This is a genomic window from Streptomyces regalis (assembly GCF_001509475.1).
GTDB lineage: Bacteria > Actinomycetota > Actinomycetes > Streptomycetales > Streptomycetaceae > Streptomyces > Streptomyces regalis.
Genome location: NZ_LLZG01000388.1, coordinates 114,096 through 160,971, shown reverse-complemented (window position 1 = coordinate 160,971; position 46,876 = coordinate 114,096). Strand labels below are relative to the sequence as shown.

Below are 46,876 nucleotides of genomic sequence, written 5' to 3'. Positions count from 1 at the left end.
AGCGGCAGTTCCGCGCTTCGGGCTACAACGGCACGAGCGTCGACGACATCAGCGCCGCGACCGGCCTGGGCCGCGGCAGCCTCTATGCCGCGTTCGACGGCAAGCACGGCGTGCTGCTGGAGGCGATGGCCGGGTACTTCGCCCGGCTGGGGCAGGGTCCGCGGAAGGCGCTCGCCGGACCGGACGAGGGCGCCCTGGAACGACTGCACGCATACTTGCTCCGCGCCGTCCACGGGGTGCCACTCGCCCCCGACGTACCCGCCGCCCCCGACCGGGCGGCAGCCGCCTGCTTCGCCGCCAAAATGGCCCTGGAGATCGGCACCTCCGACCCCGAGGTCAAACGCCTGGCCAACGACTGCTTCTCCGTAGTCCGGACGGCCGTGGCCGAGTGCGTGCGAGCGGCACAGCGCAACGGCGACATCGACCCCGACGCCGACCCCGACGACCTCGCCTACCTCCTGCTGACCATCATCCGCGGGAGCGACGTCGTCGGCGCGTACGGCCACAGCCCCGACCGCCTCACCGAACGCGTTCGCCTTGCTGCCCCGCCCACGCCACCACTGACCAGGGCACAGCCGACCGCGCCGCACCGGCATCCGACGCGGCCGGCCCACCTCGACGCCGCGCAGGCACGGCCCGCAGGTTCACCCGCCGCCGTGACCTCGTGTGTTGGCGCGTTCTGTGGTGTTCCGGGGGTATGCGGGGTGGGCACTGTGCTGGGTGCTTCGGACGTGAGGCGGGGCCGTGGATGCTGCTGCCCAAAATGAGGGCCAGGACCCGCTTGCCGACCGTCTGATCAGGGCCGGTGCCGCGTTCGAGGACAGCGCGGAGATCGCCGAGGCCCGTGCCACGGCCCGCGGCTTCCTCACCACGGTGAAGGCCGTGCACGGGCTGCCGGTGTCGGAGCGGGCGATGGGCATGATGCAGCTGGTCGTGAGCGAGCTGGTCACCAACGCGCGGAAATAAGCGCCCGGCCCGTGCCTGCTGGACCTGGAGATCGTCCAGTACCGGAGGTTCATCGCCGAGCGTGGCCTGTGGTCCGCCGCCGAAACCGCGGTCCCGGTCTGAACGCGTCCGAAACGGCAGCCCGCCGTCGGTGTTCCAGACAACGAGAGTCGGCGCCCGACGCCCACGGCAACCCGACACGGAGAGCAGAACGGTCCTATCGCCCTCGAACCATGTCCCCCTCGGCGTCCCCGACCATCCGCCGAAGCTGAAGAAACAGCATGCCAGAGGCGCTCTTACAGACCATGCCGCTCACCCCCTCCGATACGGACGACGCCCACTGGCACACATCCGCTAGGCTGTCCCTGGTCGGTCGTTGGTACGGCGCCCTGTCTGCTCCAACCGCAGTGCAGAGAGCTCCACACCATGTCTGCCCAGCGGGCTTGTTCTCCTTGTCGAAGATCCACGCCCTGGATTTTCGACAAGGTTTTCCACAAGCCCCTGCCTTCGTAGCTCAGGGGATAGAGCACCGCTCTCCTAAAGCCTGGGACACCTTTTCAATGCATCACCCACACATGTGGCGTGACCTGCGAAAACACCGAGATTGGCCCTCTGGAAACGGTCTTCCAGGGGGCCATTTTCGCCCGGTGGGGACAGAGTGGGGACGCGGGGAATCCCAGTGGAACGCAGGCCTCGAGTGGGACAGCGTCGCCTCGGCGGCGTGGTGCCTCGACTCTCGTTGCTCCGTGGTGTGTCATGGCTGGCGGGTTGGAGCACCCGGCCGCGCGTCTGGCTGAGCCCCCGTTTTCGCCAGGCGCCTTGGACACCGGTCAGAAGCCTTCGCTGCTTCCTCGACGTTGAGTCCGATCACGCATGCAGCGCCGTCTCGCAGGGGGCCGATGCGGCGTGGGAACAGCGCGATGACTCTCCACGGGATGAACTCCACGGCCTCGCGGCAGCGTTGCACCGGCGAGTCCTATCAGTCCCTCCAGGCCCTCCTGGTTGCGGGTGAAGATGCCTGCCGGATTCCTGCGGCTCTTCCTGCGCAGGCCGAGCTGGAGGCCGCGATCGCTCTGCGGGTCGCGAAAATGGGCGGTCTCTCCAAGCATCCGTGGGGCATTGAGAAGCTGGTCCCGCGCGCGGATCAACTCAACGTCGATCTTCTCAATGAGCCGTACGTGGTTTCGTATTGGGCGGAGATGTTGCTGCCGCGGCTCGTGGACGATGTCTGCGACGTGCGTGACGCGATCAGTGGCGTGGGGGGCCTGCGGTATCGCTCGAGTTCGAGTGCGGTGCGCCTGTTTCGGCCTGGCATGGTGGGCTCAGTGCTCCTGAAGGGTTTCGATCCCCGGTGGTGGGAGCGCATTGCTCGGCGCATCTACGAGCGTGAGCCACGCACGGCCGTGTTCGTGGAGTCTGACTGGAGCCGGCGGGAGCGCGCTGCGGGCAGGGCTTCGCGTGAGTCATCGGTGATGGACCCTGCGATTGCTTCCGCGCTGCTGCGGCGCGTTCGCGCGACCTGCGGGCTTGGGGAAGCCAATGGAACCGACGTGTGGTGCAGTGCGATCGGCCACGAGACGTTCTGGACGTTGGAGGCGACCGATGGGCCTGCGTGTTCCGAGCTGGCACCACTGCTCACGGACGGTCCGACCGGTCTGGGGTGGCGGGTCAATACCTTCAACTGTCTTTGCGAGCAGGGGCGTGATGGCTGCTCGGTGAACATGACGGCCTGGGACGAGTCAGTGAGTGTGCGCTATTTGAACCTGCGGTGGGGGCGCTTGACGATCACTGACCAGACGCGGGCGTCGATTGCGGAGATGAACCGGATGGCGTTTCGCTGAGGCGCCAGTTCCGAAGAGAGAACAGCCGGTGGCCCACCGGGTTCGGTGGGCCACCGGCTCTACGCGGTTGGTCAGGCAGCAGTTTCGGCAGGGCTGGAGGTGCCGCCTTCGTTGCGGACGAGGACGAGTTGGGGTGGTCCTTGCGGGGCGGCTTCCGGAGCGGGCACTGGCTCGCGGTCGCCGTCCGGCTCTGTGGGCGCTGGTGCGGCGCCTCGGCGCGGTACGAGGTCCACTGGTGCGTCGGCGGCGGCCTGCTCGAACTGCGGCATGAGTGACGTGTAGGTGTCGGCGGTCAGCGAGTACGAGGCGTGGCCGAGGAGAGCTTGGATGGCCTTCATGGACAAGCCGGCGGCGAGGCTGAGGGATGCGGCGCAGTGCCGGAGGTCGTGGAGGCGGATGGGTGGGAGGCCGAGCCGTTTGATGAGGCGTTCGAAGGCTTGGGAGACGTTGTCGGGGTGCCAGGGTCGTCCGTCGGGCTGGGTGAAGACGTAGCCGCTGTTTACGTATGGCCCGTACTTGTCGGAGTCCTCACGGTGCTTGGCTTCCCACTGTTCGCGTTGGGCCTTTTGGACGTCGCGCCAGGCGGTGAGGAGGGCGAAGGTGGCGGAGTCGAGGGTGAGGGTGCGTTTGCCGCTGCGGCTCTTGGGGGTGTCTTCCCAGACTTCGTAGGCGGAGTTGGTGACGAGGGTTTCGACGATGTTGGCGGTGCCCTTGGTCATGTCGAGTTCGGTCCAGGGCAGGCCTGTTGCTTCGCCGCGGCGTGGTGCGCGGAAGACCATGAGGTGCCACATGGTGTACATGGGGTGTTCGACTGCGGAGTCGAGGAACTGGCCGGTCTGCTCGGGGGTCCAGACCATGACGGGGCCGGGCTTTTTGCCGGTCTCGCGCCAGCGGGCGACGCGTTCGTCTGTCCACACGAGCGGGTCGGGGCGCTCGTACTTGGGGATCTTGACGAGCTTGGCCCAGTTCTCGGTGATCAGCTTCTCGGCGACTGCGTCCTGGAGGGCTGCGGAGAGGGTGTCGAGGAACTTCTTCTGCCTGCCGGGGCCGGTGTCCTGGCGTGGCTTGGTGCGGGCTTCCTTGAGCGCAGCTTTCGCTGCGTTCCAGTTCTGGCGCAGCTCGGGCGGGCGGGGCGTGGGGGCCGTCTTCCATGCCTTGTAGGCGGCGTCGCAGGCTTCTTTGGCGTGCTGGGCGGCGAGGCGGTTGGCCTTCTTGACCTCGTTGAGCTCCCAGATTTCTTGGAAGACTTCCTGGATGTGGCGGTCGCGGAGTTCGCGCATCTGGAGGTGGCCGAGGCCGGGTATGAAGATGCGGTTCAGGTAGTCCTCGTAGTCGTCGCGGGTGCTGCGCTTGAGGTCGACGCGCTTCTTGAGCCAGCGGTGTAGGTATGCCTCGACGGTTTCTCGTGAATCGACGTCGATGCCGTTGTGGGCTTCGTCCCACAGCTTCTGGGCCGCTTTTTCTGCGGCCTTCTGCGTGAGGAAGCCGCCCTTGCGGGGGCGGCGGCGTTCGCCGCGGGGGCCGTCGGGAAGTTTGACGTAGTAGTACCAGGAGCCGTGGTCGCGTTTCTTCAGCAGCGGGCAGTCTGAGCCGATTTGGCGGAGCTTGGCTTTGCCGTTGCTGTGGAGGAGCGGCTGACCGTTGCTGTCGAGTGCCGGCTCCTTGCAGGCGCATCGCTTGTAGGTGCTGCCGTTGAACACGCGGGGCCCCCTGGTTTGGGCTGGATCATCCTTACGTGTCCTGATCTTGCTGTAGCGAAGGAGACGCTTCCTTGGCCGTCGTATGCTTCCGGTCAGGTGGCGCGGGGAAGAGGGATGTGACCACCTATGACCTCATCTGTGACTGCCTCTGGCGTGCCTGCCCGTACACGGGGTGGGATGTCGGTTGAGGAGCTGCGTTCGTTGCCGGCGGCGGTGAGCGTGGCGACGGCTGCGCGCGCTCTGGGGATCGGGGCAGACAAGGCGTACGCGTTGATCAAGGCGGAGAAGTTCCCGGCGAAGACGATCCCCGTGGGCGAGACGCAGAAGGTTGTGACGTTGAGCTTGTGGGAGGCGTTGGGCGTGCCTTCGTAGGGTGATGGGTTGCGCCCTATGGGCTCGGCCGGCTGTCCTGCCAGGTTGGCTGGTCGGGCCCTTTTGCGCTGGTCATGGGCGCACGGGCCGCGTCTTTGGTTGACGTTGTTTACGCCTCAACGGTTGCAGTGACGTGCACCACACTCCCGCCACGGGTTGGCCTTCTGACGTGCACAAATAACCTGCCACCTGTGCACTTACTGCCCTCTCAAGCCATGACAGCCATGCGTTCCAGATATCGTGACCTATTACGGAGGTATGCGATTGCTAAGCGGCAGGCGATCAGGCTCCCACTTGGGGATGGAGACTCATGGCACGGCTGTCTGGCTACCAGAGCCGCCGGGGTGGACTGCACCTCGAGGAGGCCAGCGCCCTGCGTAAGGCCACGTCTCGGCTGTTCGCCGGGCAGAGCAGGGCTGAGACATGCCGCTGGATGAACAAGCAGGGCTATCGCACCACGTTCGGGAATGAGTGGGTTCCCGAGGTCCTGGTCCGGGTCCTCAGCCACCCGCGTATGGCTGGTCTGGATGATGAGGGCAACCCGATCGAGGACTTCGGTGAGACGGTCCTCACTCCGGATGAATACCGGCGTCTACTGAAGCTGTTCGCCGAGCAGAAGAGCCAACAGCCCGAAGCGCGGGAGGCTTTCGAGTACCTGCTGACCGATGGTGTGGCGGAGTGCGGCGGCTGCAAGTACGACATGGTGGGGACGCGGGTGACCGGCGATGCCGATCCGTCCTACCGCTGTCCGCCGCCACGGGTCAGACAGCCTTCGTGTGGACGAGTCCGGATGAATGCCGACCGGCTCGAAGACGCGGTGACCGAGGAGGTGCTTGCTGAGCTTCTGCGCCCGGGCGCTCAGGAGCACTTGGGGCGGCTGCTGGCTGACATCCGGGCCGAAGCGGAGCGCCTCAAGGAGCACATCGCCGGGGCCGAGAAGCGGTTCGAGGAACTGCGCAACATGCGCGACGTGCTGGTGGAAGCCGCGTACGCCGCTGCGGAGAAGGCCACGAAGGACGACCTGCGCCAGTCGCGCAATCGGCTGCGGTTCCTGGAGCAGATGACGGATTTGCCGATCGACGGCGTCACGAATCTGGTGGAGTGGTGGAATTCGGCTCCACGAGCCTCGCAGCGTGCACTGGTCTGTGTGGAGATCGTCAAGGTGCGTGTGCTGGCAGTGGGCCGGGGCAGGCACCGCGATCCGAGTGAGCGGATTCAGATCGACTGGCGCAAGCCGTCCGCCTGATCTTCAGCGCCTGCCCCCAGGTCGCAGCACTCTCCCGGCCCCCACGGCCCTATGTTCTGGCTGTCTGGGCATCGCAGCAGCTTCGAATCGGCAGGCTGCCGCGCTTCCGAGACGTGGCCTGACGGCCCGAGCGGCGCGCGTTCCGAGACGGAGTGTCGGCGTACGAGCTCACCCACATGGCTGCGTACAAGCTCAAGTACAGAGATCCACATGCTCCAACGGGGATCGCAAATGGCGGGTGCCGGGGCCGCCCGACCTTGGCCTTGTCGGCCGCTCCAAGTACTCCAGAATTGACGTTCGCTGCGTGGCTGGTTTCGTCGATGCCCCCTTCCTCACCTGCGGGTCAGGCACTACTGCTTGACGAGACGCGAGGCGGGGCCCAGAGCGGGAAGGGACACGTGCGATGACTCATACGGGGAGCACCGGTGAGAGAGGTCTGGGGATCAGCAGCCCCGAGGAGCTGGCCGCCTCCAGTCAGGAGGAAATGACGTCGTTCGACGAGATCTACGACCAGCCAGACCCCAGAGACTTCTTCCGCGTCCTGGGCCGCTGGAACTATCAGACGCCGCAGCACGCCCAGGGGGTATTCCGGCGCATGGCCGCCGCCCGCGCGCGAACCGCCCACACCGCCGGCCCGGTGACCGTGCTGGACATCTGCTGCTCGTACGGCATCAACGCGGCTCTCCTCAACCACAACCTGACGTTGGAAGACCTATATGCCCACTACGCATCCCCGCAGGCAGCAGCACTCACCACGGCTGAGCTAATCGAGTGGGACCGGGCCTACTACGCAGCTCATCGACGTCCCGAAGCGGCCCGAGTGATCGGACTCGACATAGCTGCGAACGCCATCGACTACGCGCTCGCCGTCGGTCTGCTGGACGAAGGCTTCGCCGAGAACCTGGAAGTGGCTCCTCCCACCGCTGCCCTCCGGCGCGCCGCGCAGCCCACGCGGCTGATCACCATCACGGGCGGGGCCAGCTTCCTGTCCCCCCGCACTTTCCAGCCGCTCCTTGCCGCCGCCCACCGACAGGTGTGGGTCGTGGCGTTCGTTCTGCGTACCGGCTCCTACCAGCCCATCGCTGAAGGACTGACGCCCCACGGTCTGATCACCGAGAAGGCGGCTGCCCCTACGTACCCGCAACGCCGTTTCACGAGTGCGCACGAGCAGCGGCACGCCGTCCATGCGGTGATCGCCGCCGGCGAAGATCCCCGCGGGAAGGAGACCGACGGCTACTTCCACACCGCGGTACACCTGTCACGGCCCACGAAAGACACCACAGCCTTTCCGCTCGACACCCTGCTGCTCGACGTATGAGCACGGTGCACGTAAGCGCAGACGATCGGCGCCCGGCCTATGTACGTGAGGTCGCACTTCGCTCTACAGATGAGGTCGTACCCCGAGACGGAGCACTGCTCCTGGCCTGAGGGGCGCAGGGAGGGTGAGGGGCGGATCTTCTGGCTGCTCAGGTCGCCAGGGGGTGAGCCTCGGCTGCGGGTACGACGCACATGAACCGCTGGCTGTAGTCGCTGAGCGGTGCATAGGCGCGGAAGACGACTTCGAATTCCTCGTCCCCGTGACCGGGCAGGTAGACCCAGCGCCGGTCACCGTCAGGGTGAGTGACGGTCGTCAGGTCTTCCTCGAGGATCCTGCGCGCTGCCTTGTCCCGCTCCTTGATCTGGGCGATGACCTCGGCCAGACGCTCGTTCTCCGGGTGTGCGCGGGCTCGCAGCCTGAGCTGGGAGGCCATGGGCTTGGCCCAGTCCTCTTCCCAGTTGATGAGCTGCATGCGGGCCTCGGGGAAGGCCAGAGCCCAGATCATGACGTTGACGCCGTGCTTCATCCACGGCCAGTCGCGTTCGCTCGCCTCGTTGTAGAGGAGCACGTCCCACGCGAAGTCCGAGATATAGGCCGGCCAAGGCTGGACACGGATGAGAGCTGCGGTCGAGGGGTCGAGGTTCGAAGCGTCCGGTCGATACTGCAGCGGAGGTTCCTGGCTCGTGGCGTACACGAAGAGGGTGTGGCGCTGGGCTGGAGTGAGGTCGAGTATGCGCACGATGCGGTGCAGCCACTCCACGGAGGGGTTCTTGGCGCGGCCGTGCTCAAGCTCCCGGACCCATGTCGTGGAGACTCCCGTGAGTTGGGCGAGCTCTACCTGCTTGATCCCGGGCTTGGTTCTGGGGCCGAACCGGGCGGTGAAGCCCGGCACCTGGTTGGGGTCGCGCTGGGCGCGCCAGGCCTTGAGGAATCGGCCGATCGGGGGCAGAGCTGTTGACATCCGCTTTAATACTCAATCTTCGACAGGTAAAGGTATAGGAAAGACTTAGAGGACCCTAACGTCTTCGTGATAGATCGCGAACTTCAACCCCCTGTCACTCACCTCACACGAAAGATGCCCATATCGGGACACACCCGGGCGTGGTGAAACGTGGAGCGCAAGTGGGGGTGGCACAAGTCGGGGTTGCGGCCGGTTTCGAGCCATAGCGGCGTGGCCGAGATAACTGACCAGCCAGTGCAAAGTAAAGGGGTCTTAACGGATCCCTAACGGGATGTTCGAGACAAACCGCCCTGACGGCTCGGCGTGACCTGCCGAGCCAGCGGGTGGCCCTGCTCCGACGAGTCCCGAGAGGTGACACCCCTATGACCCGCAGCGTCTTCATCACCGGTGGCAACCGAGGCATCGGTTTCGAGATAGCCAAGGCCATGGCGGAGGGCGGAGACAGGGTCGCGATCACCTATCGCTCCGGGGAGCCTCCGGCCGGGTTCCTCGCCGTCAGGTGCGACATCACCGACCCCGAGCAGGTCGAGCTGGCATACAAGCAGATCGAAGCCGAGCACGGCCCGGTCGAGGTGCTGGTGGCAAACGCGGGCATCACTCGCGACGCACTGCTGCTCCGTATGTCGGAGGAGGACTTCGCCGACGTCATCAACACCAACCTCACTGCCGCCTACCGGGTCGCCAAGCGCGCCAGCCGCGGCATGTTGCGCGCTCGCTCCGGCCGCCTGATCTTCATCTCCTCTGCCGTCGCCATGCTCGGCGAAGCGGGGCAGTCCAACTACGCGGCCGCCAAGGCGGGATTGATCGGCTTCTCCCGATCGCTGGCGCGCGAGTTCGGCTCCCGTGGCATCACCTCCAACGTCGTCTCCCCGGGGCTTACGGCTACCGACATGACTGCGGTCCTCAGCAAGGAGCGGACGGAGGCCTTGCTGGCACAGATCCCGCTCGGCACCGCGGCACGACCCGAGGACATCGCGGCCGCCGTACGTTTCCTCGCCAGCGACGAAGCGTCGTACATCACCGGCGCGGTTTTGCCCGTCGACGGCGGCGTGGGCATGGGGCACTGAGCCCGCGGCCCCAAGCGCCCGGAAGGTACAGCCGTCCGATACGGCTGGCGGGGGCCGGGCCCTGGGGCAGGCGGCTGCGCCGCACCGGGGCAGCCGCCTTTGCGCAGGGCTGGACACGGGGCCGGCCCTGACGACGAGGGGGGCGAAGTGATCAATGCGCAGCGCATTGTGGCGCTCGCGAAACAGCCCAGTCCGCGAGGAACGGGCACCGACCAGATAGACGGCGCGGGGATCATCCGCGCGCTTAGCAGCCTGCACTGCGAGCCGGACCAGGCGGCCCAGCCGGTCCCGTGGAGCAGCGGACTGTGTGCGATACAGCCGCTGGAGACCGCAGGTGACGGGGCGTTGATCGCGGCCGAGGATGCGGTGCGGGTCTGCACCGTGTGTCCGATCCGCAACAGCTGCCACGCCGCCTTCCTGCCGGGCGCGCCCATTGAAGTTCAGCGGTGGCGTGAGCGAGTGGATGGGGGCGGGCGCCCGCTCGCGCAGTAGCGGTAGACCGACCTGTGGGGCGTCGAGGATCCTCGGCCCCCACAGGTGTTTCCGCAGTTCAGAGCCCCATTCCGAGCGTGGTCGAGGTCACTTCCCGGAGGTTGCCCGGGAGTGGACACCCCTCTAATGGAGAGTAGAATTTAGATACAAGGTGAGGGCAGGGAAACTCACCAACTACCTCTTGGAGCCACAGTGCAGCGCGTCGTGAAGATGTCCCAGGTCCACCGCAACCCGCGCCAGCCGCGCGAGTACTTCGACCAGGACGCGCTGAACGAGCTGGCCCAGTCCATCGACAAGTACGGCCTCATGCAGGCCATCGAGGTCCGCGCCGACAACGAGCAGGGCGGCTACGAAATCGTCGCCGGCGAACGCCGCTGGCGCGCCCACCAGATCCTCGGCCGCACCAAGATCCGCGTCACGATCACGTCAGAGAAGAGCGAACTCCAGCGGTTCAAGCGGTCGATGTCCGAGAACGTCACCCGCGAGGACATGACTCCCTTCGAGGAAGCACACGGCTACCAGCGCATCCTCGATGAGGAAGAGGGCGCGACCATCGAGTCCGTGGCCGCCGACTTCGGCAAGACGACCACCTACGTCAAACTGCGCCTGGCGCTTCTGGATCTGCGCATCGAGGTCCAGGAACTGGTTCAGGACGGAAAGATCGGCACGCAGGCGGCCGTTCAGATAGCCGCGCTCAGCCTCGCCAACCAGGGTGCGGTCCTCTCGAAGTTCGTGCGCGGAGAGTTCGCTGGCGACAACGAGATCGTGCACTTCGCCTTCGCGATGAAGCAGCAGCAGGACCAGGCCGTGCTGATGATCGTCGAGGAGATGACGGAGGAGCAGCGCACCGAGCGCGCCGCCGCGCAGAAGAAGACCCGCACCACGCTCGACAAGATCGAGCAGGTCCGTGGACTGCTCGACGAGATCGCCCGTACTGAGCCGATCAAGCTCGCCGAGATGCTCGACGGGCAGGTCGGGGCGCGGCTGGAGCAGCTCGACCGGGTCGCCGAGTCGCTGACCAAGGCGCGCTTCCAGCTCAAGCAGGCCAAGGCGCACGCCGAGGCGAAGGTGCTGGTGACGGTCAACCCCGAGGCCGAGGCGGACAGCGACGCCGAGCAGACGGACGGCGCAGAGCGCGAGCCGGTCGCAGCCTGACCGCAGGCCCGGGGTGCGCGGGCGAGGCCCGCCCGCGCACCCGCCGAACTGGGCCGCGCTCACCGCGCTGCGGCCCCTCACTAACTTCGCCACCTCATAGGGGGAGACAGCTCCGTCATGCGCTACACCGCGCCACTTACCCGCGCCCAGGCCGAGCAGCTCGGCAAGGATGTCGGCATGATCGTCGCCTTCGCGGCCAAGGCCCTCAACCACATGCACGGCGTGAACATCGACCGCATCGTGCAGTCCTTCACGTCCTCGTCCGCACTGGAGGTCACCGCCGCCCGGTACTTGAGGGCCCTCGAGGAAGGTCACACACCGGGAGAGGCGGCAGGCCGGGCCGGGACCGCTCTCATCCTCGACTGGGCGGACGCGGTCCTCGAAGCCAGCGGATCCCGGCAGTCGGACACGCCGTCGGCCCCGGCCGGGGAGTCGACCAAGTGAGCACGGGGGCGGGCCAGGACTGGACCGGCATGAGCCGCGCCGACTTCGACGAAGCAGCCCCCAACCAACTGCCGGTGCCAGCAGGCCCCGTACGGATCCCGGCCAAGCCCGATGCGTACGGCACCACGGCCCTGTTCGGCGAGCCGACTCCCGGCCCGCAGTCGCGCCGGGAACGACCGATCAGGCCAGGCGCCACCGACGGCCAGGACAAACTCTTCTGACCGCGACGCACACCTTCCGAGGAGCTGCCATGAGCGAGAACACCAAGACCCCGCACAGCGATGTTCGTGCCGCCCCTCACCGGCAGCACATGTGGTCACACGTCCGCCAGCGATCGAGAAGGAACATCGTGGTCACCACTCCGGCCGTCATCGATGCCTACGAGACGCTCGGCACCGTCGCCCCCGAGTGCGGCGAGTGCGAAGGGACGGGCATGGTGACCTACTTCCACGGACCGTACGAACGGGAGCGGGAATGCGACCGCTGCCACGGCCTCGGCCGCCACCTCCCTTGCCCGCACTGCACCGACGGCACCCAGCCCGATACGGGCGGGACCTGCGCAACCTGCGACGGGTACGCCTCACCCTGGTGACCCGAGATAGGTCACAACCAATAGGAGATGAATCGTGAACCTTGGAGACTCCCTCGCCCAGCACGCCCTCACTACAGGCAGGCGCGTCACACCGAGTGCCGCACCGCCCGGCATCACCCGCTTGGCCATCACCCTGCCAGACGGCAGCATCCAGCACTTCGAACGCGCCACAGCCGGCGACTCAAACGGCTGGCGCGCCACCGACTTCGAAAGCGCGGGCGGAGGCTGCGCCTTCAACGAGCCCATCACACCCCAATGGGGCCGCGGCCTCGACACCTTCGTCCCTGTAACTTCCTGCTGATCAGCAAGGAGACATCTGCATGAGCATTGAAAAGCGCACCGCCGTCACCCCTGCCAAGCCCGTCCCCGCGGGCAAGCTCCGCCTGTTCGGACTGGTCGTCAACCATGCCACCGACCCGATCACCGGCGCAGAGCTCAACATGGTCCGGTGGGACGGCACAGTGAAGGCCCTCCCCTATGAGGACGACGAGCTGACTGTTGTCGACTGAGCGCCTCCACGCCCTCAAATAGGTCACGATAGAAAACCATGCTAGGTTCTTGATCGTTGTCGAGCCCAGGCACGGCCCGACCACCCACCCGACTTCTGGACGGGCAGCGACCCCCCGCGCCCCGCCCGCCCAGAACGGCTCGCCGGATGCGAGCCACCCCTCCGGCCGGGACCCGCACCCCACTGCGGGTCCCGGCCCACCCATGGAGACCCAGATGCCTGCTGGAAACACCGGATGCGACGACGACCTGTACGAAGCCCTCATCGCCGAGCGATACGGACGGCCGATGAGCGAACTCCTCCAGGAGCAGACCCGGCGCCCCCTGCCGGAACTCCTCAAGGAACGGCACCGGCGCCCGGCACCCACACCCCCGCAGCGCATACGAATGCCGGTGACACCGGACCCCGAAGCCGCCGCGCACTACGCAGCCCTCACAGAGGCAATCGCCCCCAGACCGCGAAGGAAGACCGCGTGACCGAAGAGCAGTTCCGTCGGCACGTCCGCCAACTCGCAGCACTCCGCGGCTGGACCCTCGCCTACCACACGCACAACTCCCGCAGGTCCGACGCCGGATGGCCCGACGAGGTCTACGGCCACCCCAAGGCCAAACGGACCTTGTTCATCGAGTTCAAGTCCGACACCGGACGCATACGGCCTGAGCAGCGCGAGTGGCTGCGCCACCTCGCCGACTGCGGGTACGAAGCAGCCCTGTGGCGGCCCAAGGACCTGGCGCTGATCGTCAAGATCCTCTCTCCCGACGGTCCCCGCGCCGAACTCCCCGACAACCTCTGACAGGAGACACCCCGCCTCGTGCTCGACCGCACCAACCGCCACTCCGACGTACCGCCCGCGCCCGGCTCCGTGTGGTGCAACTCGTGCGACAGCTGGTTCAACGTCATCACCAACACCTGCCGCTGCAACAACCGCTGACCTCACCGAAGAAGAGCACCGTGAACCACTCTGATCGCACGGCCGCAGCCGCACGCACAGCGCCGGCCCGCGACCAGAGCGCACGCCCGAACACAGGGGTGACGAGAGAGCAGGCCCTGGACGAGATCGCTCGCCTCGCCAACAGGCTCTGCGACCACCTCACAGACGGCCAGTGGCGCATCGCGGAGCAGATCCGCCGTCTCGCCGAAACCGCCCGCACCAGCACCGGAGCCTCCTAATGCACGCCCGCTTCGAAGCCCTGCCCGACCAGCGCCGCAGCCAGGAGGCATACGACACCGCCCAGGCCCTGCGCGAGCGACCCGGCGAGTGGGCGCACATCGACAGCCACGCCAACCTCAACCGGGCCACCAACCAGGGTCATCGCATTCGCACCGGCAAGATCGCTGCGTTCCGCCCTGCTGGCGCCTTCGAAGCGCAGCCCCGTAGTGCCGGTGACGGCACCGCCGACGTCTATGCCCGGTACGTCGGTCAGGCGGACGGGGCAACGTCTCCCTCCTGAATCCGTGCCCTCCTCTCGCTCATGCAGCGAGGCAACTCCTCCGGGCAGCAGGGCAGTCCCGCCCTGGCTTAGTCAATGACTACGAGCGGCAACTTGTCGTGCAGGGCCTCAGCCGCAGCCTGATAGGCGGCTGAAAGCGGGGACTCCGGCTGCTCAGCCACAGCCAACAGGTGGGGCTGGCCGGGGCGGTACGGCTCACGAGGCAGCCTTCCCAAGATGGGGGTACCGCCCGCCGCCATCTGCTCGTCGACGGCCGCGACAAACTGAGGTGAGGCGTGTGGAGTGTCATCTCCCTCTGGCCGCCGTGGGTTCGCGGGCTCGATGAGCAACAGGCCGGCCAGTGGCCAGTCTGCTCGATACTCCTCGCGGAACATCCACAACAACCGGCGTCGGAGTTCGATTGCTGCTTGCGCGGCGTCGTACGGGAAGGTACGCACGATCCGGTGTCCGTTCTCGATGACACCACGCCGCTCACCGGTGGGTACGCGCTTGTCGACTTCGATGTAGACGTAGGCCTCGGCCAGGTCGGGCAGTGCTCGTTCACCGCAGGCCACCAGGAGGACACGGTCGTAGAGCGGAGAGAGCACCTCCAGGGCCAAGGTCGCTGCCTGCTTGGGGACTTCGTGGCTCTCGCTTGCGATGTCGATGGTGGCTTCATCCAGAGCACCGGGCCCCTCCACAGGCCTCACCGGAGTGGGCTGCAACGTCAGATCGCCAAGATCTACGGCGTCCGTACCGCGGTCGCGCGGCCAGCGAGATGGGAACTTGGAGGAGTAGCGCAGGACGAGAATGCGGTCTCCCCGTGTCGCCCAGACGAAGCCGATGTTCTTCACGATCAGCCGAGTGTCGTACCCGCTGCCAAGGAACCCGAGCGTCTTCGCCCGCTGGAGGGCTGGCCTCGAACGCGTGCTGTCGGAGGCGTGGGAATCGTTGTGGTTGAGAGCCTGCTGGTACGTCAGGCCTCGCCCTTCAGCCTTGGCGCGGTTACGCGCCTTGACGCCGTTCGAGCCGTTCTTCACCACGGTGTAGTCCAAGCTGGGGCCCCACGCGTCCCCGACTCGGACCCGGCTTCGGGCAGAACTCTGTCGGGTACACGGAGCCCCTTGCCCGCGAGTTGGGCGGAGCCTTCCGCGCCGACTGTGCTCCGCTACGGCGTGGGGCGCAACGGTGGCGGCGGCGAGCGGCGTACGTGACTTGCCGACCGGGAGACTAGCGTCTGCCCGCATCCTGCGCCGGGCATCACCTGCTCATGGGCGTGGCGCGACTGACGTCTACGGGAACTCCGATCACGAACAGACCGTTGGAGCAGGTGAGACCCCGCAGCATCCCCCGTCTGCGGGGTCTCACCACTGTCCCACTACGGGCACCGTGTCGAATGATCCCGCTGCGAAGGACAGGACGCGGAACTCAACTTCCCCGCGGTCGGCAACAGGAGCGGTCAGCACGATCGGCTCGTTGGCCGGCACGAACCCGTACAGGTCCTCCTGCTCGACCAGGATCAGGTCGAGTCCGAACACCGGGTCTCGGAGTGCCGCGGCGAGCTCGGCGAGGCGGGGCGGCCGGTCACGGGTGTGAGCGAGGTCGAAGCACCATCGGTGCGGCATGCAGCTGAGTCCTTTCCAGCCGTCTGCCGCATGGCAAGCAGCGACCGTGTGCAGGAGCGCGATGCGGCGCAGGAGGCCGCTGGCAAGCCACGTCTGCCGCTGCCAGCGTTTGGCGTACTCGCTGGAGCCTTCGTAGTACTCGGAGTCCCAGCGCATCTCACGTGGGGTCCAGGCTGTGGGGCTGTCGCGCCAGGCCAGGACATCAGTCGTGTCAGCCTCGGAAAGGAGTTCGGCTTCGGCGAACTTCCACCAGCGGGCTGGGAGGCCTGTCAGTCGGACCGAAGCGAGGCTCCCGACCTGGCGCAGTTCGATGGCGTGGTTGTGGCGCCGGTGGACGCGAAGGCCCGGAACTCCGTGCACGTCCCCAACGGGTGTCTCCCACCGCGGCAAGATGTAGCGGAGGAGCTGCAGGGCGGTGGTTTCACCGTCAACTCGTAGGTGGAGCGCGTCGGCCAGTGGGCGCACCGCTTGGATGCCCAAGGGATGGCTGGTGATCTCTCCCCTGGCGTCCAGGATCTGCTCGAAGAACCGTGCCTCAAGGTTGAGTTGCGCCCGCGCCGGGGCGGGGATAGGCGGGCTGCCGGCTGGCTGAGCTTCGATGGCCTGCTGCGCTTGCAGATAGCTCTCGCCTGTGTACAGGGCGCGGGTCATAGCCAGGCAGCGGACTTTGGTGCGCATTGCGGTGCCTTCTGCCGTGCCGCCGACCTCGGTACGGCTCTGGAAGACGCCGATGGTGCGTTGCCGTGGAGTGCTGCAGGGGAGGTAGCCGAGCTACTTCTCCCCGCTCTTGGCGCCCCGGAGGGTCGGAGGGCACCGCGGGGGCGGCCTCCCGTGGGGCCGCAATGCCCGGCACCGTATCCAGTGTTCCCGGCGCGGCGGTAGCCGCCACGCCGGGATCCATGCGCTGCGAATTCAGGTCGTCCAGGCAGCCTGGTGAGGGTCCGGCAACGACTCGGCCAGGGTGAGGCCTCCGGCGGTAGCGATCGCGCGTGCCGCATGCCGAAGGTCGGTTGCCGTGTCCGAGTCGGGGCTGTCCAGGACGGTGATGGGGCGTTCCTCGCGGTTGGGCACCATGAGGTTCTCTCTCGGGACTGTGGCCAGTACGGGCAGACCGCAGGCGGCGAGCCGCCGATGAACCGCTTGCTCGAATTTCGGCGTCGCGCTGCCCGGCTCATGCCAAGTGCTGTGCACTGCGACGATTCCCAGGAGCGGCAGGTCTGCCCGCAGGAAGGCCAGGTGACGGTCGCGGAGCAGGGTGGCGCTCTGGCTCGCGGTGAGCGGGCGCTGGATCTGGTGCTGTCGTCCCTCAGCGAACTGGACGTGATGCTCGACTGCGGGAACTGCGGCGTCGTACATGAGGGCGACGAGACCGTCGATCGGCGGGCACGGGTAGTGCGGAACATAGTCGGGCGGCAGATCGATCGACTCCGGGTTGAGCAGGATGATGGAGTCGACTTGGGACCGAAAGTGGTCGATGACGCCTCGCACCGCTGCGTGGTCTCGGTCGGACTCGGTGACTACGGTCAGCTCCGTCAATCGGCCCGCGACGGCCTCTGGACGCAGCTTTCCCCATGTCGTGTGCTCGGGCTCACGTAGATCCACTTCCGGCTGCCGCTTGCGGCGCCGGCTGTTGAGGAACTGAACAAGTCGTAGGTCAGGGCGTCGTTGCTGGAGCAGGAGAACTCTCAAGCCGTCCATGGCCCAGGCTGCAGCCATGTTCCGGATGAAGTCCCCCGTGTCCTGGTGGTACTCCCGCCCCTTCTCCGCGAAGGCCAGCACGGGCGCTGCTGCGCTGCGGAGAGCAGCTGCACTGTGGTTGCCGTTGGAGCCGATCCTGCGGGCGACCGAGTACGACGTGCCATGAAGTTGGGCCAGCCGGCGGGTGCCTTGCTTGCGATCACGAGCGACGGTCATGTTGAAGTCCTCCGGGCCAGGCCCCACGCGCAGGGCCCGTCGGATGGCTCAACAGGCTGGGGAACGAGGCGCGATTCACTCGGAACCTTGGCCGCAGTTGCTGGCACGGCGTGGGCGGGCAGCACGGCTCGGGCAGGCACCGCTGCCCTCTCGGCACAGTAGACCCCGCCCAGATCGCGACAGTGGAACCAGGCCGATGGTCACCCAGATGAGGGAGGCGGGGCGGTTGATCGGGCCGTCACTGGCTGCACGGACAGGCCTGAGCCACAGGATGGCTCCGACGCGTTCGAGCGGACGTACTCCTCGTGAAGCGCGACAGGACATGGCCCAGACGCACTCGTCTGATCACCTAGGCTCGATCATGGGCGCGGGGCTGGAGCCCCGTGTCCACTGCCGCACCTCGCATACCTGCCTCGCTCGCGGACCTCGCCGTCCCCGTTGCCGAACTCTCCCCGTACCACCGCAATCCACGGAACGGTGATCTCGATTCCATCGCGGAGTCGCTGTCCGTCAACGGCCAGTACCGGCCGATCGTCGTCAACCGCGGTTCTCTGACGGGCCGCCCGAACGAGATCCTCGCAGGCAATCACACGTTCAAGGCAGCCAAGCGACTCGGGTGGACCGACATCGCGGTTACCTTCCTCGATGTCGATGACGACGCAGCAGCGAAGATCGTCATCGTCGACAACCGCACATCGGACCTGGCTGGGTATGACACCGCGCTCTTGGCGGACATCCTCACCGGACTCCCGAACCTGCAGGGCACGGGTTACGACCAGGAGCAGCTGGACGAGCTGCTGGATGAGACGGCGCTTCCGGCGCCGATCGAGCTGCCGACCGATGGTGCAGACACCGGGGCGGCGGCGACGGTCGACTATCTGCAGTGGGGATACATGCAGTGGTCCTCGACACGCGTACGCATCACGCAAGCCGAGGTCGAATTGCTGGACTCGCTGTACAGGCAGTTCGTCGACGGGCACGACTCCGATCTGGGTTTCGGCTGGCACGTCCTCAACGAGGAACACCGCGCCGAAGAGGGTGCCGTCGCGTGACCTCTCTCGACGTACGGTTCGACCCCGCCTACCCGCTGGAGAAGCTACGGCCCGCGGACTACAACCCTCGGCGTCTGTCTCCCGAGTCGTTCGTCCGCCTGCAAGGGTCGCTGCGCCGGCACGGCGTCGTGAAGCCCGTGATCCTCAACGCGGACGGCACGCTGGTCGCAGGCCACCAGAGGACCAAGGGTCTTAAAGCAATCGGGCAGACGACAACGGCAGCGATGATCCTGCCGCAGAAGGTCCGGCTTCAGGACGAGATCAAGTTCAACCTCCTGCACAACCGCGTCGAGACCGAATCGTCCGTGGTGTACGCGGAGCCCGGGCCGATCGGCCAGTGGTGCTGGATCCCCTGGCAGACCATCGAGGTGGAGGAGTCGAAGAACCTCCCCTTCCAACAGGCGATCGGGTTCATGACCGCCGCCCATGGCCCGTGGGGCTCCGTCGTCATCGATGACCAGGGCCGCATTGTCCTGAACGCCGAGTACGCGGCCGTCGCCAAGGCCCAACGCTTCGACATCCTTGCCTGGACCTGCGCCTCCTTCGACGCCGGCCAACTCGTCGAGGACCTCACCGGCGAGTACGGCGTCTACGACTGGACCGGCCTTGAGGAGCAGGCCCCGGTGTGGAACCAGCACATTGTCCAGCCCAACAGGCTTAGGGAGCACTCCTCGAAGGCGAAGGCCGACAAGGTCCGCTACAAGTCTGAAGTGTGGGAGCGTCTGGTCTTGCCATGGCTGACCACCTCGCACCGGGTGGTGGACTTCGGAGCCGGACACGGAGACTACGCCCGCCACCTGCGCGCCAAGGGCTACAAGATCCAGGACTACGAGCCGTACCGGACCCTGAAGGGCAAGTACGCCGTCGACATCCGCACCATCGTCGGCCAGATCCGCGGCATCGAGCGCGAGCTGAAGGAGAACGGGCTGTACGAGGTGGTGGTCCTCGACTCCGTCATCAACGCCACCACCAGCCTCGACTACCAGCACTGGGTCCTCGTCACCGTGAACGCTCTGTGCGCCGCCGACGGGCAGGTATGCATCGGCACACGGAACCTGGAGCGGGAGCTGGCGTACGAGAACTCCGAGCATTCCATCAGCCGCGACTCCACCCGCCTCTCGTTCCTCGACAGCGAGAACGTAGACATGCGGTTCGTGCGCGGCAAGTGGCAGCGCATCCGCTACCACACGCCGGAGTCTCTCCTTGGTCTGCTGTCCCGCTACTTCGAGGAGGTGGCGATCAGCGACACCACCAGAGCCACGGTCAAGGCCGTCTGCAAGCGCCCCCGAGTCCTGCCGATCGAGGAATACGAAAGGGCATTGTCGGAGGAATTCAATATGCCATACCCTAACGAATTTAAGCACGGCAAGCACGAGGGCATTTCGTCAATTCTGGTAAAATTGATCAAGGATAGGAATTCCACTCTGGAGGGGTAGAACAATGAATTCGGGGGCGGACTCAGACAGGGTCCGCGTAGACATTGAAGCCCGTGACAGGTACCGCATCATGTGGCTGGCCGGCATCCGTGAACTTGACCTGACCCAGCACTGCTTGAAGACGTTCGGCGACTGCGACCGGCCACACATCAACACCCATCAGCCCCGGCAGACCCTGCACCTGCCCGCGGCGAATCCGCCAGTCGCCTGGTACCTGTGCGCACTGCCGATCCCCTGGGACTGGTCCCGCAACGCTCACCTTGCGTTCGAGTACGCGCCGGGCCAGACCTGGCAGGGTGATGCCCTCGTGCGCGGCCTGGGCGTGCATCTGACCAATGCCCGCCCCATTCTCGGCTGGGGTGAGCACACGGTTCCCCTCGATGCACCGATGCGGCGGTCGAAGCTCCATCGCACCTGCCGGAACTGGCAGTTCGGATGGTGGCTGCGGCTAAACCGCGATGTCCCAGACTCACCAACTCCGCCAGCGGACGACGCCGACGAGAATGGACCAGAGCAGCTGACGCTCGCATGACCCACTAATCGAATGCGGGGCCACCAGAAAGACCGGCGGCCCCGCAGCGGTCCGACCACCCGCGCCGACGCCTCGGCCCCTGCCTCAGACAGCCCTCTTATCCAGGCACGGCAAGCCGGCCGGGCGGGTGGACTTCTACGCGATCTCACTGCACCATCGGGAATCCTCCTGTTAACCGCCCCTACACCGGTGCCGCCGTGAGATCCACGACGGAACTTTCCGCCCAGAGGTGCTCAGCCTGTTGGCGGTAGCACTCGAACCACGCGCCGTCTGCCAGCGTCAAAGCAAAGATCGGGCGTGATTCGCCTGACTGCCGGAATGCGTACAGCTGGATGCACAGCAGCGCGTTGGGCTTCGAGGCGTCAACGAAGTTCATGCCGAACTTGAGAGCTGAGGTCGTGGTCCGTACCTCCAGTCGCCCGCTGGTGTCCGCTTGGAGTCTGGCCAGCAGGCGCAGGGACTGTCGGATTTCTCCGCGGATCTCGTCAGGGCGTGGGCGCGTGGGCTTGTTCTGCGTGCTCACCGCCGCATCGTCGGCCTCGGGGTCGGTGAGGAGGATGCGGAGCTTCGCGCCCCGCTGCAGGTTCTGCTCGAACTCCTGGTACGAGGTCTCCAAGGCCCTGCTCAGGCTGACGCCGATGATGTACACGTCGGAGGACGTCTCACGGCGGGTTTCGAGATCTCCTGGGAAGTCCGTCCGGAATCTCACCCCCGCATCGCGACCACCCCGGGCCATCTCGTCCACAGCGGACCGTGTCGCGAGTGTGCTGAACGCGAGCACTGCAAGCACTGCCAGGATGGCACTCATGATCTTGCTGGTGGGCGCTATATCAAAGGCGGCCAGAATGCTGGTCCCGAGAGCCACGACGACGGTGGCGTAGACATCGAGATTTCGCCTGGCCGCAAGATCCTGTCGAAGACGTTCCCAAACAGTCACACCATCCCCCTCATCCAGCATGCGGTAAGTCAACCGCCCATCTCTCAACAGGCTTTGTGACTTCGGGTGGGCAATCGAGGAGGAGTCTCGCGCGATCGCAGCGGGGGCAGCAACCAACTTCTACTTGGCACTCCCCTACCTCGGCTCGGTCGAATGCGCGAAACGAGGCTGCTGCGCTCCAGTAAGGGATCATGGACGGTAGGCGCGGGGCCCAGGGAGTTGTGTCATGGGCCGCCCCAACCGCGCTACACGGGCCGCCATCACCCAGCGCCGCGCTGACGCGATCGACCTCAAGCTCGCCGGCGTCGACTGGCTGACGATCGGCCGCAAGCTCGCGGCCGACCCAGCCATCAACTCTGATGGTGTCGCGTACCCGCAGGGGTACGGCATCGACAAGTACAAGCGCGGTCTGGAACCACCGACCGACAAGCGCCTCATCGAGCTGGCCTGTAAAGACGTCTCCAAGGCCCTCGTCGAGCGCACCACCGTGCTGGACGAGAACACCGACGAGCTGCGCCAGCTCATGGTGGAGCGCCTCGAACGCCTCTTCTTCACCGTCTACCGGGCCGCGATCCGCAACGGCGACTACCAGGCCGTCGACCGGGCGGTGCGGATCATCGAGCGCAGCAGCCGCCTCCTCGGCCTGGACCGGCCCGTCCGTACAGAGCTGTCCGGTCCAGACGGTGGGGCGGTACAGGTCGAGACCGCAGGCCTGGATGAGCTGGAGCGGCTGATCAGCCTCGCCGGAGGCGATGCGGGCGAGGGTGGCCAGGGCTGACGAGGCCGCGGTTCTCCAGCTGTACCGGTCGCTTCCCCCGCAACGCCGCCGTGAGATAGCCGCAGCCTCCACCCCCGAACTCCGCGGGCGACTTGTACGCATCGAGCGCGAGCTGGCGATGGACCGTTCGCCCGGCGCGATGGCGTCCGTCCTCACTGACGGGCGGGAGATGCAGGCCCCGCACCTGGCGAAGATCGATGCGGCATTCGAGCAGGTCGCTGCCGGGAAGCCGACGAAGCTGCTGCTGACCATGCCGCCCCGGCACGGCAAGAGCCGCCGTGCTGCCCGCTGGGCGCCGCTCTGGTACCTCCGGCGTCGCCCAGAGCACCGGGTAATGATCGCCTCCTACTCCTCCGACCTCGCCGATGACCACGGCCGGTGGATCAGGGACGCGATCCTCAACTACGGCCCCCAGATCGGCATCAACCTGCGCACCGGCTCGTCCGCCGCGAACCGTTTCGACCTGGCCGGCACTGAGGGCGGCGCCGTCATGGCCGGTGTCGGCGGCGGCCTCACCGGCAAGGGCGCGCACCTGGCCGTGGTGGACGACCCAATCAAGGACGCCGCAGAGGCCTCCTCGCCGACCATGCGCAAGCGGCTGTGGGAGTGGTGGCAGGCGGTCCTGCTGACCCGCATCGAGCCCGGCGGCTCCGTCATCCTCATCCAGACCCGCTGGGATGAGGATGACCTCGCTGGCCGAGTCCTGGCAGACGAAGGCGACCGCTGGACGGTCATCGACCTCCCCGCCCTCGCCCTCTCCGAGGATGACGCTCTGGGCCGTCCTGTCGGCACCGCCCTGTGGCCGGAGCGGTACGACACGGACGCGCTCGCCGAGATCCGCCGCTCCGTGGGCGAGCGTGTCTGGTGGAGCCTCTACATGCAGCAGCCCCGCCCGCAGGACGGTGGCGTGTGGCAGTGGCCGTGGATCACCAACAACCGCATCAGTGCAGCCCAGTTCCGCGGCGTCGACCTCGCGCGGGTCGTCGTGGCCGTCGACCCCGCGGGTGGGGAGTCTGCCGTCGGCGACGAGACCGGCATCGTGGCCGCAGCCAGTGACCGAGAGGGGCACTTGTACGTCCTGGACGACCGCTCTGGTAATCGCGGCGCCGACTCCTGGGGCCGGGAGACGTGTTTGCTCGCCATCGAGCTGCGGGCTGACGCGATCGTCGTCGAGTCGAACTACGGCGGGGACATGAGCCGTCAAGTCCTGCACCAGGCGTGGCAGGAACTGGAGCGGGAGCAACGCACCGAGAACATGCTCATGCCCGCCGTCTTGCCCGTCACAGCCAAGCACGGAAAACGCTTGAGGGCTGAGCCGATAGCCCAGCTCTACGAGCAGGGACGCGTCCACCACGTAGGCGAGTGGCCACCGTTGGAGCAGCAGATGGTGACGTGGGTCGCCGGCATGGACTCACCGGACCGTATGGACGCGGCTGTACATGCCCTGACGCAGCTCGCCGCTCCGGGCGCCACCACCACGACAGAGTCCTATGCCGACGGTCGCCTGCATGGGCGGCGATAGCCCCGCAGGGCAACGCCTTTACCTACTCGACAGCAGTGTTGGGCTGATGAGTCGGTGCCCTGCCCAGGGGTCGTGCTGCCGACAGACGACCATGAGATTCGTAGGTGTCAACGCTCCTTTGAGATTGCGAGGAGCAACGAACAATTCGTTGGTGGTCAGACGTGCGCTACATCCCTCGGGTGCCTCGCACCGCGCGCGCGTTGCGACTATGCGCAGCATCCAGAGTGGTTGGGGTACTGAAGTAAGACCGAGAGACGGGTGATCTATGACGCCCGCCGACCAAGCCTTGGCGTCGTACACACTCCACAGGCTGCTCTTGACAATGTTGCACCAGCCGCAGGCCAGTTTGAGATTATGGACATCTGTTGCGCCGCCTTCAGCGACAGGGATTACGTGATCGAGTTCCACACCCAAGTGCCTCGGCTTCACCCCTCTCGGACGAGTGAAGTCGACCAGGCTGTGAGGCTTAAAAGGAGCATTGGATCGACCAAGAAAGCGGTCCTTCGCGTGCGCCGAGAACCGGTAGCCACACAGATAACAACGCTGCATAGGCTCATCTCTGAACCAGACAGCATTCTTAAGCGCACGATCAATGCTGGGCCTACCTGCCGTCCGCCTAGCTTCGACTTCTCGCCACGCAAACATTGCAAGCTGGCGCGAGGTCGCCATAATTTCATCCAGCGGCGCACTAGGGTCGAGCTCGCGCAGGCACGTGGAAATCTCTTTAAGAAGGTGCCCTATATTGTCACTATTACGCGCATACCTTCCGAGATCGACGATTCCTTCAATGAACCAGCGCCCCACAGTCATTGAGTAGTCGGCTCGGAGAATCCACTCATTCTTACCCAGCAAACCCTCCGGAGTGCTTAGGTGGGAAACTTTCCGGACCCCATCTTCTGACCACCGATCCGGCAGCGCCTCAGCGAGCACGCTGTAGAAGTTTTTAATCCCGCGAGTGTCCATATCGCGTTAGGGCTTAAACTTCTTGGGCATGGCGCTCGACGGGACTTTTCGATATTCATGCCAGTTCTGCGACCATAGATGCTTCACTACCAGCTGATCCTTCTTTGCTCCTTCCAGTTTCCAATCCCTGTTGAAGTACGATGCGTTCACCCGCCCACCCATCAACCACTTGTCGAGCGACGCTTCAAAGTCTTCAAAACTCGCGAGCGGTTCACCCTTGGTGTAGATGAAGTCGAAGTAGTCGCATGCCAGAATGGTCAGGGAAATCTTGTTGAACAAATTGCTCTCGGACGTACTACCCCATCCGTTGAGCGTATCAACGTCGCCAGGATCGCCGAAGTAGTCGCGGATCTTGGAATAGAACCGAATGAACACTTCACGCCATGGGCCGTCAGGACGCGACCAGTCTTCAAGTCGTTCCGATTCCGAGTCCCCAGACACCAGGCCGCATTCAGGGAAGTAGGAATCTCTCCACGCCTTCGCGTAGTCGACCTTTGCGTGGTAAGGCCGGCCTCCCTGCAACTTACGGAAAATCGACACAAGCCCCTGGAGGACACTCCACTTGAGCAGGTCGGGACGATCGCCGCCCATGCCAGTCTGAACCAAGTTCCGGAACGGACTCTCTTCAGCTCGCGTGAGGTAGGCGACAGCTTGAGAGTCCTCGAGCTCGATGCCCGCACCTTGAAGACGCTTGGCTACCTGTTGAAGCTCATCACGACTGAGACTGGTCGAAACAATGGTTCCGAGTAGCGCCTTCCCCATGGGAATCGCCTTCTGATTTACAACAACAAATTGAAACACATGCTCGCTCGGACTCTCATCCATGAGAAGTGAAACCGGCAGCTTCCGCGACAAGTCGCGAATTACCTTCCGCTCCGCCTCGGCTGGATCCAAGCCACCCTCGACTGCGTCGAGAATATTACTCTTTCCCTGGGAAGTTTTCGCCAAGGAACGTGCCGACAGGACGGCCCCTCGCAGCCTGTGTTGCCCGTCGACAAGCACCACTGGCTTCAGGTATCCCAGCAGGGCGCTCTTCGTGAATCCCTGCACAGCATCGATATCTTCGATGCCCAGATGCTCCAATACCTTAATTCTTCCCTTGAGCTCGGTATAGAATTCTACAATCCGAGTCTCTTCCGCAAGCAATACTGTGGCGGCGTCGCCCTCATCGCCACCATTATATTCGCTTGCTGCATCTCCGTTTAGATCTTCACTCTCATCAGCATTCTCCGAATCAACGCGCTGACTCTCCAGTTCGAGGAGTCGGGTCACCCGAGCCTGATCTACAACGCTATCGTTAAGCGAGTCAACGCGCTCTTCGAGGCGGACAACAAGCCGCTTTAGGAGCTTGAGCATGGATACCTTCGAGTAGTCCTCGTAGGTGATTTTCAATTCGCCAAACGGAGAGTCCGGTTCGAGCGCCTCGAACACAATCTTCTCTGGGTCTTGGAGGGCAGCAAGGAGCGGATTTTGCGTAACGTTATGCCTATCACCGAAGAACCTGGTCAGTTCACGAATCCGACGCGGATCTTCCTCGCGCTGGAATCCTGAAGTCTCTTCATCGCCGAGCCTCCGCCGCTGTGGAACTCCCACCCATTCTTCGATATCCAAAGCTGGGGCGGCGAACAGCACCAACGGCTTACTCTCAGCGGTCTGTAGTGTACGAAACGCCTGATAGGTGTGCGTTATCTCGTTCACCTGTTCCCCCAACCCATGCTCGGACCATGATCTAAACAGGTCCCGATGCTAGCAGTTTCATGCCTGTTCGTTTTTACTTCGAACCATCCATATGGCCGCTAATGCGCCCCTGTCGCTGCGGTATCCGTCGCGCTTGACACATCCACCCGGCACCCGCCGGATGGCTTCACAGACCAAGCTGCGTGAGCCACCTGAGCACCAGTGTGGCTTGGGTTGAGCTGAGCCCCGCAGGCGGATCATCAAGGACTCGCTGCCTTCTCGCGCGGTCGTCGGCAAGGTCTACGACGAGCGCCCGCACCTCGGCCGCCCCTGCGATCCGGGCCAAGAAGGCTTCACGCAGCAGTCGCGGATCTCTGTCGTCGACGAAGCGGCGTCCGAGGAAGGTGAGTGTGACGTGACTGCTCTCGACCTCGGCCAGGCCCAGGGAGAGGAGGACCCGCATCCGGCGTCGCGCTTCGTCCGCCCTTGAGATGCCTGGGAAGTGCTGTTGGAACGCTTCAATGTATTCGTCTAGCGTCGGCTGCTCTTCCGCTAGCTGAGCCATGATCGCCAGCGTGGACAGGTAGTCGGCGTTTCGGCCCCCTGGCAGCTGGGCCAAGAAGTACATCTGGCTCCCTTGCCGAACTCCAGACGAGACCTGGTCACCTTCAGTCGTGGCAGTAGCCGTAGCCGCAGGTGAACCACCAGTCAGGCGTTGCTCGTCTAGGGAGAAGAACGCAACTCGAGCAGTCTGGACCCCAAGACCGTGTTCGACCATCAAGTCTGCGAGCATTTGTCCATCAATGAGATGGACTGGGCTACCGTCCTGGCGGGCTGCATCTTCAAGCGCAGGTCTCGAAAAGCCGCTTGTCGTGACTATGACGCCCTGCTGAGTGGATTTGAGGGAGCCACGCAGTTGTTGCACTTCCGGCCGCCCCACAGGCTTCCGCCACCGCTTCACCTGCAACGCAGTAGGGACACGCGTCACGCCGCGGGCAGACAAGATGGCGTGTACGTCGACGCCCCCGTCGTTCGATCGCTTGGTGACACGGACCTCTTCATAGCCAATCGCGATGAGGAGCTGCGCCACGATGTGCTCGAACACAATCGGGTCGCACTCCCTGAGCTGCTCAAGGAGATCCAGCTTGACCCTCTCGTTCCACTCCTCTACCGCGGCTTCTGCCGGGTTGCCCGGTGGGCGAAGGCGCACCGATTCCCCGTCAGTGATGCCGAAACGAGGGCGCTTGCCGCGCGCTGCGCGCCTAAGCTCGTCTTCTCGGAGAGCCTGCACCAACTGATGCTCAGCCGCCAGGGTCGTGGCGGAGGTGTCTCTCTCCGGGCCGAGCGCCGTGATGAGCTCCTTCACCGAGAGCGGACCCAACTGGCGTTTCCTCAACACATGTTCAACGCGATCGGCAAGTGTTTCGCTGAACTGTGCCGGCTCGGCCATTCTGTCTCTCCCCGGAACTGAGATGGCTGGCCGAGTGCACAGACGCGGAGGACCGCGTACTCGACGCCAAAGGATGATTTTCACCTCACGAGACTCGGACGTCACCGTGAGGTTGTATGTCAGGTCCGCCGGTGTACGGACCTACGGACTTGGCCGCAGCTGCACGCAGAGCATGGCCGAACCTCGCCAACGTGCAGCTTGGGCCTGGCTCTCGGCTGTCCTCCGGCTATTCCGCTTCTCGGCCCGCGTCATCCAGGTCGAGCTCCCCCTGCTTACTGCGGCGGATCGGCTCGCTCAGCCAGGCGTCGAAGTCGTCGTCCGACACCTCGAACCAGTCCTTGAGTGCCTTCTTGAGGGCGGCATTCGCTTGCTTCTCGGCGACAGGCCGGAGTTCGGTCTCCTGCGCGGTGGGCTGGTTCGTCTTGAGGGCCTTGAGTTGCTGCTTGATGCACAGGTCCAGGTACATCCGCCGGGCTTCGCCGAGCTTGATGTCGAACTCTTCGCGGTCCGGCAACCACTGGGCCACATGGGGCCATGCGGTGGGGACCGCCAGTGCCTGCATCCAGAAGTAGCGGAAGTAGACGGCTTGGGCAGACTCCATGTTCCCGATCTGGTTGATCGGGTTTGTGATGCCAGTCTTGTTGAAGGCGACCTTTCGGTCACGAGTTCGGCCGTGCTCGATCTGGAAGAAGGCGTTCCATGCATCGACAAGAGCTTCCGCGAAGGCCGGGAGGTCTTTGAGTTCGACGCCGCCGGGCTGCGTCTTTCGCACTTCCCAGAGCGAGCCCATGGTCATGGCGAGGCCGAGCTGGCAGGCGTGGGTGTTGAGGACGCTGTAGGCATCCTTGCAACGCTTGACGCGCTCGGGACGGGTCGATCGCAGGTACTCCTGCGCACGGTACTGGTCGAAGTCCTCCTCTTTGCCTTTGAGCGCCTCCCAGGCGCGGATCACATCCGACTTGGGCAGCCGGCGATCTGCGTTGTCCCTGTGTTCCATGTAGTGGTCGTAGCTGTCACGCAGGGTCCAGAACACACCCACCCCACCGAAGAGAGCGTCGTGGGCCAGAGCCGCGAACGTGTCGGCGACGTGCCAGTCGTCCTTGAGCTTGGTCAGCGCACTGGCGTGTGCCGCGTACGGAGCGGTCCTCGACAGCAGTGTCAGGATCGCCCGGCCCCATGTCTCCTGGAACCTGGCGCTGATCGTCTCCATCTTGCCGAGAGGGAACTGCTTGTCTCCGAGAGAGTCCCGATCAAATGGGATGCCCCCGTCCTCGAAGTATTTCTCCAGAAGGGTGTCTACCTCGAGCTGACCGCGCATGAAGTCATCACGCTGATGCTCGCTCTCCTTGCCGGAGATCCCCTGGGCGACGTTGGTGAGGTACTTCGACGGTCCGAAAATGCAGCGGTTCACAGCCATCTTGAGCAGGTTGATGTTCGTGAGCACCGACCACCGTGCCGGGCGGTGGCTGTTGACCTCCGGGTTGTCGTACTCCACCGCGTACAGCGGAACGTAGGAGGCATCGTTCCGGCTTCGCAGCTCACTGAGCATGCTTCGCGTGAGGACGTTGGAGAGTTCAGCGTCCGACAGCAGGATGATGCGGGACTCGCTCGGCGGGCGTGCCTCCTTGTTCACATCGACGAACAGCTTCCGGGCGGCTTCGTGGGGCCGGGATCCGTCCCCGGTCTGGTCCGGGAACCAGCACACCGTGACCGGTACTTCGACTTTCGACAGGTCAGGTTCGCCGGCCCCGTGCTGCTCAAGAACACGCCGTACCTGATGTTCGTAAAAGGAGCGGTACTTGACCGCGGAGGTGTCTTGCCATGAGTTGGTCAGAGTCCGCTCGATGGCAAGAAGTGCCATCGCACGGTGCTGGCCATCAAGAACAACCAGGCTTGACTCGGCACGGTTCCACCACAGCTTGCCCACATTGGCCCCGTGCGGCTGTCCGTCAGAGCCGAGGAGACGGTGGACCTGGAACGCAGTTCCCGCACGCTGCTCCTGCCAGTTGGCTTCATCGGCGCTTATGGACGTCACCTCCCCCAGCTTGGGAAACGCCGTGGGGCGCTTGTTGTGGAAGGGGAGCACTACAGCCACGATCGGCGGGAAGAACGCTGGACCTGTGGTCTGGGGTTTGAGCAGATATGGGATCAGGTTGACGGCTACGCGGTGGTCGTCGAGGTCGCGTTGGAGGAGCTGGTTGAAGTCGAGGTCGCCTGCATCCATGACCTCGCGGACGGGAGCCAGGTTCTTGGTGAGTTGCCGCTCGGGCGTGTTGGCATCACCACCAAGTCGAGCCTTCGTCATGATGTAGTCGACCCTCCCCGCCGGAGTATCGAAGCTCCCCCACGTGCCCTGCACGTAGTCGCGGAACGTCAGTCCATTGCCCGAGCCAAACATCCTTCACTGCCTTCCCACGCTGCTTCGGTTACGACGCCAGCGCCCGTTGCCCCGGCTCACGATGCGTTGCTTGCTGAGTCTTCTCACGACATCCTGCAGGTCACAGTGCGGCCGCGGGGCCTGATGCAGGAAACGAAACGATCTCGCCCACAGATCGCGCCACTGCGGACGCTGCTGGGGTGGTGACGGACGGCTCCAGCCGTCCGTCACCACAGAGTCACTGGTCCTTAAGTTCTTCCTTGAGCATCGCCTCGGTGAACATCCCCCAGTGGGTACGCAGTTGGCTGTAGTCCTCTTCGGGGTTCTGGGACATGGATTCCGCACGTGCATAGCCCATGAAGAGCAGGTCAATTGCTGCCTCGGCCCGGCGGGCGAGATCGAGCATGTCCTCTGGGGTCATCCCGTCTGTACCTTGGTCAGCGAGCTTCTTCAGGGGGACGTAGACCTCTTTGAAGAACGTGTGCCGAAGGTTGAACTTGACTAGCGCCTTGCCGTTGAGGTGTTGGACTACGATGAACTCTTTGCCGGGCCAACTGGCGTCGAAGAGAGTGATGGGCTTCGTCCGGATCTGTTCGCGGAGCGCATCGACCTTCGCAACATCGACCTCAGGGTCAAGCCCCATGTCCTCTGCGGCATCCAGGACGATCTGCTCCTCCTGCTCCGCAGTGACTGCGCGGCCGGCAAGCCCATGAGGAAGGCTGGGATTCGCCCTCGCCGCAGTAGCCATGCTTGCGTCGTGAGGGCCGCTCTCGAGCCGCTTGCGTGTGTCTACGTCAGTCCAGTGCTCGTGGATCTGCTTGCGGGCTACGCGCACGGGCCGCCGAAGCCAGTCCTTCAGCTGGTTCCGAAGCTTCGTCACCGGCTCGGCTCCGCGCTTGACGTTGCGAACCTGGAAGTACTCGTCCAGCTCCGCAGGGAACGTCACCTCAATAGCGACATAGCGGATGGCTTTATCGTTCCGTGTCGCTTCAAGGAGCCGCGGGATGCTGTCGTAGAAGATCTCGCGACCGTTTCGCAGGATGCTGATCTTGCCTGCGTTCTCGGCGTTGATCTGGAAGTCCCGGATGTCGTCGCCCCGGTGGTCTACCGCACCGCCGGCCCCGGCCCAGGGGCGGAATTCCACGGGCACCAGGGCGACTGTTACGTGAACCTTGTGGCCGTCGATCTCGATGTCTTCGTCCTCGATGATCGTGCCTCGAGGGTCAAGTTTCTGTGACTTGTACTTGCTGATGATGCGGGGGTTGTCTCGCAGGAAGAGGGGGTCGTGGAGTGTGACTTCCTTGCCTTCGAGTTCGATGGTGCGCCCCGTGTCGATGTAGGTCCGGAACGCGCGTGCGATGAACTTGCGAAGGTCAGCGATCTTCTCTTCCAGGGACGTTCCGTACGTGCCGCCGGTGGAGAGTCGGTCGATCTTGCTGAAGATCACAACCGTGCCGGATGCGAGTGGGCGGTTGTCCCTGCCGACCATCTGCTTGGCTGCCTCTTCGGGCCAGCTCTGCACCTCGTCAGTGCTGATGTACTGCTGCTTGCCCTCGCGGACTTCTTCAAGGTCGACGTAGCTGTGGTGGATCGTGGGGCTGTTGGCGCGCTTGCTGTAGATGTCGATGCGCTCGCCCAAGCTGAGGCCGGCGAGCTTCAGCCCCATGCCGAAGCGTCCAAGGCCATCACGTTCGTTGTAGCGGGCGCTGTAGCCGATGGACAGCACGTTGTGCATGATCGCTGGATCAATGCCGACGCCGTTGTCGGAGATGATGAACTTCTCGATGCTCTTCTTGCGAGCGCCGTACACCGGGAGGACTCGCATCAGAGTGGCTTCCGCCTGGATTGAGTTGTCCAGGGGCTCGCCGATAGCGGCTGTGAGGTCAAAGCCAGCATCGCGCATGGATTCCAGGGCGCGGTCGACTTGGATGATGTTGCCACGCTGGTCATCTGGTGCCAAGAACAGGGGTGATGTCATCGGAGGCCCTCACTTGTACGTGTTGATGGATTGATCTGTCGTGCCTGGGGTGCAAGACGATGGCTCCGCACGGTGCGCTGTGTAGATCGGCAGTACACACAGCATGCCTTTTGGTGGGCGGGGCGGTCCGGGTGTATGCGATTGGTGATCTCGGGTGCCAGCGTGTGGAACAGGGCGCATTCCACCTCGAAGGCATTGAGAGGGCTGTGGTGGACGTCGTAGGTGAAGTACGCGCCGCGCCGGTTTGTACAGTGCCGGAGGAGTCGTCGCCTGAGGTCCGTGTCGCTGCGGCCTATGTAGCTCGGGACGCCATCCGCCGTGTAGAGCACATACGTTCCGATGTGCTGCGGAGGAATGAGTGCGCGCACAAGCCATGGGCGCAGACCGATGAGTCTCGGATTCATGCAGCCAGCACCGACGTCTTCCAGAGCTGGCGGGCTGCTCTCCGGGCGCGGCTGATTCGTTCTCGTACCCGGGCTACAGGTAGGCCCTCACGCTGCGCGAGGGTCGTGGCATCCTCGCCACGTGCAAGCGCCTGGAGCAGGGCTCGCTGCTCCAGGGAGATTCCGGGCTCGCTGCACAGCCATTCGTTGATCTCGACCAGCGGATAGTCCCGGTCGCTCACGCCCTGCTCGGCGTGCTCTGCGCAGAGGGAGACGAGAGGAATGATGCTTTTGCGGCGCTCGATTACCTCGTATGCGTGTCCCATGGCTGATCGGACGCGGTACTCCGCCGGCGTCGACTCATCAGTGGGGTTGCGCAGAAGCTCGTCGAGGGCTCGGTCGATCCTGTCGAGTTGATAGGTGTCGAAGGTGGTGAGCGCGCTCTGTTGCAGCGCGACAATAGCCCCCTCGACGGGGTGGCTAATCATGATCGCTCCAGAGTGTCTGGTGGCGAACCCCATACGGTGGCTCGCGTCCGTGTGTTGAAGCGTTGCTCATTTAGTTGTCCTGCGAGAGTACTAGACGCCACTGACAGGCGTTGATGAAACCGCCGAATCTGTCAGGTGCCTGGCTGCCCCTCACTTAGATAGGTCGGCCAACAGCGCCTGTTGTTGCAGGCGTTGCTGGGAAAATCTGCCAACCACGCTCAGCGGTGGCCACTCCCAGGCCAGTATGCAGAAGCCCGCCCCACCTGTAGGTGGGGCGGGCCAACCATCAACCATCCATCAGGTGCTATCCCGTGGCGGTGGAGACGAGCTGTTCGACGGACCGAAGGTCGGGGCGACCGTGCAAGTAGCCGATACCGCGGTGCAGATGCACCGTCAGCGTCCGCGCAATGGCCTCGTCTGAGAGCTCCTCACCGTCCATGAGGCACCGTTGCTTGAGCAAGGCGAGGTAGATGTCTCCGTACGGACTGGTGAACGTCTTCCAGGACATCTCGACGTTGGAGTCGGTCACGACCTCCTTCACCAGGGGCGTGGACGAGTCTCGGAGCGACAGCGCCAGGGCCCACCTGCACAGCTCATTCCACTGGGTCAAACCGGTGTTGCGCTTCAACCAGATGAGTTGATCCTTCGCCGTCTGCGAGAGGCGAACTGTCTCAAGCGACATGCGGAGCTCCTGCGGTCCACCAGTACCCGGCCTCGACGGTGGTGGTGAACGACGTGTCGTCGTGAACAAGGGTGTAGGTGTGCGCGAGGGACGGCTTCAGACGGCTGAGAAGGTTCTCGTCGATCTCCTCATCCGTGGACAGCAGGAGTACCTGCCGACCAGCGTTCGGGAAGTATCGGTCGACCAGATGCTGACGGTGTCGGCTGTCGAGGCGTCCCAGAGGCGTGTCGATCACACTGGGCAGCTTGTTCCCAGCAACCTTGGCCAGGCCCCAAAGCAGCGAGATGGCAAGCAGCTGCCGTTCGCCCGCGCTGAGCCGCCCAGGATCGATGGGTTCCCCCTCAGCGTCCGCAAGGGTGAGGTTGGACTTGACGGTGTCGATCCGCAGATCGTGGATGAGGCCGCTCTTACGCATCAAGGCCTTGAAACTTTGGAGGACAGCGACTTCGAGACGACTGATGTGGCGCTGCAGCAGAGCCTCGCCGAACTTTTCGAGCGTGTCTCGCGCCTTCCCAGCAAACGTGACGATTCGCTCGAGCTCCTCAATCTCAATGAGCGTCTTGACCCGCTTCTGCTGCGCTCGCTCCAGATCGGCGCCGATTCGGGTGCGTCGGCTCTTGAGCTCCTCCAACTGCTCTTCGCCACGCCTGAATTCGTCCTTCGCAACGGCGAGCGCGTCAATCGCCTCGTTGCGCTCCTCAACAAGATCCTTGATCAGCTTCTTATCCGGGACACCAGCCAGGAGACGATCGGCGTCATCGAGACGGTCGGTCGTCTCCGCAGACTCCTTGAGGAGCTCGCGAGCTCGGGATGCATCCCGAGTGAGTGCTTCATCGAGAGCCGAGAGCTGCTCAAGTGCGTCGCTCGGAAGGTCGAGGCTCTGCTTGAGTTCCGCTGCGCTCTCGCGCTTCTCACGATCCGTTGCCAGCTTCTTCTTCAAAGCTGTGCGCGCAGCAGCCGTCACCGACGCAGGAAGATGGTCGAGAAGCCACGCATCACGGTCCTCCAGGACGCCTACGACTCGCGTGGCGTCGTCAGCCTCCTTCTCCCGACCGGCCTGTTCACGGAGCCTGGCCAACTGCTGCGGGAGCATCAGAAGAGGCAACGGTCCTGCAGCAAGAGAGCGCAGGGAAGCACGCTGGGCCGCCAGGCGCTCAGCGATTGCTTTCTGATTGCTCTCGAGTTCCTTCTGACGTTCAAACAGCTTTCCACCGGCCCGCTCGAATGCCTTCTCTACCTTGTCGAGTTGCACCTGCAGCCGATCACACCGGGCCCGGACACTGCCCAAGGTTTGCGTCCGGTCCGCGATTTCCTGCCTTGCCGCTTCGTGCTCGGCTTCCTGGGCGCGGATCTGGTCGAGTACGGCCTGGTCCTCGCTGGACAGCCTCTGTCGTCGTACTAGCGCGACAAGATCAGTACGGAGCTGCTCCACCGTGCTCACTCCGAGGAGCGAGTGGACCGCGGACTCGATGACGCTGGCTGCCCGCTCAGGGTCCGCGAGAGACTCGATCTTTTCGCCGTCGAAGAAGAAGAGCGAGGCTACTTCGAGCGGAAGGATGTCTTCTACGTGGTCGGCCCAGCCCTCGCTGAGGATCCGGTCAAACTGGCCATCCACGATGACGTTCAGGAATTCCTTGAGCTGCTTGCCGCTGATGTGCCAGCTCCGGACAACCCGGTAGTGCCGCTCCTGGTCATCCACAACGACGGAAAACTCCAGGGCGATCTCCGCGCCCTCGGCCGCGTTCGCCTTGCGGTTGATGCTCTCGCGTAGGTAGGAGTCGTAGGAGCGGTTCCCACGACCGCTACACCGTGCCCGATGGCCGTAGAGCACCAATTGGATGGCATCCAGCAGGGTCGTCTTGCCGCATCCGTTGAGACCGCCGATCAGGACGATCGGCCTCCCGGGCTTGACGCTCAGGTCGAGGGACTGCTTGCCGCGGTAGGCACCAAAGTCGTGAAGTGAGATGTTATGAAGGAGCATCGGTGGCCTCTTCGTCCAGCGTCACGTAGGTCGGGGCAGATTCGCGGATCTCCTGCTTACGCTTCGCGAACTGAAGGGCGTCGTCTTCGTTTTCGTAGAATCCCTTCTTGATCGTCTTCTCCAGCTCCTTGAAGAGGCCAGAGCGCCGCGTCATGGTCCGGTGCTGCCGCTCGACTGCGAGGAGTTCACGCGTCATCGTGAAGTGGATGTCATCGCCGTCGCACACTTCCTTGAGGAGGTCGATCTCCTCGGCTCCGAGTACCAGCTGCTCGTCGAGGGGGCGTCCGGGGAACTCCTCGGTCGTCACTGCCTCGTAGATCGCCGGCAGCGTGTCCTCGACTTCATGCTTGTCGAACACCCAGATGCGGCGGATCTCGTGCAACTCTGCCTCCGAGATCAGCTCGATGCCTTGCACGCTCTCCGGTGCGGTCTGCCTCACGAGGGTCTGTGCCTCCAGGAGCTTCGTCAGCCACTTCTGACGCGCTTCTTGCGTGTACGGCCCCTGGATGACGCCGTCGTGGAAGAGTTGAACGTTGCCGTTCATCCGCCGGAAGTCTCGGTCCTCCTTCTCAGTCGACACGTCATCGAGCAGATTCCGGAGCTCCAGGAGGGGCCGCATCCACTCCTTCTCGTCATCGTTGCGGATCATGGCAGTCATCGACTTGTCCTTGTCCACAAGGGTGCAAGTCCAGCATCCGAAACGACTGTCACCGCAGGAAGGAGTGGTGTCGTCCACCACCAATGGGCACTCTGAGTCCTCGGAGGCACCCTGGTACATGGTCAGCAGATCCTTGTTCCGATGCCCCCACGCGTTGGAGTACTGCATCAGGAACATCCAGACCTCTTCTGTACCCCACGCTTCGATGGGACTGTAGACGAGGGAGTTCGGCAGATTGCCGTTGGGAGAGAGACGGTCCCGCACGCGGCGCTTCTCGTGCTTCGCCATGGCGCGGGCACGCGCCTGGCTCTCGGTCTTTCGAATGCCGAGGACGAGGATCGCCTCACCGTGTCGGCGCACGACGCGACGAATGAACGCGTTGGACGGCTTGATCTTCAATCGCTCCGTGCACCACCGGAACTTCGGGCGGGGAGCTGGATAGCCCTTGCCGATGAGGTTGACCCAGAAGGTGTCCTTCACCTCAGGGATCAGGCGGTGCGGCTCGATCGGCAGCCCTTGCTCCTTTGCCGCCCTCCCCATCGTCTCAAGGGACTGGGAGACCCACGCGGCTACCACCGGATTCTCAACCAGTGTGTCGGTGCTGATGACGTGCACGGGCTTGGTGCGCTGCTCGTCCGTCAACCCTTGGAGGGCAAGCCAAACGAGTTGGAGTACAGCGGTGGAGTCCTTGCCGCCGCTGTAGCCGATGACCCAAGGCACCTCGTCAGCCGTATAGAGCTCACGGATCTCTTCCGTGAGCTCGTTGACCACTTCGGCGAGAGCCCTCCCCTGGAAGGGAGCCGACGGCTTCGGGGTGCTCATGCATCTCCTCGCAAGTATGCGTCCTCAACACGCTGCTCCTCCGGGCTGAGTTGGAGCTTCATGTGACGGCGCAGGTAGTTCACAGTCAGGGTCAGGTTCTGGTGGCTCTTCGACACACGTCCGCCGATCAGCGCGCGACCCTCCCAATCTGGGTTAATCCGGGACCAGTCAACCGAAGTCAGGAGCTTGAGCTTCGAATGCCACACTTGGGGTGACTCGGACTTCCGCAGGAGCGAGTTCCCAATCCGGCCAAGTGCGTGCAAGGCAATGCCATGACTGTGGATGTAGTCCTTGCGTACCTCGGGAGCCGCAAGCTCACGCTTGCGCACCATCCCCCACTCGGGGACCACAAGGTCGACCGCCTCCCAGTATGCCTCCGCCAGCTCCTGCGCCTTCTCCTTCTTGATCTCCAGCCCTTGCAGGAGGGACTGGGTGGCGGAGTAGACGGCACTCAGGGTGAACAGCTTGCGGGAGCGTTGAGCAAGGGTGCTGCTCTCCATCTCGACGTGCCCTTTGAAGACAGGGGACTTCATAGCCAGGAGTCGAGCCATGATTGCCAGGTCGTCTCGGTGGTCATACAGCACGCCGATGGAACGCGGTGGGCGCACTGCGTGCCGGTTGAGGTCGGCGAACATCTGCTGGCAGCGAGCCAGACCGGCGTCGTGGAAGAAGACGACGGCGATCGTCTCCTCTCCGAGGTCGGGGTTCTCCTTCAGGGCTTCTTCGATGGCTGCCCGTCGGTGTTGCCCGTCGTTGATCAAGAAGCGGGCAGCCATGGGGATACGGATCTGGCCGGCGCGCATGCCCATGCCAGTGTCGGCGATGCTCTCGAAGTACATCTCGCCATCGACGGATGCAGTGAGGGCGCTGAAGACGTAGTCGTCTGGGTTCTCGACGATGTATCGGGTGAGGGCTGGAAGTCGGCCCTTGTTCAAGACGCGTTGGGCTCGAACCTCCGGTGCCAGCTCGTCCTCGTCGAAGAGGAAGATCTTCGGGATGAGCCGCAGAGGGCACATGGACACGTAGAACTCGCGACCCGCCTGAACGCCCCGGATGGCTGGAAAGATGTAGTCAAAGCCAGCGGAGGTAGCGGTATCGGCAAGCTGCGAAGATGACGGTGATCCCACGCGCGTAACGCTATCGTACGTCAGAGATAAGACGTACAGAACGTGCTGGATTAACGCTCAAAGGTGTGGTGGGGCTAGTGGTGACGTATCTCGATGCTGCGGCTACGACGCGTGTGGACCCGCGTGTGGCCGATGTGGTGATGCACTGGATGACCGAGGACTTCGGGAACGCCGGCTCCCGGACGCACGAGTACGGGACCCGAGCGAAGCGCGCGGTGCAGCAGGCGCGCGACTATCTCGCCAGCACGGTCGGTGCCGAACCGGACGAGTTGATCTTTACCAGCGGGGCTACTGAGAGCAACAACATTGCGTTGCTCGGTCTTGCTCCCCATGGCGAGCAGAGTGGTCGGCGTCACATCATCACCTCGGCGATCGAGCACAAGGCGGTGATCGAGCCCCTGGAGCACATGCAGTCTCGTGGTTTCGAAGTCGACTTCATCAAGCCTGGTTCATCAGGCAGGGTCTCTGTCGAGGCGGTGATGGAGCGGCTACGTCCCGACACGCTCCTCGTCTCTCTGATGCACGTGAACAACGAGACGGGTGTCGTCCAGCCTGTAGCCGAGCTCGCTGGGCATCTGCGTGAGACCTCGACGTATCTGCATGTGGATGCCGCACAGGGGTACGGGAAAGTACCTGAGGATCTGACCGCGCCGATCGACATGATCAGTGTCAGCGGTCACAAGATTGGCGCCCCGAAGGGCGTCGGGATGCTGGTCACCCGACGCCGACGCTCAGGCAGGCTGCCACTGCAGCCGATCATGTTTGGTGGCGGCCAGGAGCGGAAGCTACGCCCAGGAACGTTGCCGGTGCCGCTGATCATGGGCCTGGCTGAGGCGGCGAAGATCTTCCAGAAGGAACACAAGCAGTGGAGCAAGGGCGCGGCGGATCTCCGCTCCCGGCTCTTGAACGCGCTCGCGAAGACCCGGTTCCAGATCAACGGAGATCAGGACCACACCGTCCCGCACATCCTTAACGTGTCTTTCGACGGTGTGGATGCCGAGGCGCTCATTGTCCAGTTGAACCACCACGTAGCCGTTGCCACGGGCTCCGCATGCACGAGCGCCTCGTACACCCCCAGCCACGTACTCACCGCCATGGGGCTGCCCGAGGATGCAGCAGAGAACGGGCTCCGCATGTCCTGGTTCCCGAACCAAGCGGCTGACCTTGATGTTGAGGAGCTGGCGGACCTGATCGCGCGGTTGCAGCCCGACTCCGTCTGATCGCTCAACCTGCCGTACGACGCACTAGCCGATGTCCGCGAAGGGCCCGGTCGCAACGGATGAGCTCTGCCTCCCAGCCGTCCTCTGTGCCAATGAGGTGAGGGTGCTCATACAGCCCCGCTTTCACCTCCGCTGCCGTGAGCCGTTTGTACCGCTCTACGTCGGGATCATCTGCGGCCAGGAACTCGTGCTTGCGGTGGAGTAGAGGCCGGTTCAGGGAGTCGGCGTATGAGGTGAAGGACGTCTCCAGCGTCTTCAAGTCCACGTGGTACGAGGACAACGTCCGCGGATGGGGGTCGGTGTCGAAGTCTGGGTAGTCCAGCCAACTCACCGCCCGGCCCTGGTGGCGGAGCTTGGCCAGGGTCCATTCCTGCGGGCGGCCGGCGGCGATCGAGGCGCAGTGCTCGTAGAGGCGTAGCACTGTAGGCATCCGGTCGAGAGCTCGCTGGTGGACGTACAGAGCGGTCGGGGTCAGCTTCCCGACCGCGGAGGCGTTCATAGCTCCGCGGATGTACGTGTCGTCACGCAGCTTGAGCAGCAGCCGGTCGGATCGCTGGCAGGCTTCCTTGTAGGAGGAAAAGAAGGCGCGGACGTCGAGCTGGACACTGAGCGGGAGGCTGCTGAAGGGGCCGCGGCCGTTGAACAGTTCGACGGCGAGGAAGAGCAAAGTGTTGAGCGTGGTTCGCCTTCCGCCTTCCTCGACCTTGCTGGAATCTGCGGAGTCCCGTACGAGCCGACGCACCTCAGTGGGGCGCAAGTGGCCGAGCAACTCGGCCATCGGCTGAGGGACTTCTTCCATCCGGGGCAGCCGCCCGCGACGTTCGACGTAGTCGACGACCGCTGCGATCGCTGAGGTCGTGTCCTCTGATGCGAGCCACTCCGCGTCGGGAACAATCCGGCGAGCAAGGTAGCTGAGGCGCGCTCTCTCGTCCTTGAAGGCATAGACGACGCCTGGCGCTGCGGAGACTGTCCGTACCCCTGTCACTTCCTCGACGTAGGTGCGCAGCTCGCTTGATCCGAAGAGGTGTTGGAAGGTCTGTCGGCTGGTGAGCAGGCCGTCGCCGAACGCCTCGCCTTTGACCTTCGACTTCTCCCACGTCAGTCGTGCGGAGGCGACGAGGACTGTTTCAGCCAGGTCCCACGCCTCTTTCAGGGTCTTGCGCCGCTCCTGTGGGTCTTCGATGACATTGAGGACGTAGGTGAGGAGAACTACGTCCGCCGGCTCCAGCCTGGTGTCGGCTTGGTAGAACGGGTCCCAGCCGACTGCTTGGCAATCCAGATGCTGGAGCGCACGTACGTCGCCCCCACGGCCGCAGCCGTAGTCAAGGACGGTGAGCCCGGGGCGTACCTGCCTGTCGATCACGGCCTGGCGGGCGGGGACAGAGAGGCTTGCTCTGCTGATCGCGGTCAGTCTGCGATCGCTGCTCCATGTCTGCTGCGCCATGCTCACGTCCTCCCGCTACTGGCCGACAAGCGGAGGGTAGCGGCGGGTACTCACGAGGGTGGGCGCGATCAGGAGAACCTGCGCAATGCTCGCGCCTCGGCCCCTTGCGCCGAGAGACCGATGGCGGGCTCACCTACGCTGTAGATGGCGCGGGGCCGACGTTACGGACCTGTCCCCGTGGGCCTGCGCACTTTCCTGACCGATGCCTGGTCGTGGCTCAACTACAAGCCGGTAATGGCCGGCACTCACGATGGGCGTCCGCATCGGGCCCTTTCGCCCGAGCTGCAGGCGACCTGGCTCCCCGATGATGCGGTGCGCCGCCTGGCGGCTTACAAGCTCCTGGCGGCCTACGACTCCAACCAGGCGGGCGAGCTCGCCACCCTGGCAGGCAACGAGACCGCGGCCGAGCGCAGGGAGTTCGGGGACCCGGCAACTTTCGTAGACACTGCCCTCGCCCATCTGCTGGGGAAGTCGCAGCAGATCGTCGTGCCGGGGGCCGAGCACGCCGGCGACGACGACGCGACGCCCGAATCAGCGGCTGCTGCCGAGGTACAGCAGCGACTGCGGGAGTGGGCGGAGGCTGAGCTGCTGCCGTTGCGGATGCAGGCCGCCGAGCGTAAGGCCGTACTGCTCGGCGACGGGCTGTACCTGCTGGCCTGGGACCCGGAGAAGCGCCGTGTTCGGCTCAAGACCTACGACCCGGGGTTCTACTTTCCCGTCCTCGAGGACGATGCCGACCCGGGGGACTATCCCCGCCGTATCCATCTGGGCTGGGAGATACCCGAGGACCCCAAGCGTGGGCTGAAGCCGAGGGTCCGCAGGATCACATACGAAATGGGACCCGTAGTGCCAGCTACCCGCAGCAGCACCGACGGGAACGGACAGGCGAGGCGGCAACCGATCGTGGGCGACACCGGCGGCCACGTTCTCGAGGTCGGCGACCGGTACGTGCCGGAGTCGGACCACATCGAGCGCACCTACCCGTGGGCGCCCGACCGGCCGTCGAAGGTCACCTGCTATCTCACCGACGCCGAATGGTTCCTCGACGACCTGCGCCACGGGCAGAGCCTTGACGATCTGCCCCTGGGCAAGGCGCACTTCCGGACTCGGCCCGACGGCGAAGTCCTGCATCGCCTCGATCTGCAGCTCGACTTCATCCCGATCGTCCACATCAGCAACACCGTCGCCGACGGCGAGCACTTCGGGCAGTCCACCCTGTCAAAGGTCATGCAGGCCCTGGACGAGCTGGCCGAGACCGACACCGACTCCGCCCGCGCCTCCGCGACTACGGGTGCTCCCATCATCGGCCTTGCCGGGGCCCGTGCCGAAGTCGACCGCGTCACCGGCCGCCCCAAGCCCCTTGCAGTCGAGCCCGGCACGGTCTTCCAACTCGCCGACGGCGGACGGATGGACGTCCTCGATACCTCAGGCCAGCTCTCGGAGCTACGGGCCAGGGTCGAAGAGATCCGCGACCGTGCAGCCGTCAACGCCCGGCTGCCCGCTGTGAGCCTGGGCACCGTCGACCCCAGCGACGTGCCGAGTGGCTACGCACTCCAGCTGTCACTCGGACCGTTGGATTCCCAGGTGGACTCCATGCGTCTGGCCCGCGCCCACAAGTACGCGCTGCTGCTGAAGATGGTGCAGCGTATCCACCAGGCCGGTCGAGCCGAAGGCTGGCCCACGGGCGAACCGCTGGCCGCGCGCATCGTGTTCGGCCCGCACACCCCGACCGACCGAACAGCGATCCTCGATGAGGTCGTCAAGGGCGTGTCCGCCGGAGTGCTCTCATTGGAGACCGGGATCCGCATGCTGCAGGACGCCGGATACCCGATCGAGGATGCGCGCGAGGAAGTCAGCCGGATCACTGCTCGGCAGGAAGCTCCGGTGCCGGTGCGTCATCGGGCGGCAGCTTCGTCTTCCTCATCCCTTCCCGCTGCTGATCAACGGGCTGACGAAGATGCTCTTCTTCGACGGTGACGAGGTTCCCTCCGCCGACCTGGACCTTGTAGGTGCCTTCGCCGCCGGGCAGGCCCTTGATACGCGTCGCGTAGAAGCACCAACCCGCGAAGTCGCCGTACGAGCTGGGCAGCACCTCACCGATGCTGGACTCGATGCCCGAGGCCAACTTGCTTTTGCCGGAGGCGTCGTAGATGACCACGGCTTCCCCGGCAAGATTGGGAGTGCATTCGCCGCCCTCAGTTTTGGCCCCGGGGTCCGTCACGGGTGAGGCACCAGCGACCAAGGCGGTGAAGGGGCTGCGGTCCACCCACGGTTCCCATGCCCACAGGGTGACTCCCGCAGCGACGACCACGGCGGCCGTGACACCCCATATCGCCGCGCGGCGCTTCTTGAGCGGCTCGGAGCCCTTCGCTAGGGACACAGCAGGAGATATCAGATTAGATCCTGGGACATCAGACATGAGTTGATCATCTCAGGTTTACGCCAACCGGCAGCCAACGCAGCAGTGAGCCAGCGTGATTGGCCTATTGGATCCGAGTGGCCAGTGCCGGGCAGCGGATGTGTTCTTGGCATCCGTAGACTCGATCACGGCGCGGGGCCGTCGTGGGAGTAGCACCCTTTGATGACCCGCAGCCTGCCCGCTCCGCGTACCGTGCTCGGCCACCGCCAGGACGGCCGCCCGATCTTTCCGGTTCTCGGCGCCTCCTCCGACGATCCGTCGAACGACGAAGTCACCGTCAACATCAGCCAGAAGCAACTCAATACGCTGATGGCCCGGGAGAAGGACCAGGGTGGCCGGGCTGCAGTGCGCGGCCTGATCGAAAAGCTCGGCTTCTCCAATACCAGCGCGCTTGAGGAATACCTGGCCGGTGTCCGGCAGGCCGAGCAGGAGCAACTCTCCGAGGCGGAGCGCCGCGAGCAGGCGGTGATCGAACGAGAGAAGGCCGCTGCCGCTCGCGAAGCTGCAGCCCTTGTCCGTGAGCGTGACGCTGCCCGCCGAGTTGCCCTCGCCGGCATTGGGGCGACCGGTGCCGACCTGGACGACGCCGTGGCGCTCCTGCGCGTCCCGGACGACGCCGAGGGAGACGCCCTCAGTGAGGCGGTACAGGAGCTGAAGACTCGCCGCCCCGAGCTGTTCGCAGGCGTCCCCACAGGCGCACAGCAGCTTCCTGCAGCTCCTGGAGGCGCACCTGCCTCGGTCCCGCCGCCGCGCCCCGGCGGTGTCGACCACAAGCCCGGTTCGGCCGGCCTGGAGATGGCCCGCCGCCGCGGCATCCTCCCTGCCTCCGAGTAACACCGACTGGCCCTGAGTGGGGTCTTGTTGGGGACCACGCCCCTGCCTTCTCCTCGTGGACCGTGCCACCAGCGGGTGAGTGCGCGACCGCACCAGTACCACCAGGAGAAGCGGCGTTGATCCAGCCGTACACCACCTCCGTCACAGTGACCGCGAACCGGGACTGGCTCGCCTCCCGGCACGGCACCGACTCCACGGAAACCATCACCCTCGACCTGCAGAAGCTGACCAAGACCACGCACTACCTGGAAGCGACCGCGGGCCAGCCGCACGGCTACGTCCGCTCCGGCGTCCCGGTCGGCCGCATCAACGCCTCAGGCCTCTACGGCGCGTACGACCCGGCCGCGAAGGACGGTCGCGAAGTTCTCGCTGGCCTCGTCTACGCCGAAGCCCCGTTCACGCCTGGCACGGCGAAGGTGCCCGCGGCGCTGTTCTGGCACGGCACGGTGAATGCCGCGAAGATCCCCGGCGGCATCGACCCAGCGAAGATCGCCGCTAGCCCGGCTGGCGCGCAGATCCGGTTCCTTGGGGCGGTGAGCGCGTGAGCGTCGCCGACCTTCTCAAGAACGTTTCCGTCGCGGACCTGACAGTCTATGCCCGGTCGATCCCGACTCCAGCGGACTTCCTCCTCACTCAGAGCGTCTTCGCCGAGACCAAGGTCCAGGACGTGAAGTGGCGGGTGCGGCAGTCCAAGCGGCGCGTCAACACCGCCTCTTACCGTGCATACGACTCCAGCGTGCCGTTCGCGAAGCGGCAGGCCGAGTCCACGCAGACCGAAGGCACTCTGCCGGCCCTGGGCCAGAAGCTGCTCGTCGGTGAGATGGAACAGCTCCTCCTGGACGCGGCGCGTGGCGCGGACGAGGACCGGCTGATCGATCTGCTCTACGACGACACCGAGCGGCACGTCGAAGCCATCCGCTCCCGCCTGGAACTCGCAGCAGGTGACGTCCTGGTCGACGGCAAGTTCACTCTGTCCGGGGAGAACGGCCTGACCGTTGAAGTCGACTACGGCGTGCCTGCGGCGAACATGCCGACCGCTCCGAAGCCGTGGAGCAGTCCCGACGCGGACCCGATCGCGGACGAGTTGCGGTGGATCGACTACCTCGACTCCATCGGCGCGCCGGCACCGGAGATGGTGGTCACCTCACGCAAGGCGTGGTCGCACCTGGCCTCGAACGGCGCCTATCGGGCGGCCTACTACGGCACTCCCGCGGGCGGTCAGACGCCGACTGCGACCCTGAACCCGGAGCAGGTCAACTCGGTACGCGGCACGTACGGGCTGCCGCCGGTGACCCTCTACAAGGCGCAGGTGTGGCAGGACGACGTGTCGAAGCGTGTCCTGCCCGAGGACCGGTGGATCATGCTGCCCCCGGACCGGGCGAAGTGGGGCCAGACCCAGTACGGCACCACGACCGAGTCGCTCGCTCTGTCCCGGGGCACGAACCCGCAGATCGAGCGGGAAGACGCCCCGGGCATCGTGATCACCCGCGATGTCGAGGACGACCCGGTGCAGATCTGGACCAAGGGCGCCGCGGCCGCGATGCCCGTCCTGTACGCACCGGACTGCCACATCACAGCCACCGTCCTGTGAGCGCCAGTCCTCCCGCCGGAGTTGTTCTCGCCGCGACCGTGCACGTACTCGATCCCGTCGAGCGAGTGCCGCTAGTGCTGGAAGCCGGCACCAAGGTCACCGATCCGGCGATCGCCGAGCAGATCACGAACCCTCGGTGCTGGCAGCCCGAACCAACGCCCGGCTCGGGGCGCACGAGCGCCCGGAAGCCGAAAGCCGCCCAGTAACCGCGAACAGCCGTGGGGAGCAGCACACGCTGCTCCCCACCGTCGACTTCCCAGGAGTAGCCGTGAACAGCGACGCCCTGCGCTGGCTACAAGCCCAACTCGGTCCTGATTCAAACACTGCGGACCTCACTGGCCGATATGAGCGCCTCGGATCCGCCCGAGCAGTCGCTCTCGAAGTACTGCACGAACGGATCGCCACGCTCGTCGCCGAACCCTTGAAGGTCACCGTCAACGGCGTGGCGACGATCGACAACTCGGCCAATCTCGCCGCACTCGAGAGACAGGTCTCTCAACTCCGCGAAGCAACCGCTCCCGACGATCTGCCCTTGGCAGACCACAACCTGCTCATGACGGTGCAGTTGTGTTCTCGCCCCCGGCGGTAGCCCTTGGCCAACAAGATCGAGTAACGGGCCCGACAGGTAACGGAATTAGTTTTCACCTTAGACGCACATTAGCCATACCTCGCCCGTTCCTCCCGTAACACATCCTAATTTCCGACCCATTCCAGATGTCATGTAATGTCCGTCGAGGAACGGAAGGAAAAGGGGAAACATGGCAAGGCTTGTACAGACCTATCTCGTAGACGACTTGACCCAGGAGAGAGGCGACGACGTCCAGACGCACTCGCTCGAACTCAACGGCGTCTCCTTCGAGATAGATCTCAGCGCCGGTTCGTACGAAGACCTCGAAGCCAAGCTCGGCCCGTTCA

At 64.7% G+C, this 46,876-nt stretch carries 48 protein-coding genes and 1 pseudogene (1 of these 49 running past the window's edge); 31 read left to right on the top strand and 18 right to left on the bottom strand.

Features of this window, described 5'->3' with window-relative positions; genetic code table 11:
- The 3 genes and pseudogenes from ADL12_RS40365 to ADL12_RS40355 all read left to right on the top strand — a co-directional run.
- Positions 1–564 (top strand): annotated as a pseudogene (locus tag ADL12_RS40365) (TetR/AcrR family transcriptional regulator); the annotation flags it as partial.
- 180 nt (positions 565–744) lie between these two features.
- On the top strand, positions 745–966 hold the full coding sequence (locus tag ADL12_RS40360) for a hypothetical protein (protein WP_482262913.1): 222 nt from the start codon (positions 745–747) through the stop codon (positions 964–966).
- 914 nt (positions 967–1,880) lie between these two features.
- The gene (locus ADL12_RS40355) at positions 1,881–2,786 is read left to right on the top strand and encodes a hypothetical protein (protein ID WP_159053451.1); all 906 of its coding nucleotides are present in this window, start codon (positions 1,881–1,883) and stop codon (positions 2,784–2,786) included.
- A 71-nt stretch (positions 2,787–2,857) separates the two neighbouring features.
- Here ADL12_RS40355 and ADL12_RS40350 read toward each other — a convergent pair whose 3' ends face one another.
- Entirely contained in the window at positions 2,858–4,486 is a 1,629-nt protein-coding gene (locus ADL12_RS40350) for a tyrosine-type recombinase/integrase (RefSeq protein WP_062712740.1), read from the bottom strand.
- A gap of 177 nt (positions 4,487–4,663) precedes the next feature.
- On the opposite strand from ADL12_RS40350, the gene ADL12_RS40345 reads away from it, so the two are divergent.
- From ADL12_RS40345 to ADL12_RS40335, 3 genes are all read left to right on the top strand, one after another.
- On the top strand, positions 4,664–4,858 hold the full coding sequence (locus ADL12_RS40345; protein WP_062712738.1) for a hypothetical protein: 195 nt from the start codon (positions 4,664–4,666) through the stop codon (positions 4,856–4,858).
- A 310-nt stretch (positions 4,859–5,168) separates the two neighbouring features.
- Entirely contained in the window at positions 5,169–6,104 is a 936-nt protein-coding gene (locus ADL12_RS40340; protein ID WP_062712736.1) for a recombinase zinc beta ribbon domain-containing protein, read from the top strand.
- A gap of 403 nt (positions 6,105–6,507) precedes the next feature.
- Complete coding sequence (locus tag ADL12_RS40335; RefSeq protein ID WP_244188235.1) at positions 6,508–7,422, top strand: hypothetical protein; 915 nt, start codon at positions 6,508–6,510, stop codon at positions 7,420–7,422.
- A gap of 148 nt (positions 7,423–7,570) precedes the next feature.
- Here ADL12_RS40335 and ADL12_RS40330 read toward each other — a convergent pair whose 3' ends face one another.
- Entirely contained in the window at positions 7,571–8,383 is an 813-nt protein-coding gene (locus ADL12_RS40330; protein WP_062712732.1) for a helix-turn-helix domain-containing protein, read from the bottom strand.
- 362 nt (positions 8,384–8,745) lie between these two features.
- Here ADL12_RS40330 and fabG point away from each other — a divergent pair, with 362 nt between their 5' ends.
- From fabG to ADL12_RS40275, 12 genes are all read left to right on the top strand, one after another.
- Complete coding sequence (gene fabG, locus ADL12_RS40325; RefSeq protein WP_062712730.1) at positions 8,746–9,450, top strand: 3-oxoacyl-ACP reductase FabG; 705 nt, start codon at positions 8,746–8,748, stop codon at positions 9,448–9,450.
- Positions 9,451–9,597: 147 nt separating this feature from the next.
- Entirely contained in the window at positions 9,598–9,942 is a 345-nt protein-coding gene (locus tag ADL12_RS40320; RefSeq protein WP_062712728.1) for a hypothetical protein, read from the top strand.
- A 192-nt stretch (positions 9,943–10,134) separates the two neighbouring features.
- Positions 10,135–11,097, top strand: coding sequence for a ParB/RepB/Spo0J family partition protein (locus ADL12_RS40315; protein WP_062712725.1), 963 nt, complete (start codon positions 10,135–10,137; stop codon positions 11,095–11,097).
- 117 nt (positions 11,098–11,214) lie between these two features.
- Positions 11,215–11,541, top strand: a complete 327-nt coding sequence (locus ADL12_RS40310; RefSeq protein WP_062712724.1) for a hypothetical protein — start codon at positions 11,215–11,217, stop codon at positions 11,539–11,541.
- Positions 11,538–11,762, top strand: coding sequence for a hypothetical protein (locus ADL12_RS40305; RefSeq protein ID WP_244188234.1), 225 nt, complete (start codon positions 11,538–11,540; stop codon positions 11,760–11,762). Before ADL12_RS40310 ends, ADL12_RS40305 begins: the two co-directional genes overlap by 4 nt.
- Positions 11,763–11,791: 29 nt before the next feature.
- Complete coding sequence (locus ADL12_RS40300) at positions 11,792–12,133, top strand: hypothetical protein (protein WP_159053449.1); 342 nt, start codon at positions 11,792–11,794, stop codon at positions 12,131–12,133.
- A 34-nt stretch (positions 12,134–12,167) separates the two neighbouring features.
- The gene (locus tag ADL12_RS40295; protein ID WP_062712719.1) at positions 12,168–12,434 is read left to right on the top strand and encodes a hypothetical protein; all 267 of its coding nucleotides are present in this window, start codon (positions 12,168–12,170) and stop codon (positions 12,432–12,434) included.
- 19 nt (positions 12,435–12,453) lie between these two features.
- The gene (locus ADL12_RS40290; protein ID WP_062712718.1) at positions 12,454–12,642 is read left to right on the top strand and encodes a hypothetical protein; all 189 of its coding nucleotides are present in this window, start codon (positions 12,454–12,456) and stop codon (positions 12,640–12,642) included.
- Between the two features lie 214 nt (positions 12,643–12,856).
- Positions 12,857–13,117, top strand: coding sequence for a hypothetical protein (locus ADL12_RS55800; RefSeq protein WP_062712715.1), 261 nt, complete (start codon positions 12,857–12,859; stop codon positions 13,115–13,117).
- Positions 13,114–13,434: a VRR-NUC domain-containing protein gene (locus ADL12_RS55795; RefSeq protein ID WP_062712713.1), complete on the top strand. Its 321-nt coding sequence runs from the start codon at positions 13,114–13,116 to the stop codon at positions 13,432–13,434. Before ADL12_RS55800 ends, ADL12_RS55795 begins: the two co-directional genes overlap by 4 nt.
- A 158-nt stretch (positions 13,435–13,592) precedes the next feature.
- On the top strand, positions 13,593–13,811 hold the full coding sequence (locus tag ADL12_RS54570) for a hypothetical protein (protein ID WP_159053448.1): 219 nt from the start codon (positions 13,593–13,595) through the stop codon (positions 13,809–13,811).
- Positions 13,811–14,092: a hypothetical protein gene (locus tag ADL12_RS40275; protein WP_062712711.1), complete on the top strand. Its 282-nt coding sequence runs from the start codon at positions 13,811–13,813 to the stop codon at positions 14,090–14,092. Before ADL12_RS54570 ends, ADL12_RS40275 begins: the two co-directional genes overlap by 1 nt.
- Before the next feature lie 68 nt (positions 14,093–14,160).
- Here ADL12_RS40275 and ADL12_RS40270 read toward each other — a convergent pair whose 3' ends face one another.
- From ADL12_RS40270 to ADL12_RS54565, 3 genes are all read right to left on the bottom strand, one after another.
- A complete protein-coding gene (locus tag ADL12_RS40270; RefSeq protein WP_062712709.1) occupies positions 14,161–15,126 on the bottom strand; it encodes a hypothetical protein in 966 nt (321 codons plus the stop codon).
- 309 nt (positions 15,127–15,435) lie between these two features.
- A complete protein-coding gene (locus ADL12_RS40265; RefSeq protein WP_062712707.1) occupies positions 15,436–16,374 on the bottom strand; it encodes a hypothetical protein in 939 nt (312 codons plus the stop codon).
- 234 nt (positions 16,375–16,608) lie between these two features.
- Positions 16,609–17,610: a hypothetical protein gene (locus ADL12_RS54565; RefSeq protein ID WP_159053447.1), complete on the bottom strand. Its 1,002-nt coding sequence runs from the start codon at positions 17,608–17,610 to the stop codon at positions 16,609–16,611.
- Between the two features lie 383 nt (positions 17,611–17,993).
- Here ADL12_RS54565 and ADL12_RS40255 point away from each other — a divergent pair, with 383 nt between their 5' ends.
- The 3 genes from ADL12_RS40255 (at position 17,994) to ADL12_RS40245 (ending at position 20,630) form a co-directional block, all read left to right on the top strand.
- A complete protein-coding gene (locus tag ADL12_RS40255) occupies positions 17,994–18,662 on the top strand; it encodes a ParB/RepB/Spo0J family partition protein (protein WP_062712703.1) in 669 nt (222 codons plus the stop codon).
- A complete protein-coding gene (locus tag ADL12_RS40250) occupies positions 18,659–20,098 on the top strand; it encodes a methyltransferase domain-containing protein (protein ID WP_062712701.1) in 1,440 nt (479 codons plus the stop codon). Before ADL12_RS40255 ends, ADL12_RS40250 begins: the two co-directional genes overlap by 4 nt.
- A gap of 70 nt (positions 20,099–20,168) precedes the next feature.
- Positions 20,169–20,630 (top strand): hypothetical protein, encoded by a 462-nt coding sequence (locus tag ADL12_RS40245; RefSeq protein ID WP_062712699.1) that lies wholly within the window; start codon positions 20,169–20,171, stop codon positions 20,628–20,630.
- Between the two features lie 181 nt (positions 20,631–20,811).
- Here ADL12_RS40245 and ADL12_RS40240 read toward each other — a convergent pair whose 3' ends face one another.
- On the bottom strand, positions 20,812–21,588 hold the full coding sequence (locus ADL12_RS40240) for a hypothetical protein (protein WP_062712697.1): 777 nt from the start codon (positions 21,586–21,588) through the stop codon (positions 20,812–20,814).
- Between the two features lie 205 nt (positions 21,589–21,793).
- Here ADL12_RS40240 and ADL12_RS40235 point away from each other — a divergent pair, with 205 nt between their 5' ends.
- Both ADL12_RS40235 and ADL12_RS40230 read left to right on the top strand, forming a co-directional pair.
- Positions 21,794–22,345 carry a hypothetical protein gene (locus ADL12_RS40235; protein ID WP_062712686.1) on the top strand — a complete coding sequence of 184 codons (552 nt, stop codon included), beginning with the start codon at positions 21,794–21,796 and terminating at the stop codon, positions 22,343–22,345.
- Positions 22,332–23,867: a terminase large subunit domain-containing protein gene (locus ADL12_RS40230; protein ID WP_244188233.1), complete on the top strand. Its 1,536-nt coding sequence runs from the start codon at positions 22,332–22,334 to the stop codon at positions 23,865–23,867. Before ADL12_RS40235 ends, ADL12_RS40230 begins: the two co-directional genes overlap by 14 nt.
- An 18-nt stretch (positions 23,868–23,885) precedes the next feature.
- Here the strand turns inward: ADL12_RS40230 and ADL12_RS58725 are convergent, their stop codons facing one another.
- The 10 genes from ADL12_RS58725 to dndB all read right to left on the bottom strand — a co-directional run bounded on the left by ADL12_RS58725 (position 23,886) and on the right by dndB (position 38,453).
- Complete coding sequence (locus ADL12_RS58725) at positions 23,886–24,416, bottom strand: HNH endonuclease (RefSeq protein ID WP_107120148.1); 531 nt, start codon at positions 24,414–24,416, stop codon at positions 23,886–23,888.
- A gap of 420 nt (positions 24,417–24,836) precedes the next feature.
- On the bottom strand, positions 24,837–26,528 hold the full coding sequence (locus tag ADL12_RS54560; RefSeq protein ID WP_159053446.1) for a ParB N-terminal domain-containing protein: 1,692 nt from the start codon (positions 26,526–26,528) through the stop codon (positions 24,837–24,839).
- 166 nt (positions 26,529–26,694) lie between these two features.
- Positions 26,695–27,957, bottom strand: a complete 1,263-nt coding sequence (locus ADL12_RS40215; RefSeq protein WP_062712678.1) for a restriction endonuclease — start codon at positions 27,955–27,957, stop codon at positions 26,695–26,697.
- A gap of 226 nt (positions 27,958–28,183) precedes the next feature.
- Positions 28,184–30,355 carry a ParB N-terminal domain-containing protein gene (locus tag ADL12_RS40210; protein ID WP_062712675.1) on the bottom strand — a complete coding sequence of 724 codons (2,172 nt, stop codon included), beginning with the start codon at positions 30,353–30,355 and terminating at the stop codon, positions 28,184–28,186.
- Positions 30,356–30,572: 217 nt separating this feature from the next.
- Positions 30,573–32,312 (bottom strand): ATP-binding protein, encoded by a 1,740-nt coding sequence (locus ADL12_RS40205; RefSeq protein ID WP_062712673.1) that lies wholly within the window; start codon positions 32,310–32,312, stop codon positions 30,573–30,575.
- A gap of 400 nt (positions 32,313–32,712) precedes the next feature.
- A complete protein-coding gene (locus tag ADL12_RS40200; protein ID WP_062712769.1) occupies positions 32,713–33,183 on the bottom strand; it encodes a hypothetical protein in 471 nt (156 codons plus the stop codon).
- Positions 33,184–33,487: 304 nt separating this feature from the next.
- Positions 33,488–33,865 (bottom strand): DNA sulfur modification protein DndE, encoded by a 378-nt coding sequence (dndE, locus tag ADL12_RS40195; RefSeq protein WP_030711233.1) that lies wholly within the window; start codon positions 33,863–33,865, stop codon positions 33,488–33,490.
- On the bottom strand, positions 33,855–35,846 hold the full coding sequence (gene dndD, locus ADL12_RS40190) for a DNA sulfur modification protein DndD (RefSeq protein WP_062712671.1): 1,992 nt from the start codon (positions 35,844–35,846) through the stop codon (positions 33,855–33,857). Before dndD ends, dndE begins: the two co-directional genes overlap by 11 nt.
- Positions 35,833–37,326, bottom strand: coding sequence for a DNA phosphorothioation system sulfurtransferase DndC (gene dndC, locus ADL12_RS40185; protein ID WP_062712669.1), 1,494 nt, complete (start codon positions 37,324–37,326; stop codon positions 35,833–35,835). The genes dndD and dndC overlap by 14 nt, the downstream gene beginning before the upstream one ends.
- Positions 37,323–38,453, bottom strand: a complete 1,131-nt coding sequence (gene dndB, locus ADL12_RS40180; protein ID WP_062712667.1) for a DNA sulfur modification protein DndB — start codon at positions 38,451–38,453, stop codon at positions 37,323–37,325. Before dndB ends, dndC begins: the two co-directional genes overlap by 4 nt.
- 125 nt (positions 38,454–38,578) lie before the next feature.
- On the opposite strand from dndB, the gene dndA reads away from it, so the two are divergent.
- The gene (gene dndA / locus ADL12_RS40175; protein ID WP_425265205.1) at positions 38,579–39,673 is read left to right on the top strand and encodes a cysteine desulfurase DndA; all 1,095 of its coding nucleotides are present in this window, start codon (positions 38,579–38,581) and stop codon (positions 39,671–39,673) included.
- A 4-nt stretch (positions 39,674–39,677) separates the two neighbouring features.
- Here the strand turns inward: dndA and ADL12_RS40170 are convergent, their stop codons facing one another.
- Complete coding sequence (locus ADL12_RS40170; RefSeq protein WP_062712664.1) at positions 39,678–41,117, bottom strand: DNA phosphorothioation-associated putative methyltransferase; 1,440 nt, start codon at positions 41,115–41,117, stop codon at positions 39,678–39,680.
- Between the two features lie 177 nt (positions 41,118–41,294).
- On the opposite strand from ADL12_RS40170, the gene ADL12_RS40165 reads away from it, so the two are divergent.
- On the top strand, positions 41,295–43,094 hold the full coding sequence (locus ADL12_RS40165) for a hypothetical protein (RefSeq protein WP_062712662.1): 1,800 nt from the start codon (positions 41,295–41,297) through the stop codon (positions 43,092–43,094).
- On the opposite strand, the gene ADL12_RS54555 is transcribed toward ADL12_RS40165, so the two are convergent.
- Positions 42,979–43,383, bottom strand: a complete 405-nt coding sequence (locus tag ADL12_RS54555; RefSeq protein WP_159053445.1) for a hypothetical protein — start codon at positions 43,381–43,383, stop codon at positions 42,979–42,981. The two genes, ADL12_RS40165 and ADL12_RS54555, sit on opposite strands and share 116 nt — an antisense overlap.
- A 315-nt stretch (positions 43,384–43,698) precedes the next feature.
- Here ADL12_RS54555 and ADL12_RS40160 point away from each other — a divergent pair, with 315 nt between their 5' ends.
- The 6 genes from ADL12_RS40160 to ADL12_RS40140 form a co-directional block, all read left to right on the top strand.
- Positions 43,699–44,370: a hypothetical protein gene (locus ADL12_RS40160; protein WP_062712660.1), complete on the top strand. Its 672-nt coding sequence runs from the start codon at positions 43,699–43,701 to the stop codon at positions 44,368–44,370.
- A 116-nt stretch (positions 44,371–44,486) separates the two neighbouring features.
- The gene (locus ADL12_RS40155) at positions 44,487–44,915 is read left to right on the top strand and encodes a head decoration protein (RefSeq protein WP_063806794.1); all 429 of its coding nucleotides are present in this window, start codon (positions 44,487–44,489) and stop codon (positions 44,913–44,915) included.
- Positions 44,912–45,961 carry a major capsid protein gene (locus tag ADL12_RS40150; RefSeq protein ID WP_062712657.1) on the top strand — a complete coding sequence of 350 codons (1,050 nt, stop codon included), beginning with the start codon at positions 44,912–44,914 and terminating at the stop codon, positions 45,959–45,961. Before ADL12_RS40155 ends, ADL12_RS40150 begins: the two co-directional genes overlap by 4 nt.
- The gene (locus ADL12_RS54550) at positions 45,958–46,167 is read left to right on the top strand and encodes a hypothetical protein (protein WP_159053444.1); all 210 of its coding nucleotides are present in this window, start codon (positions 45,958–45,960) and stop codon (positions 46,165–46,167) included. Before ADL12_RS40150 ends, ADL12_RS54550 begins: the two co-directional genes overlap by 4 nt.
- A gap of 62 nt (positions 46,168–46,229) precedes the next feature.
- Positions 46,230–46,550 carry a hypothetical protein gene (locus ADL12_RS54545; protein WP_159053443.1) on the top strand — a complete coding sequence of 107 codons (321 nt, stop codon included), beginning with the start codon at positions 46,230–46,232 and terminating at the stop codon, positions 46,548–46,550.
- Between the two features lie 169 nt (positions 46,551–46,719).
- On the top strand, positions 46,720–46,876 hold the 5' portion of the coding sequence (locus ADL12_RS40140; protein ID WP_062712653.1) for a histone-like nucleoid-structuring protein Lsr2. The gene runs 224 nt beyond the window's last position; 157 of the gene's 381 nt are visible here — the first part of the coding sequence; it begins with the start codon at positions 46,720–46,722; its stop codon lies off the right edge, out of view.

What these genes read in the sequence shown, in the direction of transcription:
- ADL12_RS40340 (WP_062712736.1), top strand. Translation starts at nt 5,169, where the DNA reads ATGGCACGGCTGTCTGGCTACCAGAGCCGCCGGGGTGGACTGCACCTC.
- fabG (WP_062712730.1), top strand. Translation starts at nt 8,746, where the DNA reads ATGACCCGCAGCGTCTTCATCACCGGTGGCAACCGAGGCATCGGTTTC.
- ADL12_RS55800 (WP_062712715.1), top strand. Translation starts at nt 12,857, where the DNA reads ATGCCTGCTGGAAACACCGGATGCGACGACGACCTGTACGAAGCCCTC.
- ADL12_RS40355 (WP_159053451.1), top strand. Translation starts at nt 1,881, where the DNA reads ATGAACTCCACGGCCTCGCGGCAGCGTTGCACCGGCGAGTCCTATCAG.
- ADL12_RS40210 (WP_062712675.1), bottom strand. Translation starts at nt 30,355, where the DNA reads ATGTTTGGCTCGGGCAATGGACTGACGTTCCGCGACTACGTGCAGGGC.
- ADL12_RS40205 (WP_062712673.1), bottom strand. Translation starts at nt 32,312, where the DNA reads ATGACATCACCCCTGTTCTTGGCACCAGATGACCAGCGTGGCAACATC.
- ADL12_RS40170 (WP_062712664.1), bottom strand. Translation starts at nt 41,117, where the DNA reads ATGGCGCAGCAGACATGGAGCAGCGATCGCAGACTGACCGCGATCAGC.
- ADL12_RS40335 (WP_244188235.1), top strand. Translation starts at nt 6,508, where the DNA reads ATGACTCATACGGGGAGCACCGGTGAGAGAGGTCTGGGGATCAGCAGC.
- ADL12_RS40300 (WP_159053449.1), top strand. Translation starts at nt 11,792, where the DNA reads ATGAGCGAGAACACCAAGACCCCGCACAGCGATGTTCGTGCCGCCCCT.
- ADL12_RS40235 (WP_062712686.1), top strand. Translation starts at nt 21,794, where the DNA reads ATGGGCCGCCCCAACCGCGCTACACGGGCCGCCATCACCCAGCGCCGC.
- dndD (WP_062712671.1), bottom strand. Translation starts at nt 35,846, where the DNA reads ATGCTCCTTCATAACATCTCACTTCACGACTTTGGTGCCTACCGCGGC.
- dndE (WP_030711233.1), bottom strand. Translation starts at nt 33,865, where the DNA reads ATGTCGCTTGAGACAGTTCGCCTCTCGCAGACGGCGAAGGATCAACTC.
- ADL12_RS40265 (WP_062712707.1), bottom strand. Translation starts at nt 16,374, where the DNA reads ATGCGCACCAAAGTCCGCTGCCTGGCTATGACCCGCGCCCTGTACACA.
- ADL12_RS40310 (WP_062712724.1), top strand. Translation starts at nt 11,215, where the DNA reads ATGCGCTACACCGCGCCACTTACCCGCGCCCAGGCCGAGCAGCTCGGC.
- ADL12_RS40345 (WP_062712738.1), top strand. Translation starts at nt 4,664, where the DNA reads ATGTCGGTTGAGGAGCTGCGTTCGTTGCCGGCGGCGGTGAGCGTGGCG.
- ADL12_RS40215 (WP_062712678.1), bottom strand. Translation starts at nt 27,957, where the DNA reads ATGGCCGAGCCGGCACAGTTCAGCGAAACACTTGCCGATCGCGTTGAA.
- ADL12_RS40200 (WP_062712769.1), bottom strand. Translation starts at nt 33,183, where the DNA reads ATGATTAGCCACCCCGTCGAGGGGGCTATTGTCGCGCTGCAACAGAGC.
- ADL12_RS40240 (WP_062712697.1), bottom strand. Translation starts at nt 21,588, where the DNA reads ATGCTGGATGAGGGGGATGGTGTGACTGTTTGGGAACGTCTTCGACAG.
- ADL12_RS58725 (WP_107120148.1), bottom strand. Translation starts at nt 24,416, where the DNA reads ATGCAGCGTTGTTATCTGTGTGGCTACCGGTTCTCGGCGCACGCGAAG.
- ADL12_RS40330 (WP_062712732.1), bottom strand. Translation starts at nt 8,383, where the DNA reads ATGTCAACAGCTCTGCCCCCGATCGGCCGATTCCTCAAGGCCTGGCGC.
- ADL12_RS40160 (WP_062712660.1), top strand. Translation starts at nt 43,699, where the DNA reads ATGACCCGCAGCCTGCCCGCTCCGCGTACCGTGCTCGGCCACCGCCAG.
- ADL12_RS40275 (WP_062712711.1), top strand. Translation starts at nt 13,811, where the DNA reads ATGCACGCCCGCTTCGAAGCCCTGCCCGACCAGCGCCGCAGCCAGGAG.
- ADL12_RS40290 (WP_062712718.1), top strand. Translation starts at nt 12,454, where the DNA reads ATGAGCATTGAAAAGCGCACCGCCGTCACCCCTGCCAAGCCCGTCCCC.
- ADL12_RS54565 (WP_159053447.1), bottom strand. Translation starts at nt 17,610, where the DNA reads ATGACCGTCGCTCGTGATCGCAAGCAAGGCACCCGCCGGCTGGCCCAA.
- dndC (WP_062712669.1), bottom strand. Translation starts at nt 37,326, where the DNA reads ATGAGCACCCCGAAGCCGTCGGCTCCCTTCCAGGGGAGGGCTCTCGCC.
- ADL12_RS40245 (WP_062712699.1), top strand. Translation starts at nt 20,169, where the DNA reads ATGTGGCTGGCCGGCATCCGTGAACTTGACCTGACCCAGCACTGCTTG.